The organism is Brevibacillus sp. MCWH, assembly GCF_013096935.1.
Lineage (GTDB): Bacteria > Bacillota > Bacilli > Brevibacillales > Brevibacillaceae > Brevibacillus > Brevibacillus aydinogluensis.
The window spans coordinates 1-56,750 of sequence record NZ_SDLF01000018.1; the positions used below are offsets into that span (position 1 = coordinate 1).

Sequence of the window (56,750 nt, forward strand, 5' to 3'; positions counted from 1 at the left end):
TGTTTTTTTTTTTTAAACCACCGGCGTCTCCACTTTTAGCTTCGTCGGGAGCGGCAGGTGGGGATAGATGTGTATAAGAGACAGGGTTTCGGGTCCCGGGCCCCGGGGCCAAGCGCAACTGCTGCCCGGACGAGGGGAGAAAACGCCAGCGGCTGCGGCCGGCGGCGTCCAGGCGGGAGCGGAAAATCGCGCCTGTAATGTTTTGATTAGTCAGAAAAAAAGTGGTCGCTGCTGTTGTTTTCAGATACAATGGGAATACGAATGTACGCTTCCGAACAGGGACTGGTATCATTTGCGTCTGGAGTTGACGTCCGTTTGTAGGCTACAATGCCTATACAGAGGTACATTCGTGCAAACGTGCAAGCGTTTGGCGAAAAGGAGGGAGAGGAATGAGCTTTTGCTGCGGAGCCGGAATGGTCGGTTCGATCGGAACCGTGCGCCATTACAAGACGGTTGTGCACAACGTGCCCATCCTGTTTTGTCCGGTTTGCGACCGGATCGAAGTCCATCCGGCCATTGAGGGAGAGTACGAGATCCTGGTAGAATATGCGCAAGGTGATAACGCACCGGAAGTCGACTTTGCCGACTTTGTGAGTGTTGACAATACATCCGAGTTGTTTGAGAATTGTAGCATGACGGACGAAGCGGCCAGCTTCGCCGACGTGCTGAAACAGCAGATTGACATTTCCCTTGACCTGCTGGGCGTGGCCAAAGAGCTGAACGACGACGACTGGCGGGAAACGCTGATGCTGCGCCTCAAGCGATTGAGCGAACGACTGAAGCAGTACAACAAGCGAAGGGAAAGCGCAGCGTGTGATTGAGTTGACGTAGGAGGCAGTGTAAATGTTTCATTTGAAAGGTGTACACCACATCGCCTTAAATTGCCGCGATGTCGTGAAGGTAGCTCGTTTTTTCAAAGACATATTGGAAGTTCCCATCCCTGAAGAACACATGACAGAAGGAGCACCTATCTACTTTCAAATTGGCACTTACACGCGGATTGGTCTCCATCCCTGCACCGATAACGAAGGAAAAGGCGGCATCGGACAGGTGGATCATATCGCCTTTTCCGTGACCAGCCGGGCTGAGTTGGATTATCTGGTTGACAAGCTGGAGGCGTGCAATATCTGCTACCGCGGCCCCATTGCCCGGCCGACCAGCTATAACCTCTATTTTGAAACGCCGGACGGCCACCATCTGGAGGTACGCCTGGACAAGGACGAGTTTGACGAGTAGCCAGACAATGGCTTGGAGATATGTGAGAGATATGGAGAACGGCACCTGCAGGCAGCGCTGGGTGCCGTTTTGCTGTTCCGAGGGCCAATTGCCGTCCCTCTGCCCTGCGGATAAGTGTCGAGAAAAAATGGGAGCGGCTGACACCAGCCGACATCGGTTCCGACTGCTCGTCAAAGGATTCGACCCGGACCTCCGCGAACGTAAGGGAAGAAGCAAAGGGGGAGATGGCGTTGGCGAAGTCTCTGGAGCGGCTGTTGGCGGAGAAGGCGGAGCGGGTAGGGCAAAAACCCCACTTGAAACCCTTGACGGCCGGATGGGAGCGCATCGTGGGGATTGTCGCGGAAGATGTGCCGGCGCGCTACTGCCTGATGTTTTCCGGCGGCGCTGTGACGTGTACGGCCTGGCAGGAACCGGTCCATCTGGAAGTGCGGGGGCGCGCGAGTGATCTGGCGATGCTGTTCGGGGGCGATGAGCTGGCCTACCAGTACGCCAGGCAGCAGGTGTCCACCAAGGGACGGATCGGCGATCGGCTGAAACTGGAGGCACTGATCCGCTTATCGAGCTGAACGATCTATCGCGGATGGCTGGCCAGGAAGGGACCTGGTGTCGTCGTGGGTGCCGTGACGGTACGCTGCGGAGCCCGGTGGGTCTTGTGTTATAATGGTGCCGGGAGAACGTTCCGGTCGGAAGACGAGACAGCAGGGAGCAGCTATGGTTGATAATGACGGAACATTCGCAAAAAAATGAAAGAAGGAGAGGGGAACATGACGACAGCGTTGCCGTTGAAAGAGACGCTGGCCGCGCGGGAAGCCCAGGTATACCGCACGTTTGACCATCTGCACACCCATCCGGAAACCAGTTGGAACGAATGGGAGACGACCCGCTATCTGGCCGAGCGGATGCGCGCCCTGGGGCTGCGCGTGACAACGTTTGACGACTGTACCGGACTGGTGGCAGAGTGGGGCGAGGGTAAGCCGGTCGTGGGCCTTCGGACCGACATCGACGCGCTTTGGCAGGAAGTGGACGGCGTATGGCGGGCCAATCATTCGTGTGGTCACGACGCTCACATGACGATTGTGCTGGAGGCGGTGGAGACGCTGATCGCTTCCGGATACCAGCCGCAAGGGACCGTGAAAATCCTGTTTCAGCCCGCCGAGGAAAAGGGAGAGGGCGCGCTCAAGCTGGTGGAAAAAGGGGTGGTGGATGATATCGACTTCCTCTACGGCGTCCACCTGCGGCCCATTCAGGAAATGGCTGCAGGCGAAGCAGGGCCGGCGATCTACAACGGCGCAGCGATGTTCATGACCGGAGAGATTACCGGCGTGTCGGCGCACGGTGCCCGGCCGCACCTGGGCGTAAACGCCATCGAGGTGGCGGGGGCCATTCTCAACGGGTTGGGGCAGGTGCACACCAATCCGATGGTGCCAGCGACCGTGAAAATGACCATGCTGCAGGCAGGAGGGGACAGCTACAACATCATTCCCGACAAGGCCCGCTTCGCGCTGGACTTGCGGGCGCAGACCAATCAGGCTATGGAGGAGCTGACCGCCCGCGTCCGGCAGGTGATTGACGGCGCGGCCGCGATGTTTGGGGCCGACATCAGCGTGACGACCGGTTCGCAGATGGTGGCGGCGGAAGTGGACGAAGAAGCCAGACGGCTGATGGAACAGGCGATCGTGGACGTCCTGGGAGCGGAGCACCTGCGGCCTGCTCCGGTCAGTCCCGGCGCGGAAGACTTTCATTTCTACACCGTGCAGCGGCCGCACATCAAGGCGACGATGCTCGCGCTCGGCTGCGATCTGACGCCTGGGCTGCACCATCCGCACATGCGCTTCGATCGCACCGCTCTGCTTGCCGGTGCGGAAATCCTCGCGCGTGTCGTGGTTCGGACATTTGCCCACCTCCACGGGGAGCAATCAACGTAATCACAGGCAACGGTGCCTCCGTCATCCGGCGGGGGCATTTGTCGTTTGACGCTGTGCAGGCAGCGCAGCCATGATCTGGAACAGACAAAATCGATATAGAGGCGGAGGAAGCGGACGTGCCGGGGAACCCTAAAGATGGGGAAACCCCGGCCGTAGCTGTTGTCAGAGCGTCTTCACAGTTTGTTCACACCCAAAAAAATAAAATCTTGTAGCTTATTTGGCGAAATGTGATATACTAATTACAAATCACGTGACATGAAAAAGGCATGACTCGGATTTTTATGGGAAGGAGATCGTTCACACATGGAAACCAAGACGGTTTACAAACTTGCTGACGTACTGGCGACGGCGACCGTCCACGCAAACCTGCCTGTCGCCCAACTCGTTGAGATGGCGGTAAAACGCGGTGAAGGTATTCTGACCGACAAGGGAGCGCTCAACGCGTTAACGGGTAAGTTTACCGGCCGCTCGCCCAAAGACAAATTTGTGGTGGACGAAGTCTCCGTGCATGATAAAGTCAACTGGGGACCGGTTAATCAGCCGATCTCTCCGGAGAAGTTTCAGGCTCTCTACCAGGACGTGCTGGAGTATCTGCAGACGAAAGAGCTGTTCGTCTTTGACGGCTTTGCCGGCGCGGACAAAACCTACCGTCTGCCGATTCGCGTGGTAAATGAATACGCGTGGCACAATCTGTTTGCCCGCCAGCTTTTCATTCGCCCGACTGCGGAAGAACTGGCCGAGCACAAACCGGAGTTCACCGTCATTTACGCGCCGACGTTCAAGGCCGACCCGGCTGTGCACGGAACCAACTCGGAGACGTTCATCATCATCAGCTTTGAGCAAAAAACCGTGCTGATCGGCGGGACCGAGTACGCCGGCGAAATGAAAAAATCCATTTTCAGCGTGATGAATCTGCTGCTGCCCGAGCGCAACGTGCTGTCCATGCACTGCTCCGCCAACGTGGGCAAAGACGGCGATGTGGCGCTGTTCTTCGGACTCTCCGGCACGGGCAAGACGACGCTGTCCGCTGACCCGAACCGCTTCCTGATCGGCGATGACGAGCACGGCTGGTCGGACGACGGCGTCTTCAACATCGAAGGCGGCTGCTACGCCAAGTGCATTCGCCTGTCCGAAGAAGGCGAGCCGCAAATCTGGAAGGCGATCCAGTTCGGCACCGTGCTGGAAAACGTGGTGGTCGACCCGGTGAGCCGCGTCGCCGATTACGACAGCGATGCCTACACGGAAAACACTCGCGCCGCCTATCCGGTTGAAGCGATTCCGGGCGCTGTCATCCCGGGCGTCGGAGGCCACCCGAACGTGATCATCTTCCTGACCGCTGATTCCTTTGGAGTGCTGCCGCCGATCTCCAAACTGACGAAGGAACAGGCAATGTATCACTTCCTGTCCGGCTACACCAGCAAAATGGCCGGCACTGAGCGCGGCGTGACCACTCCGCAGACGGAGTTTTCCACCTGCTTCGGTTCTCCATTCCTGCCGCTGCATCCGGTCGTCTACGCCGAGATGCTGGGCAAAAAGATTGACGAGCGCGACGTGCGGGTCTACCTGGTCAACACCGGCTGGACCGGCGGACCGGTCGGCGTGGGTTCGCGCATGAAGCTGGCCTACACCCGCGCGATGGTAACTGCCGCGCTGAACGGCGAACTGGAAAACGTGGACTACGTGACCGATCCCGTCTTTGGCGTGCAGGTGCCGACATCTTGCCCGAACGTGCCGGCGGATGTGCTGCAGCCGCGCAACACCTGGGCGGACAAGGAAGCGTACGACAAGCAGGCGCGCGAACTGGCAGCCCGCTTTATCGAGAACTTCGAGAAGAAATTCCCCGACGCGACAGAGATCGCCAAGGCGGGTCCGCGCGTTCAATAACCAGCATACGCAAAGGCGCCCCGGCCGAACATGGCCGCCGGGCGCCTTTTTTCGCGAGCAGGGGAAAGGCCTGCATGGCAGACTGCTGCCCGGATGATTCTTGGCAATTTTTTTCAATCAGATGGAATTGATTTTTCATTACAAAGCAAGTAAAAATGATATGAATGCCCAGTACGCAGAAACGACTTCCCCAATATACTAAACATAATTATTTAAAAATTACAGATATGTTCCATTCCTTGATTTAAAATTATTCTTATTATAAGATAGTCATTGAGAATGAATTGAGAATAACCCATTCATTTCACGATACTGATGGAGGGAAAGCACATGACAGCAGTACCGCATTTGCAAATAAAAAACCTTCGCGCCAAAATCGAGGACAAGGAAATCCTCAAGGGTCTCACTCTGGAAATCAAAGGCGGCGAAGTGCACGCGATCATGGGTCCGAACGGTACTGGGAAATCCACGCTGGCGTCCACGCTGATGGGGCACCCGAAATACGAAGTTACCGAAGGCGAAGTCATCCTTAATGGAGAAAACCTGCTTGAGATGGAAGTGGACGAGCGCGCCCGCGCCGGTCTGTTCCTGGCCATGCAGTATCCGTCTGAAATCAGCGGGGTGACCAACTCCGACTTCCTGCGCTCCGCGATCAACGCGCGCCGCGGTGAAGGCAACGAGATTTCGCTGATGAAGTTCATCCGTGAACTTGACAAGAAAATGAAAACGCTGGAAATGGACGAATCCTTTGCTCACCGCTACCTGAACGAAGGCTTCTCCGGCGGTGAGAAGAAGCGCAACGAAATCCTGCAAATGATGATGCTGGAACCGAAGATCTGTATTCTTGACGAGATCGACTCCGGTCTCGACATCGACGCGCTGAAAGTGGTGGCTAACGGTGTCAACGAAATGCGTTCCCCCGAACGCGGTTTCTTGATCATCACCCACTACCAGCGCCTGCTGAACTACATCAAGCCTGACTTCGTACACGTGATGATGCAGGGCCGCATCGTGAAATCCGGAGGTCCGGAGCTGGCAGAGCGCCTCGAGGCGGAAGGCTACGACTGGATCAAAGAAGAGCTCGGCATCGTGGATGAAACCGTAAACGCGAACGTGTAGGAAGAAGGAGGCAGCAGTCAGATGAGTGTGGATGTACAGCTCCGCTTCGACCGTGAAGCGATCACCGAGTTCTCCAAGGCCAACCAGGAGCCTGCCTGGTTTCTGGAAAAGCGACTGGCCGGTTTGAAGGCGGCGGGCGAACTGCCGCTGCCCGCTTTGGAGAAAACGAAAATCGACAATTGGAACTTCGATCAGTATGAACCGTTTGTGACCAGCGCCCGCGTATCTGCCGCAACCGAACTGGACGACGTAGTGAAGGCGCAGATCGACGCAAACGCGGTAAAAAGCCTGATCGTGCAGAAAAACGCCTCCCCTGTGTTTCACGCAGCAGCAGACGAGCTGAAGAGCAAGGGTGTCATCTTTACCGACCTGGCGACCGCACTGCGCGAGCACGGCGAACTGGTGCAGCAATACCTGCTGAACGTCGTGGCGTACGACGAGCACAAGCTGACGGCGCTGCACACGGCTTTGGTCAACGGCGGGGTTTTCCTCTACGTCCCGAAAAACGTGGAGCTGGACGTGCCGCTGCAGGCCGTATTTGAAGTGGCAGGCGACAACGCGCTGCTCTGCCCGCACGTGCTGATCGTGGCGGAAGCGAACAGCAAAGTGACCTACGTGGATACCTACGTCTCCGGCGAAGGCCGCAACATGGTGGCCAACAGCATCGTGGAAGTGTACGTCGGCCCGGGCGCGTCCGTGCAGGTGGCATCCGTTCGCTCCCTGTCCAAGGACGTCCACGACTACACGTTCCGCCGCGCCACCGTTGACCGCGACGGCAAGATGGAGTGGATCCTGGGTGAGATGAACGATGGCAACACCGTCGCCAACAACACGACCATCCTCAAGGGCACCGCTTCCTCCGCCGCGACCAAGACTGTCTCCGTGGGAACCGGCGATCAGCGTCAGAACCTGACCTCCCAGGTGCAGCACATCGGCACGCATTCCGAGTCCGACATGGTCAGCAAGGCAGTTATGACCGGTGAAGCAACGACCATTTTGAACGGCATCACCAAAATCGAAAAAGGCGCCGAAAAGGCCAACGGCGAGCAGGCGGAAAACATTCTCATGCTCAGCGAAAAAGCGCGCGGCGACGCCAATCCGATTCTGCTGATCGACGAGGATGACGTGAAAGCGGGTCACGCCGCGTCGGTGGGTCGGGTGAGCGAAGAGAGCATCTACTACCTGATGTCCCGCGGGATCGACCGCGAGGAAGCGGAGCGTTTGATCATCTTGGGCTTCCTGGAACCGGTCGTCGCTGAAATTCCGATTGATGAAGTGAAGAACCGGCTGCGCCAGGCGCTCGAAAGGAAGTTGGGCTGATGAACGCCAAGGAGCTTCGTCAATACTTTCCCATCCTGCACCAAGAGGTAAACGGCCACCCGCTCGTCTATCTGGACAACGCGGCTACCTCGCAAAAGCCGATCCAGGTGATCGAAGCGGTCGACAAATACTACAAGGAGTACAACTCCAACGTGCACCGCGGCGTGCATACGCTGGGCAGCCGGGCGACAGACGGATACGAGGGCGCGCGTGAGAAGGTCCGCGCCTTCATCAACGCCCGCGAGGCGGCAGAAGTCGTCTTTACCCGGGGAACGACCACCGCTGCCAACATGGTGGCTTACGGATTCGCCCGTACGTTTCTCAAGCCGGGCGACGAGATTGTGACCACCCTGGTGGAGCACCACAGCAACTTCATTCCCTGGCAGCAGGCGGCCAAGGCGACCGGCGCGACGTTCAAGTTCATTCCCTTGGCAGAGGACGGCACGGTGACGCTGGAAGCGGTGGAGCAGACGATTACCCCCAACACCAAACTGGTCGCCATCCACCACATCTCCAACGTGCTTGGCGACACCACACCGGTGAAGGAGATCGCCGAAATTGCCCACCGTCACGGTGCGCTGCTGTTCGTTGACGGCGCCCAGGGGGCTCCCCATAAAAAGATCGACGTGCAGGATTTGGACTGCGACTTTTACGCGTTTTCCAGCCACAAGATGTGCGGTCCGACCGGCATCGGCGTGCTCTACGGCAAACGCGCGATCCTGGAGCGGATGGAGCCGGTTGAATTCGGCGGCGAGATGATCGACTTTGTGGAGCACTTCGATTCCACCTGGAAAGAGCTTCCCTGGAAGTTCGAGGGCGGAACGCCGATCATTGCCGGTGCCATCGGATTGGGAGCGGCTATCGACTTCTTGCAGGAAATCGGACTGGACAACATTGAACGGCATGAGAAAAAACTGGTGGCATATGCTTTGGAGCAGATGCGGGAAATCGAAGGGCTGACAATTTACGGCCCACTGGAAAACCGCAGCAGCTTGATTACTTTCAACCTGGCCGAGGTCCATCCACACGATCTGGCGACTGTGCTGGACAGCCACGGCATCGCCATTCGCGCGGGCCATCACTGCGCCCAGCCGCTGATGCGCTGGCTGAACGTCACAGCTACTGCCCGGGCCAGCTTCTACCTGTACAACACGGAAGAAGAAGTGGATGCGTTGGTGGCGGGGTTGAAAAAGGCGAAGGAGTTCTTTGGCAATGTCTTCTCTTGATGATCTGTACCGCCGCGTGATCATGGACCACTACCAGAAGCCGCGCAACCGCGGCAAGCTGGATGAATCGGAAGGACTTGTAGTCAATTTGAATAACCCGACCTGTGGCGACAGCATCTCGCTCTCCCTGAAAGTGGAGGAGGGCAAGGTGGTCGATGCCAGGTTTCTTGGTGAAGGATGCTCGATCAGCATGTCATCCGCCTCGATGATGACGGAGGCGATCAAGGGCAGGTCGGTGGAAGAGGCGCTGAAACTGGCGAGCATCTTCTCCGACATGATGCAGGGCAAGGAGATCGACGATTCGATCGACCTGGGCGACATCGAGGCGCTGTCCGGGGTCGCCAAGTTTCCGGCGCGAATCAAGTGCGCCACGCTGGCCTGGAAGGCGCTGGAGCAAGGAATCAGACAGGCCGGAGAGTCGTAAGTCCGTCAGGCTGTCAAGCCACCATGTTCAACAAAAGGAGTGAGTAAGGATGGCGAAGAAAGCCCCTGAATTGCAGGAATACCAGTACGGCTTTCACGACAAGGACGTCTCCGTCTTCCGGACGAAAAAGGGCTTGACCCGCGAGATCGTAGAGGAAATCTCCCGGATCAAGGGCGAACCGGAGTGGATGCTCGAATTCCGTCTGAAAGCACTGGACATCTTTTTGAAATTGCCGATGCCGAAGTGGGGCGGCAACCTGGATGACCTCAACTTCGACGACATCACGTACTACGTCAAGCCGTCCGAAAAGACCGGACGCAGTTGGGACGAAGTGCCGGAAGAAATCAAGGCGACCTTTGACAAGCTGGGCATTCCGGAAGCGGAGCAGAAGTTCCTCGCCGGCGTCTCCGCCCAGTACGAGTCCGAGGTTGTCTACCACAACATGCAGGAAGACCTGGAAAAGCTGGGTGTGCTCTTCTGTGACATGGACTCCGCAGTGAAGCTCTACCCGGACATCGTCAAGGAGTACTTTGCCACCGTCATTCCGCCGGCGGACAACAAGTTCGCGGCGCTCAACTCGGCAGTATGGTCCGGCGGCTCCTTCATCTACGTGCCGAAGGGCGTGAAGGTGGAGACCCCGCTGCAGGCGTACTTCCGCATCAACTCGGAAAACATGGGGCAGTTTGAGCGTACGCTGATCATCGTGGATGAGGACGCCTTTGTGCACTACGTCGAAGGCTGTACCGCTCCGATCTACAGCACCGACTCGCTGCACTCGGCCGTGGTGGAAATCATCGTGAAAGAGCGCGCCCGCTGCCGTTACACGACCATCCAAAACTGGTCCAACAACGTCTACAACCTCGTGACCAAGCGCGCTGTCGCATACGCGGACGCGACGATGGAGTGGATCGACGGCAACATCGGCTCCAAGCTGACGATGAAATACCCGGCGGTAATCATGAAAGGACCGCGCGCCAAAGGGACCGTTCTCTCCATCGCGGTGGCGGGGAAAGGACAGCATCAAGACGCTGGCGCGAAAATGGTTCACCTGGCGCCGGACTGCACGTCTACGATCATTTCCAAGTCCATTTCCCGCGACGGCGGCAAGGTGACCTACCGAGGTCTGGCCCAGTTTGGCCGCAAGTCTGACGGCTCCAAGTCCAACATCAAATGCGACACGCTGATTCTGGATAAACTGTCCACGTCCGACACGATCCCGTACAACGAGATCATGAACGACAACATCACCCTGGAGCACGAAGCGACCGTCTCCAAGGTGTCCGAAGACCAGCTCTTCTACCTGATGAGCCGCGGTCTGACTGAAGCAGAAGCGACCGAGATGATCGTCATGGGCTTCATCGAGCCGTTCACCAAGGAACTGCCGATGGAGTACGCGGTAGAAATGAACAGATTGATTAAGTTTGAGATGGAAGGCAGCATCGGGTAGGAAATTATAAAACGTTGTTGCCCCAGCGTTTTATAAGTGGAATACGAGTTTAAAAAAATAATCGTGCCGATTTCGTGCCGATTCAAATTCTTTCTTTTGGTATAGAAGGCGAACTTTTTTAAGTTCGTCTTCTTCATTTTTTCGGTGATGGACAGATATGTGTCGGCGCTCGGTTTGATCGTCTTATGTCCAAGCCGCTTTGATACATAGACTAGACTGGCACCAGACTCGAGTAACATGGGTACCCTTGTACTCCACTCCTGCTTTTTCACAATGCGATTGTGTGATAAAAATGGGAAAAAGTGGAAATGGTGATTGGGGAATATAGGTGATACTGTTAGAAAAAGTTGGTTATTTTTTTGAGATATAATTGAAAAGCCAAAAAAAGAAGATTAATGATGTTGGAAATACAGTGATAAAAATTATTAGTGTCTCTTTTGGATTCTTAATCGAGTCACGAATAAAACCAGAGAAACCAACTGTAAAGAAAAACGTGATATTTTCAAAAGCTTTGTCTATAAAGCTTTTGTTTTGATTATCATTATTTTTCAAAGTAAACACCTCTTTTGGGGTTTATTGCACAATATTACCATTTATTTTCCGACCAATAAATAGTGAAGGAGTCACGGACATCAGTTTATTCAAGAGAGGATTTTTTACTGTCCTTGAGATTTCTTCTTTCCACAATGATTTTGAGACTGGAGAGGCAAAGAATAAATTCCTAACTAAAACGGTTCATGATGAAAAAGGAATAGAGAAGTTGTCCAGTAAAAAATCTCTATGTTTTACGTACGTGTTCGCAGTGACTTTGACACTTGCATGTCCGAGTCGCTCGGACACGTATTTTATTTGGGCATTTATGATTTTATGGTGGAATCCAGCCATTGACGAACATTCATTTGTTGCAAACTGACGTTTTCTGTCGGTTGGCAACATTTTTTATTGCTTGACTTTCCACTTGGATGGAAGGTTTATAATTCGAGTACGGAAAGGAGTGAACCCCATGTTTAAAATCAGCGAGTTCTCAAAATTAAGCCAGGTGCCTGCTAAAACGCTGCGGTTTTATGATCAAATTGATCTTTTAAAACCTGCCTACACGGATCAGCAAAGCGGTTACCGTTACTACAAGAGCGAACAGCTGCTTGATCTGCACCGAATTCTGGCGTTTAAGGACCTCGGTTTTACACTTGAACAAATCAAACAGCTTCTGAATGATAACGTATCTACTGCGGAAATTCGAGGAATGCTTCGACTCAAGCAGGCGGAACTTCACTCGCTGATTCAGTCGGAAATGGAGCGTTTACGACGTATTGAGGTGAGACTGGAACAAATTGAACGGAAAAGTGACAGTCTTTCTCATTGTGAGGTTGTAGTTAAGAAGGTTGAGCCCTTAATGGTTGCAACGCTGAAAGAAACCACAAGCAGAGCAAATATTCCCGGGTTATTCGAAGAAATCGATGAATATTTAAAATGGAATGGAATTCCGCTTCCTGTCCCCCATATCGTGATGTGGCATGGTTGTCCGGAATGAAAGCAGCATCGATCTGGAAATAGCTTGCCCAATCCCGCGCAAGCTTCAGGACACAGCTCGTTTTCGGACGATGGAGCTGCCGGAATTGACCGTTGCGGCGGTGACCCATATAAGCCGTCCAGACATGGATACGCCAGTGAGCATTGATCTGGGATCTTGGATTGAGGAGAACGGCTACCAGATCAGCCCGGAAATGCCAAGCAGAGAGATTTATTTATCGCCTCAAGAAGGTAACAAATTGTGGTATGTGACCGAGAGTCAGATGCCCATTTTGCGAGCAGGGTTCATGCAATGAAAAAGGAGTGCTCGATATGTCAGAACAATTGGAAAACCAGATGATTGCAGAATTTGATGTTCCCGTTGAGATGCGAGACGGAATCGTGTTGCGCGCTAATATTTATCGGCCCAATCAGGAAGGAAAATGGCCCGTTCTGCTCCATCGCCATCCTTATAATAAAGATACTCCCCCCATTTCTTTTGGATTGTATGATATTTCCCGTGCAGTTCGGCAGGGATATGTGGTCATCGTTCAGGATACAAGGGGGAGATTCGCTTCTGAGGGAGAATGGGAGCTGATTTCGACCAGTAAACAAGAAGCTTCTGATACCTTTGAGACCATTCAATGGGCAAGCACGCTTCCTTACAGCAACGGTAAAGTTGGCATGTTTGGTGAATCTTATTCCGCATTTGTACAGTGGGCAGGCATGCTGAAGAATCCACGTGTACTCAAAGCAGCGACTCCTTCTTTTTCCTGGAGCGATCCCTTTGATGGATTCATGTACCGGGGAGGAGCGCTTGAACTCGGCTTTTTGTCCTATTGGCAATTAGGGATGTATCTGGACACGCTCTCAAGACGTTATGCGGATGAGCAAGAACGAGCTGATGCTTTGGCGCAGTTAGTTTCAGATATTGATCAACTAAAAACGGAGATGAAAACACTGCCATTGAAACAGTTTGCTCCCTTTGCCCGAAATAAAGTGGCTCCCTTCATTCTTGAACATGTTGAGCGCGGCATGGATCAAGATTATGTGGATGCGTTATCGTTGAAGGGGAAATATGACAAATTCACAGTCCCTGCACTCAACGTTGCAGGTTGGTACGATATATTCTTGCAAGGAACCATAGAAAATTTTCTTAAAATGCGTAACAAAGGCGGCAGTCCGGAAGCTCGGCAGAGCAAATTAGTCATCGGGCCATGGATGCATTTGGATCACAGTCATCAAGCTGGCGAAATAAATTTTGGATTGGCTGCAAACTACGCTGTCGCGGATATGGTCGGACTCCAGTTGCGATGGTTTGATCATTTCGTAAAAGGAAAGGACACCGGTATCATCAATGAAGCGCCTGTCAAGATATTTGTGATGGGCGAGAATGTTTGGCGCGATGAATATGAATGGCCGCTTGCCCGGACAAATTATACGTCGTACTACCTGCACAGCCAGGGACATGCGAATACGCTTCACGGCGATGGCGTGCTTAGTACAATCATGCCAGATCAAGAGCCAGCCGATCATTATACGTATGATCCGTTGAATCCGGTCATAACGAAAGGCGGAGCGATCATGATGCCTCCCGATTTCAGCAGCGGTGCATTTGATCAGAGAGAGATTGAATCACGCAATGACGTATTGGTTTATACAACCCCCGTATTAGAAAATGATGTAGAAGTTACAGGACCGGTTAAAGTGAAACTGTGGGCAAGTTCAAGTGCCGTAGATACAGATTTTGTCGCACGATTGGTAGATGTTCATCCCGACGGGTATGCACAAAATCTAACAGACGGCATTATCCGTGCCCGTTATCGGAATGCTGCCAAAGGAGAGGCTCCGAGCTTAATCGAGCCAGGAAAAGCTTATTTATATGAAATCGATTTATGGTCAACAAGCAATGTATTCAAAAAAGGACATCGAATCCGCCTGGATATAACGAGCAGTAATTTTCCGCGTTGGGACCGAAATCCCAATACCGGAAGACAATTCGGTGAGGATCGGGCTGAGGATGTTGTGATCGCGCGGCAAACCGTCTTTCATGATGCCGAACATCCTTCTTGCATTATTCTGCCGATCATACCAAGAAGATGAAACCAAAACATTACATCCATGATGAAATCCGTATATTTTTTATGCGGATTCTTTTTTTATTTCCACGCACATACAGGTGAAGAGGGCCCGCCTATGATTGTAGGCGGGTTTATGGTTATCAAGGATGTACATACAAAATCTTACAAACCAAATCTTGACAATAAGTTAAAAATAGGTAAAATAATTTTCTGTTGTTAAAATTTATATATTTTGGAGGGATAATGTGGTTCGTGTAGGAAATGCAGCTGCTCAAACCAATACGGCATGGGTGCGAAACACCAAAGACGTAAATAACGTGATAGAGTTGTACAAAACCAGATCACAGGTGAACACCATCGCGAAACCAGCAAAAGTGGACAGCGTTGAAATATCTGAACAATCGCGCCAACTGTTACGAGCTGCCCAAGCCAAATCATCCATGTGGGATTTTGATGAAATTATAGATACAGTTAATAAATGGTATAACAAAGGAAAACAATGGCTAAGTACCGCTGCTGATTATGCTTTAGCTGCCGCTAAAGAAGGACTGGACTTTTTAATCCTGGATGATTTAAAAACATTGTTCGATCCGAATGCTGATGCTGCAGATAAGGCGCTCGCCGCGGTGTCTTTATTCCCGGCAGGCAAGGCTACAAAAGCATTCAAACTGCTCAAGAAATTCGATCCTGATGTTGCCAAATTTGCTGATCGGGCCCTTTCAGGAAAGGTCAAGATTGGTAAATATTATGTGAAGTCCCGGATTGGTGAAGATTCATTGCTGGTACGTGAGGCAGAAAAAGCAGCGCGAAATCCGCAAGTTCAAAGAGATTGGGATAATTTAATAAGGAGATATTTGGATGATAATGTGAATCCTGGGAGTGGGAATAAATTTATTCCTGGTATTCCTGGCGTTTTTGAACTAAGAGCAAAAGATTCGGGGGCGAGGGTGTACTTAAGAAAGATGGGGGATACAGTTGAAATCCTCGCAAAATCTGATAAAGATAATCAAAAAGTTGTCATTCAACGTTTAAAGAGACTATATGGAAGATAAAGTTATGGTAATAGTCAGTGTCAGAGAGTTTACAGGTTTGCACTCGCTTGAAAACAACTGGTAAAATGGCTTCATCATGATTGAAGGAGAGTTACCCATGAGCAAGAAAAGGCATATTTGGATCCATTCGGAACCTCGCGATCTACACGATGATAATCTTGATGTTATTGTAACCTTGCCAGATCGAACCAGATGGTGGGGAACATTTTTTACATTTGATAACATAGAAAGTCTGCGTCAAAAAAACAAAAAAACCGGAGAGTGCTTGTCTGGCACGTATTTCTATGCAGTCAACATGATCATTTGCGAGGATGCAAGCCGGGAAACGATTGAAAAAGTGGTGGATGATTTACTGGAAAAAGGTATTCTTGACAAGTTCATGGATAGAATCAGTGATGTAACAAGTGAGATTGAGAAAGACGAAGACTATGAAGAAGGCTTCTTTTACGACTGATGACGTGCTTTACCTGCTGCAGTGACGTCAAATCATTCGCAGAACTGCACTAGATTGCACACAGCGCGTAACACGTTCATCATGGGGAGGATACGCATGACAAAGAAAAAGCATATTTGGCTGAGCAGGCAGCTTTCTGAAGCGGAAATACACGATACGAGCGTTGACGTGATTGTTACCTTGCCGGATCGAACCAGATGGATGGCCACATTTTTTACGTACCAAAACATTAAGACGCTGCGCCAGAAATACAAGGAGACCGGAGTGAACTTGTCTGGCACCTATTTGTGGGCGGTTAACATGATTATTTGCGAAGATCTGAGCCGGGAAACGATTGAAAAAGTGGTCGATGATATAATTGCAGATGAACGTTTAGCTTCAGCCATGATGAGGATCAGCGATGTAACCAATGAGGCAGGTTATGAGGAAGGATTCTTTGAGGTATAGTGACGTTTCTCAATCTATTGTAAATGACTCGAAACGTTTGATGAGCGTTTGAGTGAGAAATCCGCTCATTACCGTGCCAGTATGCGGACAAACTTCCTCACTGCCGGTGCAGTCGGAGGGAGTTTGTTTTCTCTATGTATGTGGTATGCAAAAGGTATTGTGCTTTATAAATATGCAGAACAGATTCATCATGGCTGAAGGAGAGGCAACCGATGAGTAAGAAAAGGCATATTTGGATGAACTCGCAATATTCTGAAATCAGAAGCCAGTTTATATACGATGACAACATTGATGTTATTGTAACCTTACCTGATCGAACCAGATGGTGGGGAACATTTTTTACATTTGATAACATAGAAAGTCTGCGTCAAAAAAATAAAGAAACTGGAGAGTGCTTGTCTGGCACGTATTTATGGTCATCCAACATGATTATTTGTGAAGATGTAAGCCGGGAAACGATTGAAAAAGTGGTGGATGATCTATTGGAAAAAGGTATTCTTGACAAGTTCATGGATAGAATCGGTGATGTAACAAGTGAGATTGAGGACATCCATGACTATGAAGAAGACTTCTTTGATGACTGATGACGTGCTTTAACCTGCTGCAGTTTCGCCAAATCATTCGCAGAACTGCACTAGATTGCACACAGCGCGTAACACGTTCATCATGGGGAGGATACGCATGACAAAGAAAAGACATATATGGCTGAGCAGGCAGCTTTCTGAAGCGGAAATACACGATACGAGCGTTGATGTGATTGTAACCTTGCCAGATCGAACCAGATGGATGGCCACATTCTTTACGTTTCAAAACATAAAAACGCTGCGCCAGAAATACAAGGAAACCGGAGTGAACTTGTCTGGCACCTATTTGTGGGCGGTCAACATGATTATTTGCGAAGATCTGAGCCGGGAAACGATTGAAAAAGTGGTCGATGATATAATTGCAGATGAACGTTTAGCTTCAGCCATGATGAGGATCAGCGATGTAACCAATGAGGCAGGTTATGAGGAAGGATTCTTTGAGGTATAGTGACGTTTCTCAATCTATTGTAAATAACGTTTGATCAGCGTTTGAGTGAGAAATCCGCTTATTACCGTGCCAGCATGCGGACAAACTCCCTCACTGCCATTGCAGCAGGAGGGAGTTTGTTTTCAAAAAAGGGCTGAAGGAGAGACAACCGATGAGCAAGAAAAGGCATATTTCGATCCATCAAGTAATTGAAGACATACACGATGATAATATAGATGTTATAGTTACTTTACCAGATCGAACCAGATGGTGGGGAACATTTTTTACGTATAAAAATATAGAAAGTCTGCGTCAGAAAGATAAAGAAACCGGAGAGTGCTTGTCTGGCACATATTTAAGTGCGGCCAACATGATTATTTGTGAAGATCTGAGCCGGGAAACGATTGAAAAAGTGGTGGATGATTTACTGGACAAAGGTATTTTAGACAAGTTCATGGCGAGAATCGGAGATATCACAAAAGAAAGGGAGAAATACTATGAAGAAGGCTTCTTTGAAAAAGACTTCTTTGACGACTGATGACGTTACACCAGTGGTACTACTGTCATTATCGGCGGTGTAATCGCTGTTGTTTTATAATCAATATCAATTATCCATTGCAATAACTGCAATAACAAGGAGAAACCACGAAGTAATAATTGGCTCTGGCACGGTCGTCCTGACGGTGCTTCTTTTTATAGTGACTATCTTTGGAGAGGCATCGGCGACGCAGGGAGCATCTGCACTGCATGAGCGGAATTACTGCATGGAACGGATGCGAATAATCGAACAGTACAAGCTTTGTGAATACGATAATCGGAGGGGGTGAAAACGTGTGACAACACCCATTTTGATTATCGACCCCGGTCACGGCGGGACTGATCCGGGCGCAATGGGGAATGGTCTAAGGGAGAAGGACCTCACCTTGCAGATCAGCACCTACCAAAGTGCACGGTTCCACGCGTTGGGTATTCCTGTTGTGCTCACCCGAACAACAGATACGTCCCTCACGCCGTCACAACGCACAAAGCTGGTACGAGACAGCGGTGCCACCTACTGTATTTCCAACCATATTAACTCCGGTGGGGGAGAGGGGGTTGAGGCGATCTACTCCATTTTCGCAAAAGATACCCTTCCCAAACTGCTTGCCCAAGCTGTTGCAGATTGTGGTCAGAAAATTCGTAAAATATACACCAAAGTGGGACCTGGGGGGAAAGATTATTTTTTCATGCACCGGGATACTGGAAAAGTGGAAACGATTATCCTGGAATATGGATTTATTGACCATCCCGTCGATGCAAAAAAGCTAAGAGATAACTGGAAAACTTACGCAGAAGCAGTGGTTAAGGCCTTTTGCGGTTACATCGGAGTGCCCTACATTCCACCTGCAAAGCCTGTGGAAAAGGTGTCCATCGAATTAAACGGCAGTCTCCTGCCGGTTCAGGGTTATCTGCGTGACGGCGTATCGTGGCTTCCGATCCGGGCCGTGGCCGAGGCAGTCGGCGCCACAGTGGAGTGGAATGCAACCACCAGGCAGGTTAAGGTGAACGGCCAAGACCTGACGGAGAGCATCGAAAACGGAACAGCGTATGCCCCTGCGCGGGAGTTGGCTGCCATCCTCGCGTTGGACGTTGAGTGGGAACAGGCGACGAAAACCGTGAAGATGAAGAAAAGGAGTGCGTGACAGAAAAAACGGGAAAGCTTGCGGTAATTTACTGGCCTGTCGGGTGCCGTCAAGCTGGCGTTAGAGTCGTTGGGGGCGGGAAACCACCCCTCCACGTCGTCAAGCCTGCCTTATCATTGGAAACATTATTTTATGATTCTATGCATTTTCATTGTTTCTATAATTTGGTATAATAATTTTCGGCATGTTTATCGGCAAATTTGTAAGTTTAATAAAATTATACTATAGCACTTGAGTCGGGAGCGAATGTCATTACAGGTGTAACCTGGCAATGCAGACTTACATTGATCGTCGTGCATTGTTCAATCCGGATCATGTCCGTGAGACAGCGTTGAAAATGCAGCGTAAGGTAAACTTTCTTTCTTCTTTGATTGACAGTGCCAACCATCGCGCGGAGTTTGAATTTCCGTTTGTCGAACAATACATGCGCTAGTGTTTTACACTAGCTTTGGGGAATAAACCATGGCGACGAGGTTTATTCTCCAAAGCTGGTGTAAAGCCAGCTCAAGGTATGTGGTGTCGGAAGCCGCCTGCTGTTGAGCGTGTCAACAGATAGATACCGTACAGTCGAAAATTTTTTAAGAGGGCGACCGGTTGACGACTAGACGGATTAACGTGTTACGTCAGGACACTTTACGGACGAAACTTTTTTGCTAACACAGATTCCCGGCCCCATACCTTGATCTTACAGTAAGATTATTGCTGCCTGCCTTGAACGTTACCCCGCTGATACTCCAGAAGGCGCTCCTTTATCCCGCAAATCGCTGCTCCATTTGGCAGGGCTCACACATCGGTTTGACTGGAAACATTGCTGCAAATAGAGAGGTGGAAAAATGAATTGGGAGACTCTTCCTGATTGGTTTTGGGTAATTTATTACTTAATTTTATCAACAACATTAGTGACTGCAATATTTGGTGTTATACGAAAGAAAATGACAAGGTTGTCCATTTTAGCCATTATGTTTGCTGTAACAGTTCCATTCATTGCTTTGATAAATAGTATTGGAAGGGCAGAAGGTTTGAATGAATTTGAACATTTAATTCGTCAATTACAACAAGGGGCAATTTGGTCTATATATGCAATTATAGGTTATTTGTTTTTAATTGTATGGTGGGTGTTGTTCCTGCTAAATAGCAAGACAAAAAATAAGTGAAAGTTCGGTGATTCTGCGGCCGGAGGATGAAGACCTTTGGCTTGATCGCAAGCGGTTTGATCCTGAACTGTTGCGGTATGATGCAGGCCGGATGCGAGGTTATCCGGTGTGCTGTTGGGAGCCCCCAATATCCCGATTGGTTACGCTATAAATCAGCTTTATTAAAATATGCTAAATATGAATTTGAAAAGATAAATCATTGAAACAATGCCAATTAAATCAAATAAATGGTATTTTAATGGTTTTGGCGGATTCTTTTCAAAAAAGTGCTTAAGGATTAAAAAACCAACAATAGCCATTACGGTATGAATAAATTCGCTCATGATTGAGTGCACATCCTTACATTCGGACATATGGACGAATCCGTGAAATGCCTGGTTTTCCTTATTTTACAATATTACAATCGATTTTGGGCGGGTTGAACATTTCGTTCAAGCAGAAAATTCATGATCTTTCCGGGGGAGTGCAGCAGCGGGTTGCCTGGATGCTTCCTGAGGAGCCTCTCCCATACAGACAAATTGCCCCCAACGAGCAGATGCGCTGCTGGTATGGGGTTTCTTTTTTGTTGGAGGGTTGCCGCCTGATGGATGATGGATAGTGAGGGGCGGATGCGCGATTTTCTCCCCGCTCGGCATGGCAAATGGCGCATTTCTTTCTATATACTAGAATTAGCGAATACACTGGACCGCGGGGATGCTGACATAACTGTGAATGGAGACGTACATATGCAAGTCGTAACCCAACTGCTTCATCATTATAATCACGCGTTTGGCAGCCGGGGAGAACTGTATCAATCCGAAGAGGCGGATGTGCTGATCGCCGTCTATCCGGCTACGCGCAAACGGGGTTGGTGGACCTACGCGACGCTGGAACTGCATCAAACGGGAGGAACGGAGTGCGTGTTCTATTCCTACCGGTTCACCCCTGCGATGGTCACCCACCTCGGACACGTGGCCGGACAGGTGGCCCGGATGTGGCGCGAACAGGGAAGGCGGCTTGGGGACGGGGACGTCTTTTTGCTCCGGGAACCCATTGCCGAGGGCTCCTGCCTGCGTTGGGCGCTGGCCACGCCCCCTTATTTTGAAGCGGACGGCTTTGAGCTGTTTACCAATGGGAGCGATGTGATTCGGATGATGATGCTGCACGCCATCTCCGAAACGGAGGCCGCTTTTGTAACGAACGAAGGACTTGACGCACTGGAGAGACGCTTTGCGGAGACCGGAGTCAATTCTCTGGATGTGACGCGTCCCCCTGTCTTATAAAAAGGGAGCGAGCGGAATGAAAGCAATTCGTATGCGGGTCACCGTCGTGGTGGAACACCAGGGCGCGATTTTGTTGATCAGGGAAAAAAGCGACGGAAAGCCCTGTTACAGCCTGCCAGGCGGCAGCGTGGAGTTTCTGGAGACCATTCCGGAGGCGGTGCGGCGCGAGGTATGGGAAGAGACTGGCCTATTGGTGGAGTTTGAGCGGATGCTCTGGGTGGATGAACGGATTGATACCGCCGGTGAAGGCAAGCACACGATTGGCATCGGCGTACTGGCCCGGTTGGTCGGGGAGGAGACGGCGCCCATCCCCGGCGGGCTGGACGACGAAGAGATTGACTGGGCCGGGTGGGTGCCGGTGGAGGAGTTTTGCACGTGTCCAGAGTACAATCCGCTGCGTCGCGAGCAGGTGATCCAGGCGCTGACGACAACGGGGTACATCCCCGGCTACATCGGCAGCCATTCCCAACAGGAATGAAGCGGTGCCAGGTTTACCAATCCGGGGGTGAGGGGTTCTGCATGTTTTCTCAGATACTTGATCGGATCCTTGATTCTGTTTTAGTCTGGGTTCCTCTGCTGATTATGTTTTCTCCGTTTCTATTTAGATTTTGGTTTGAACGAAAAGAGAAATATGAAAAATGAGTAATGGATACGAGCCCTTTCCGAAACCGGGAAGGGTTTTTTTGTCGGAATCAGCAGTTGGACCGGAATGAACCTCCGCACGACAGGGTGACAATAGGAGGGAACCACGTGTCGGTAAACATGGCGGCTGACCAAATGGGGAAGTCAACGACTATGAGGTGCCAAAAGGAGGTATGGGTTTTGGAGAAGGATTTGCTGCTGATGAAGGAACTGACGGAGACGGCCGGGCCGCCCGGATTTGAGGTGCGCATCCACGAGGTGATGCGAAAACACCTGGCCGATCTGCAAGCGGAGTTGATTACCGACAACTTGGGCAGCATCGTCGGGAAAAAAGGGGATTCGGGACCGAAAATCCTGTTGGCGGCGCATCTTGACGAAGTGGCGTTTCTGATTACGCACATCACCGATGACGGGTTTTTGCGGTTTCTGCCGCTCGGCGGCTGGTGGGGACACGTGATGCTGGCCCAACGGGTGAAAGTGCTGACCGGCTCAGGTGATTTGACCGGGGTGATTGGTTCCAAAGCGCCTCACGTCCTTTCCCTGGAAGAGCGCAGGAACGTGCTGGAGATCGACAACATGTTCATCGACATCGGAGCGTCCAGCCGCGAGGAGGCGGAGAAATTCGGCGTCCAGGTGGGCGACCCGGCGGTTCCCGTGTGTCCGTTTGAAGTCCTCCCCAACCCCAAACTGCTGCTGGCAAAAGCGTGGGACAACCGGGCAGGCTGTTATCTCGCGCTGAAAGTAATGGAGCAGATTCAACAGGAAAACCTGTCCAATACCGTATACGCCGGCGCCACCGTTCAGGAGGAAGTGGGACTTCGCGGCGCCGAGACGCTGGCGCACAAGATATCGCCGGACATCGCGTTTGCACTGGATGTCGGCGTGGCCGGGGATACGCCGGGCATGGCCCAAAAGGACGGGCGGACCCGATTGGGCAAAGGGCCGCTGTTGGGATTTTTGGATCGTACAATGATTCCCCATCTGAAGCTCAGAAACTTCGTCATCGAGACGGCGCGGGAACACAATATCCCGTTTCAGATCGACGTGATGCCGGGCGGCGGCACCGACGCCGGAAAGATTCACACCGCTTACAACGGCATCCCCTCCATGGTGATCGGCGTGCCGGCCCGCTACATTCACAGCCACGTCTCCGTCGTCCATCGGGATGATTTGGACCATGCGGTAAAACTCCTCGTCGCCCTTCTGAAGAAACTGGATGCAGCGGCTGTCCAGTCGATCAAGGGCTTGGGACCAAATGACCCGGCCAGACAATGACGGACGCGAGCAAACCGTTTTCGTTTTTACTGCGATCTCATTCACGACCGCTCGATGCGCATGACAGCGGCACGGCGTCCCTGGGCTACGGCGGCTACGACGATGACGGCAGCGGCGATAGCCCCCAGCGTGATGGATTCGCCTAACAGCAGGGCAGAAGCGGCAATCGTGAAAAACGGCTGGAGGTACTGCGTCTGGCCGACACGAGCCACGCCCCCAACAGCCAGGCCGTGATACCAGGCGAAGAAACCGAGATACTGGCTGACCACGCTGACATAGCCAAAACCCAGCCACGCACTCCATGAGGCGTTACGGAGTTCGGAGATGAGCGGGCCGGTCATGGTGACGACGAGGAGTGGCAAGGAAAAGACCAGTGCCCAACTGATCACCTGCCAGCTGCCCATCGTGCGCGCCAGCTGTCCGCCCACGGCGTAGCCAACGGCAGCGGCCAGCACGGCACCGAGCAGCGCCAGATCGGCCAGCTGCAGTCCGCCCAGTCCGGTGCCGGCTGCGTACGCCAGGATCGTCAGACAGGCCGCCGCGCTGGAGAGCCAATACCGCCGAGAAGGACGCTCCCCGGCGAAAAACGCAGCCATTCCCGCAGTCGCCAGCGGAAGCAGCGCCAGTACGATTGCGCCGTGGGTGGCCGGTACACGTTCCATCGCCCAGGCGGATAAAAATGGAAAGCCGCCGACCACTCCCGCGGCGACGATCAAAAGCTGCCTGGTTTCCTGCCAGGTTGGTACCCGCTCCCGCTTTAGCAGCAGCACCACTCCGGCCAGCACAGCGGCAACCAGCGCCCGCCCCAGCCCGACGGTGAGCGGAGAGAGGGAGGCCAAGGCTGCCTTGGTGGCCGGAAGCGTCAGGCTGAAGCTGAAGACGCCGAGCAGTCCCCAGGCCAGGCCCACACGTTCCTGCCGTTGAACTGAGGTTTCCCGTGACGAAGGTTGACGAATCCGGCTTCGGACTTGAATTTTCATGATGATCCCATCCTTTTCTCAGCATGCTCTGGCACTTTCCATGGTAGGGGAGGCTGCGTGAAAAGTCTTGAGCCAATTGGTCGCAGGGTTGATAGGCCAATTTGTCGAACGAGAGAACAAGAAACGAAACGAGGGCCACGGGAGGGAATGTGACATGGATTGGAAGCCGGACAAGCATGCGGAAATGCCGGTCTACAAGCAGATTGCAGCGCATCTGGAACATGAGATCGTCAGCGGGGCGCTGCCGCCGGGGGCTCCGCTGCCGCCAGAGCGGACGCTGGCCCGCCAGTACGGCGTCAATCGGGGGACGGTTTCGGCAGCTTACGAGGAGCTGCGCGCCGCCGGGTTGATCCAGTCCCTGCAGGGAAGCGGGACGTGGGTCAGCCGGCACCTGTGGGGCGTGCAAAAAGTGCCCAACTGGCACCAGTACACCACCGGCGGGGCGTTTTTGCCGGCGCTGCCGCTCGTCAGGCGAATCCGCGAAGCCGGGTGGAATCCGGCGATCATCAATCTGGCCAAGGCAGAACTGGCGACGGAAATGATCCCGACACTGGAGTTTGAGCGTTTGACCGGGGGGAAGATGGAGGCTATCGATTTGGGGTACGTCCATCCCAAAGGGGAGCCGCAGCTGCGCGAAGCCGTGTCTGCTCACCTGCGGACCCATTACGGGATTGCTGTCTCTTCCGAAGAGATCCTGATTACCTCGGGCGCTCAACAGGCGCTCCATCTCATTTCGCTCTGCCTGCTGGCCCCGGGCGATGCCATCGCCATGGAGGGACCCTCATACACTTATTCGCTGCCCTTGTTCGCGTCGGCGGGCCTTCGCCTCTACCAGCTTTCGATGGACGCGGATGGGGTGATTCCTGACGAGATGTGGACGCTGTACAAAAAACACCGGATTCGCATGGTGTTTCTCAACCCCACTTTTCACAATCCCACCGGCACCGTGCTGAGTGAAGCGCGTCGCCGGCAGCTGTTGACCGTCTGCCGCGAACTGCGGATTCCGGTGGTGGAGGACGACGCATACGGAGCGCTCGCTCTGGACGAGGACAAGCGTCCGCCGCTGCCGCTGAAGGCGCTGGACAGCGGCGATTCCGTCCTGTACGTCGGCAGTTTGTCCAAGACGATCGCGTCCGGACTCCGGATCGGCTGGCTGGTCGGGCCGCGTGCAGTCATCGAACGGCTGGCTGACGCCAAACAGCAGATGGACTACGGCACCAGCTCGGCATCGCAGCAGTTGGCCCGGCTGGCTCTGGAAGGCGGGCTGTGGGAGCGGCAGATGGAGCGGCTGCGTCCGTTTCTCACCGCCCAGCGGGACCGGATGCTGGCCGCACTGGATACGCACCTGAGGCAGGAGGCATCGTGGAACGTGCCGGCGGGCAGCTGCCACATCTGGTGCCGACTGAACACGCCCATTGACGGACTGGACCTGCTGGAGGCGGCGATCCAGGCCGGCGTGTTGATGACGCCTGGCGAGGTGTTTGGAGCGGAGCCCGGCTGGATGCGTTTGACGTATTCGTGGGAGAGCAGTGAGGCGTTGGAGGAGGGGATACGCAGGTTGGCGGAGGCGATCAAAAAGGCGGCACCGGTACGTTTGTCCCCCTGTCGGTGAAGAATCATGCCGAAAAATCGAAACATTTGGCCTATCCATTCGTATGAAAGAGGTGACAGGAATGGAAAGGGGTGACAAACATGGGCGTGATGGATACCGTCTACCTCATCTGCATCGTATTTGGCCTTGTCTATACGTTGACGACATTGTTTTTTGGCGATGCTGTCTCCGATTGGCTGGAACAGCTCCAGCTGCCGGTGCTGCAGCCCGTCCTGCTGGTCAGCGGGATTACCGCTTTTGGCGCTGCGGGCTTGCTCCTGACCCGTCTGACTTCCTTTTCCGCGTGGACGGTGCTCGGCTTGGCTGCTTTGGCGGGAGTGGCGTTGGCAGTTCTGGCGTATTTCGTCTGGGTGGAGCCGATGGCGAAGGCGGAGAACACGACAGGTTACTCGATGCAGCAGCTCGTCGGCCAAATTGGCGAAGTATGGACATCGATCCCCTCGGGCGGTCTGGGAGAAGTGCTGATTGTCATGGTGGCCGGCACTACCCACCACATGGCTGCCAGCGTAGATGGTGAACCGATCCGGGAAGGGACGCGAGTCGTGGTGGTAGAGGTGCGTGACCACGTTTTGTATGTCACACCATTTCCCCAATTTGACGAAAAGGAGGCCATGCTTTGATGGAATCGACCATTCTTGTCACCGTCGCTGTCGTTGTCGGCGTCTTCGTGGTGCTGGGCATCGCTTTTTGGGCCCGGTACAAGACCGTGGGCGCAGATGAGGCGATGATCGTGACCGGCAGCTTTTTGGGCACCAAAAACGTGCTCAGCGATGAATCCGGCCGCAAGATGAAAATCGTCCGGGGCGGAGGCGCCTTCATCCTGCCGATTTTCCAGCAGGCCAACTTCCTCAGCCTGCTGTCCCACAAGCTGGACGTCTCCACACCGGAAGTGTACACCGAGCAGGGTGTTCCGGTGATGGCAGACGGTGTCGCCATTATCAAGGTAGGCGGGTCGATTGAGGACATTGCCACAGCCGCCGAGCAGTTCATGGGCAAGTCGGACGACGCGCTGAAAGCGGAGGCACAGGAAGTCCTGGAAGGCTACCTGCGCGCCATCCTGGGAAGCATGACGGTGGAGGAGATTTACAAAAACCGGGAGCGCTTTGCCCAGGAGGTGCAGGCGGTCGCCGCCAAGGATCTGAAAAAGATGGGGCTTGCCGTGGTCAGCTTCACGATCAAGGATGTGCGCGACAAAAACGGCTACCTGGCGGCGCTGGGGATTCCGCAGATTGCGGCCGTCAAGCGGGATGCCATGATTTCTCAGGCAGAAGCGGACAAGGAAGCGCGCATTCGCCAGGCCCAGGCGGAAGAAGAGGCGCGCAAGGCGGAACTGCTGAAAGAGACGAACATCGCCGAGGCCGAGAAGGACAAGGAACTGAAGATCGCCGCTTTCAAGCAGGAGCAGGACAAGGCGAGAGCCGTCGCCGACCAGGCCTACAAGCTGCAGGAAGCCGTCGCGAAGCAAAAGGTGACGGAAGAGGAGATGAAAATCGACCTCGTCCGCAAGCAAAAGCAAATCGAGCTGGAGGAAAAGGAAATCCTGCGCCGCGAGCGGCAGTACGACGCCGAAGTGAAGAAAAAGGCAGACGCCGAACGATATGCCGTGGAACAGGCGGCGGAAGCGGAGAAGGCAAAGAAAATCCGCGAAGCCGACGCGCTGAAGTATCGGATCGAGGCAGAAGCAAAAGCGCTGGCTGAACAGAAGCGGCTGGAAGGTCTGGCCATCGCCGAGGCGGAAAAGGCACGAGGCAGCGCCGAGGCGGAGGTTACCCGCCTGAAACTGGAAGCGGAGGCGGAAGGGAAGGAGAAATTGGCCGAAGCGTTCGAAAAGTTCGGACAGGCAGCCGTGCTGGACATCATCGCCAAGATGCTGCCTGAATTGGCTGCGAAGGTGGCCGAGCCGATGAAAGCGATTGACAAGGTGACGATCATCGACACCGGCGGCGGGCAGGGCGACGGTGTGAATCGGCTGAGCGGCAACGTGACCAAGCTGATGGCCCAACTTCCGGAAATGTTGAAGGACGTCTCCGGACTGGACATGAACAAAATGATCGCCAGCTTTATGCAGCCGTCCCAACCGGAGGCCCCGCCCGTGACGCAGCCGGCGGCTCAGCAGGCTGCGGCCGCGGCTGAGCCGCTCCCGACTGCGGACCAAGCCCAACGTCCGTCAAGTTCCGCAGCGGAACAATAGACCAGACTCTCCCTTGACAGGGTTGGGACATTTTCAATACGTTCATCGGATTACGTACATCACAAGCAGGTTTCCCTCGCAGGAGGAAGGCTGTTCAGCATGTAGACAACGTCCGTGGCGCATGGGTGATCGGGCCCGCTCGCTCTCTTGACGCCCAGCATATAAGTGGATGTTGTCCGCTCCAAAACGGGACGCGGGCAGGGGGCAAACATCCGGGTGTTTTCGACGAGGTGAGACTTGTGCCCCCTGTTTTTCCCCGCGTCTTTCGTTTTTCCGCTGAGCAGGTCGTCAAAGGAGCTCGCTTGGCCCATCCCTCCATGCGATGTACGTAGTCTTCAGCTTCGGTTGATGAATGTACAGGCCTTTCGGCCTGACAACGATGGATAGATCGTTTCCTTGCGGAACCTCGACGAAACAGTACAGTTTGTCTTCGGTCTGAAGCAGGTTTCCCTCGCAGGTGGGAAGCCTGCTTTTGTTTGTTCTGAGCAGGTCGGCAAAGGTGCTATCCCTCCAAGCATCATGCTTTACTCCAACTTTGTTTATCAACGTGCAGGCCCCGTAATGGGAATCGAAGCAGCATGCATAAATCCCGGAGATTTTATTCATAATTGGACCGCATTTCGCCAACACTATAGAGGCTTGAAGGGAATGAATGGAAGGAAAGGTTTGAACCCCCTATGAAGTTCAACCTGTTTTGGCGCAAATCGGTGGATAGATCGAAACGGTTCCTGTTACGCGAGACACAAGCGGTGAACACAATCGAGAAGACGCCCCTTCACGCGTCGCTGGTTAAAAACGCGGAGGTGCTGACGGAGCGGCTCGGCCGCAACAGCGATTTTGCCGCCTGCCACTTCACGTGTATGAACAGGAATGTCAGCCTGTTCTTTCTGTACAGCCTGGCTGATTCCGACCGCCTGAACCGGCAGGTGATCGTTCCCCTCCAGCAGAGAGCGGGCATGTTCCCGACTGCTGTGGAGACGTCTTTGGCCGAGGACGAGGAAAAAAGCCTGATCGTGTTTATCCAGGAGAACATCATATCCGCAAGTGACATACTGCGGGTAGAGGACTGGCAGGCCGCGATTGAGCAGATCCTGCACGGCAAAGCGCTGCTCCTGGTGGAGGGCGAGTCGGTCGGTCTGGCGGTGGGAGTCAAAAAGGAATACAGCCGGAACATCGAGCAGCCGGAAACGGAACAAAGCGTCATCGGACCGAAAGACAGCTTTGTGGAAACGCTCAACACCAATATCGGCCTGGTTCGCCAGCGCCTGCGCGACCCGTATCTGCGGGTGGAATCCGTCGTGGTGGGAAAACGGACGAAGCAGGAGACGGCCATCATGTACCTGGCGGACGTGGCCAATCCGCAGATCGTGGAAGAAGTAAGGCGGCGTCTTTCCTGCATCGAAACAGACAGCCTGATCGGCCAGATGCAGCTTCAGGAATATCTGGAGGACAATTCGTTCTCCCTGTTTCCCCTCATGCGCCCCACGGAACGGCCTGACGTCACCTGTTCCTATCTGATTGAGGGAAACGTGGCGGTCATGGTCGAGGGGACGTCGCATGCGCTGATCCTGCCGATCACGTTTTTTCAAATGCTGGAAACGGTCGACGACTACTACACCAGCTGGCAGTACGCCACGCTGATCCGCATTGTGCGGATGGTCGCCCTGTTTCTCAGCATCACGACGCCCGGGCTGTACCTGTCACTCGTCGCGTACAACCCGGAGCTGATTCCCACCCGGCTGCTCATCTCCATGGACGCCGCGCGTGTCAAGGTGGCGTTTCCCTTCCTGCTGGAAATTTTCGTCATGGAACTGATGATCGAGATTTTGCGCGAAGCTGGTGTCAAGCTGCCCAAACCGGTTGGGCAGGCGGTCAGCATCATCGGCGGTCTTGTCATTGGGGAAGCGGCTGTGAACGCCAACCTGGTCAGTCCCGTGACGGTTGTCATCGTCGCACTGACCGCGATCTCCTCCTTCACGTCGCCTGTGTATTATCTCGGCATCACGCACCGGATTCTGCGTTTCTTTCTGCTGATCTGCAGCAGTCTGCTGGGGACGTACGGATTCATCCTGGGCCTGCTCTTCATCCATGCCCATGTGGCAAGGCTGGTTTCGTTCGGGGTTCCCTATCTGGCGCCGCTGTCGCCGCTGCGTTTGCGCGACTGGACGGATATGCTGATTCGCATTCCGATGAAAAAGCTGCATACGCGTCCAGCATTTCTGAAAACGCGCAAGCCAAAAAAGGGAGAGAACACCCCGATGATGCGCCCCGACAAGCGGAACACGTGAAGGCAACATCTCCTCATGAAAGGAATGATCACGCGTGCAAGGACTGGAACAGCGTCCCGCGATTAGTCCGACTCAACTTTTCATGTTAGCATTCGGCCTTATTGTGGGGGTGGGGTTCCTCATCATGCCCAGAGGCGCGATGGAGAAAGCCCGGGAAGATGCATGGCTGACTGTCATCCTGGCGGGATTGTGCGCCATCCTGTCGCTGTGGTTGATCACCCGGGTGGCCCGCATGTTTCCGCATGATACTGTGTTTGATTACAATACCAAGCTGTTCGGAAGCATTATCGGCAGCTTGTTCAACATCCTGTGGGGCTTGTACTTCCTGTTCTTTACCGTGACCGGCATTCGTGTCATGGCGGAAGTGGTGAGGGACGAAATGCTGCCGTTTACGCCGGTGGAAGCGATTATTGGTGCGATGCTGCTGGTAATCATATACCCGGCGTGGAACGGGCTGATGCCCATTATCCGCATGTTCGAATCGGGATTGCCTTTCACGCTGTTGTTGATTGTCATGTTTTTTCTGTTGGCCTATCTGCACGCCGACTGGGCCGAACTGCGCATTCCGTTCCAGGAGGGCGTCACTCCCATCATTTCGGCTCTCCCCCAGACGATTTATTCGTACCTCGGCTTTGAAGTGTTGTTTTTGTACTATCCGTTCGTCACCCACAAGGATAAGGCTTTCGCCAGCACATCGTTTGCGATCGCCGCGGTGGGATTGTTTTACGCCTTTCTCGTATTGGGAACGCTGGTGACCCTTGGTCCGGATGTTACCATGTCCCAGACCTTTCCCGTCGTGACCATGGCAAAGACAATCGAGGTGGTGCGCCAGTTTGTGGAGCGGGCCGAATTGTTGCTGATTATCCTGTGGCTTCCGCTCGCGTACACCACCCATCTCGGCTTCTTTTTCAGCAGTGCGTTTTCGTTCCATCGCACGTATCCGCGACTGAAGCTGCGGTGGTGGATGGTGATCTTGCTGCCGCTGGTCTTCATCTTGTCGCTGATTCCCGACAATTTTATCGACATGCAGACGTGGTCGGACAAGGTGGGCCTTGTGGGATTGTTTTTGACGATTCCGTACCCGTTGATCATGCTGGTGTGCATAGCCGTGCGGCGCAGGCTGGGGCATTTCCCTCCTCCCCGCAAGGACGGTGATGTGACATGACAAAACGGCGGCGAAATTGGTTTGCAGCCGTCACGGTTATCCTTTTGATCGGTCTTTTGCTTGCCGGATGCTGGGATTACCGGGAGCTGGAGAAGCGTGCAGTCATTGTCGGCATCGGCGTTGACGAACTGCCCCCGCTCACTGAAAAGGGCAAACAGATGCGGATGTACCAGATTCTCGTACAGCTAGTCGAGCCGGCAGGAGCAGGGGGAAATCTGGGCTCGAGCGGCGGTACGGAGGCAACCAGCCGGAAAGCCTACACCAACATTGTCGTCACCTCGCCGTCGTTTGCAAACGCAATCGAACGGACCGTGGCCCTCAGTGATCGCATCCCCAATTTGGCTCACCTGCAGCTCGTCGGGGTGGGGGAAACGATGGCGAAAAACGGCATCAACGAGCTGTACGACTTCTTGACCCGCCTGCCCCAGATGCGCCGCCACACGGAAATCGTCGTGCTGGATGGTCCAATTAGCCGGTTCTTTACCACGCAGAGCATTTCTCAACCCACTCCGGCGCTGCACATCTCGGAGATGGCGGCAAATGTCCAGCAGACGCTGGTTATGCCCGATTCCAACCTGGGGGAAGTTTCAAAAAGCGTTCGGGGAAAAATGCCGTTCATCCTGATAAAAGCGAGTTTGGACGATTCCAATAAAATCAGCATGAGACATGCAGCCGTATTTACGGATCAAAAAATGGTAGGCACCCTGACAACGGACGAAATGCAGTTGCTGTCCCTGCTGCGGAATGAAATTGAACGGGGGCTATTGTCCTTCCCGTGCTCTGCAGGCAAAAGAACATCGTTTCAGATCCTGGGGGGGAGAAGCAAATTGGAACCTGTCATGAAAAATGGCCGGCCGCATCTCACGTTTGAGCTCTTTCTCGAAACGGAGATGATCGAATACCAATGTCTGGGCGCTTCCTTTGACAAACAGGAACAGATCCGAAAGGCTGAACGATTGTACGGCGCCGAGTTGAAAAAACGATTGATCACGACGGCCAACAAGCTGAAAGACAAGTACAAAGTGGACGTGTTCCGGCTGACCACCCGGTTGAAAAACTACCCGGACATTCACAAGGCGTTGAGGAACGATCCCAAAACCTTTATGGAACAGATGGTCGTCGATGTAAACGTCAAGCTGAGGATCCGGACGATCGGCAGTTCGCTCGAAACCCCGAGTCTTCAAGAGAAGCCGTGATCACCTGCTCGCATCAGGCGTGGCTCGCTATTCAATCACTGCGCGGCGGCATGTCGCCTGTGGACCCGACGCTTTCGGCAATGTCCGCAAGCGTGTAAGGGCGCTCGACAAAACGACCGTCTGACCACTGGTACAGCCGCAGGTCGGGCATTCCCCCCGCAAAGCTGAGAATCCAATAGGCCAGCTGGGGATAGTGCCAGCCGATTTGATCCGCTTTAGAGGGAACGGGCGGGCTCGTCGGATGGCTGTGCAGGATGCCGACCCACTGCACGCCTGCCTTCCGCACGCTGGCAAGCGCCTGAAAAAAGGAAGGGGCGTCCCACGAAAACGAGTTTCTGCCGTGGCTGGATGAGCGCATCGGCAAATAACCGGTTACCATGGAGCCGTGTCCTGTCAGCAGCGCGGAATACTCATACGGCAGCGCCTCCTGTGCTTCGGCCAGGAGGCGTTTGGCTGTGTGCCGGTCAAAAGACAAACCTTGGTTTTGACTCGCAAAAGGACGGCCGATCAGATCGTCGTACATGCGGCTTTCCTCCGTCTAGGAATGTGGCGAAATTTGCAGGAGCAAACATGACTCGATACGATGATTGTACCATGGGCCGTCTGGCGGGCAACCGGGGAGGCATTCGCCACTTTTCGCTCCAGGCATAGTTTGGTATGCTTAATCGCAAAGGGGTCCCGCCATGAATGTAGATGAATGTACAGGCAGGGGCCGGTTACGCAGACAGTTGGTCATTTCTTCCCTCCATTGGGGTTGGAGGTTTGTGTTGAATGAATTCGATCCAAGTGGGAGTGTGCGGCTGGGGAGACCACTACGACTTGTATCCCCCGGGGACGCGCAGCCGGGACAAGCTGTCCGTCTATGCAGGCCATTTCCCCATCGTGGAACTGGACAGTTCTTTTTATGCCATATTGCCGCAGCGCAATTACGAGACATGGGTGCGTGAAACACCGGACTGCTTTGGCTTCATCGTCAAGCCGCACCAGGCAATGACCGGCCACCAACGAAGTGAAGCGCCCCTGGATCGGCGGGAACTGTTTCGCCAGTTTGAGGAGAGCATCCAGCCGCTGGTGGCGGCGGGCAAGCTGAAAGCGCTGCTGTTTCAATATCCCCCCTGGTTTGACTGTACACGGGAGCACGTGCAGTATGTCCAGGCCTGCCGACAGGCGCTGGATACGTATCCGTTTGCCGTGGAATTCCGCCACCGCAGTTGGTTTGAGCCGCGCTACCGTGAAAAGACTCTGGATTTTCTCAGAACCATCGGGGCGGTCCACGTCATCTGCGACGAGCCGCAGGCGGGCAGCAGTTGCGTTCCTGTCGTCGTCGCCGTGACCGATCCCAAGCTGGTGCTGATCCGCTTTCACGGGCGTAACGTCTCCGGCTGGAACAATCCGGGCGAGGGGCAAAACTGGCGGGATGTCCGCTATCTCTATCAGTACAGCGAAGCGGAACTGGCGGAATGGGTGCCGCGCGTTCAGGAAGTGGCCCGGGAGGCAGCCGAGGTGTGCATCCTGTTTAACAACAACTCGGGAGGGCACGCGGCCGGCAACGCCAAGCAGTTCATGGAGATGCTGGATGTCCGGCCGACGGGTCTGAATCCGCGTCAACTGGAGCTGTTCTAACAGTACGAAAGAAGGTTTGCAGATGGTTTTCGCTATGGCAGCTTTGTTTCTCGTCGTGGGACTGGGGGCCGGAATGATAGGCAGCATCGCCGGATTGGGCGGCGGGATGTTTTTTGTGCCGGCGCTGCTTTACTTTGCCAACGCCTACGAACCGGGCTCCGTCAGCCCGCAGGTGGCGGCGGGCACGTCTCTGTTGGTCATCGGAGTGACTGCGCTCTCGTCGTCGATTTCTTACATCAGGCAGAAAAAGGCGGACGTGCAGACTGCCCTGCTCTTTTTTTTGGGCAGCGCCCCTGGTGCTGTCGCAGGCGTGTACCTGAATACACTACTTCCAGTAAAGACGTTTTCACTGTTGTTCGGACTGTTTCAATTTGGCATGTTTGCCCTGATGATGGTCAAGGACAAAATCAAGCCGCGGAACCTGTCATGGGATGTAAAGCGCCGCTTCGTCGATCCCGACGGCGTCGAGTACGAGTACGGGTACAAGCGGTGGGCAGCCGTGACAGTCGCCTTTATGGTCGGCGTTGTCTCGTCGCTGTTTGGCGTGGGCGGGGGCCTGCTGATGGTGCCGGCGATGATCGTGTTGTTCCGCTTTCCGCCGCACATTGCGACCGCCACGTCGATGCTGGTTATTCTGTTCTCCGCCGCTGTTGGTTCCGCGACCAACATCCTGCATGATCACGTGCACTGGCTGTACGCCGCCATGTTGGCGCCGGGGGCCTGGATTGGCGGCAATCTGGGGGCGGCCGTGGCCGCTCGCTTGAAAGGCAAAACGATTGTGCTGCTGCTAAGGGTTCTGATCCTGGCAGTGGGAATCCAGATGATTGGCGATGCGATCTGGAAGTAGTAGCGAGAGGGAGGGGAGAGCTGTGGCGGACACTTGTACCTTGCACATTCTGCACACCAACGACGTGCACAGCAACTTTTCCAACATGCCGCAGATCGCCTCCTGCCTGCGCCAGAACCGGCAGAGGTGGGAAGCGCAGGGTGAGCGGGTGCTGACCGTCGACATCGGCGACCACGTGGACCGCATGAGCCTCAAAACGGAAGCGACGTGGGGGCGGGCCAACGTCGGGGTGTTGAACCGGAGCGGGTACCAGTACGTGACGATCGGCAACAACGAGGGGATTACCTTCCCCAAAGAAAAACTGGACGCCTTATACGAACATGCCGACTTTACAGTGGTGGCCGGCAATCTGATCGAGCCGGCGAGCGGGCAGACGCCGCAGTGGGCGGTGCCGTACGCGGTACATCATTGGCCCGATTTTCGGGTGGGGATTCTGGGGGTGACGATCCCGTTTGTCCCGTTTTACCGGATGATGGGGTGGGACCTGCGCGAGCCGCTGCCGCTGATCCGCGAGCAGGTCGCCATGCTTCGTCCTCAGGTGGACGTAATCGTGCTCCTGTCCCATTTGGGCTATCAGGCGGACTGCCAGTTGGCCCGGGAGGTGGATGGACTGGACGTGATCCTCGGCGGCCACACCCATCATATACTGGAGCATGGCGAGCGCATCGGCCGCACGTTGATCGCCCAGGCGGGCAGATATGGCGAGCTGGTCGGACACGTGCGTCTGACCTGGGATGCGGCGGCCAAACAGGTGAGCAGTCTGAGCGCCGAGCTGTTTCGCACGAACGACTATCAGCCCGAACCGGAGCTGGACGACTACTTGCGGCGGGAAACACTGGCGGCGGAAACCCTGCTGGATCGTCCGGCGGTTTCTCTCTCGACCGATCTGGACATCGGATGGACAAACGAAACGCCGTTTGGCTCGGTGTTGGCCGCCAGCCTGCGCAAGTGGACCGGAGCGGAGGTGGGTCTGGCCAACGGCGGGCTGCTGCTTACGACGCTGAAGCACGGCCCGGTGTCGTACAAAGACCTGTTGACCTGCGTGCCGCATCCGATCAATCCCTGTGCCGTCACGCTGACGGGGGAGCAGCTGCTGAGCGTGCTGAAGCGGGCTGTCCAGCCGGAAATGGTGCAGCGGGAACTGCGCGGTTATGGCTTCCGGGGCAACCAGATCGGCTGGATGGGCGTGGACGGCCTGCGGGTGTTGTATCGCCCGGGTAAGCAGCCGGACATCGAGCGGGTCGAAGTGAACGGTGAGCCGCTTGATCTCGGGCGGTCGTACCGGGTAGGCACTGTGGATATGTTTATGTTCAGCCGCCTGTTCCCGGAACTGGCCGACGGCGGCGAGATTCGGTTTTACCTCCCGGAGCTTTTACGAGACATCCTCGCGGTGACGCTGGGGGATGACGTACTGGTTCGCGCCGGCTTTGAACCGCGCTGGCTGCCCGTGACCATCTGACGGAATTCCTGAACACCTGCCCGGCGAATGGGGCATGCTACAGGGGAAAGGAGGAGCGAATCATGCGGTTTATCGACGAAGTGTACAATTTGTACAAAGGCCACTTCAACGGCAGCGAGGAGGACATCGTCGCCATCGTCGTCGGCATCTTGGCGGAACAGTCCCGGGAGGATTTGCTCCGTCTGGTGTCGGACATGGAGGAGGAAGAGCTGTTTCAGATGCTGGCCACCTACATGATCGAAGTGATGAAGCGAAAGGTGGCGATGGAAGACGAGCTGTCTCCCTCCCCGCAGGTGCATTGAGCTTTCGCGATAACACCCTTTCTGGCTGGATGTCATAGGATGGAAGCGCACCGACAGTTGGAGACAAAGGAGGAATCTGCGATGATCGAGGTCGCACCCGTCCGTTTTGAAGAGGGAACGGCCATCGCCGTGACCGTGCGCTTGCCCAAAACCACACTGCTTGCCGTCACCACGGACAAAGGGTACATCATGTGTGGCGCGCTGGATGTCGGCTTGTTGAACGAACGACTGGCCAGCCGGGAGATCGTTGCCGGCCGCGCTGTGGGGGTCAAAACGATTGAGGAACTGCTGGACGCTCCCTTGGAATCGGTGACAGTGACGGCGGAGCGCCTGGGAATCACCCCCGGCATGATCGGTCGCGATGCCGTCCGCAAAATGTTTTAGCCTGTCCGGATGTGAAGCCTTGCGAAATGCGGAAAAAAGTCGCCTTTGTCGGCAGAGACGGAGGCGATTTTTTTGCATTTGCAAACAGGTGCCTCTTTTCGACAGGAGCGGCCTTGTTGAGAAAAACATGTAGAAGCCGATCGAATCACGTTATAATAGGGGTACTACGACGAAAGGCGAAGAATGGACATGAGATTGACCTCGATCCACAAGATTCGGCCGGGCGACACGCTGGCCCGTCCCATTTACGCGGAAAACGGAACCGTTCTGGTGGGCGCCGGTGTCGAATTGACGCAGCGCATGCTGGACAGGCTGAAACAGATGAACATCGCCACGCTGTATATACAGGACAAGCGCACGGACGACATCGTGTTGGAAACGCCTGTGTCGGAGCAGACACGGCGGGAAGCGATGAGCGTCATCCAGACCGCGTTTCGCTCGGTGCATGAGTTTCCGCACAAATGGCAGCAGGTGTTTTCGGACAAGCAGTTGGGCCGTCAACTGCGGCAGGTGTTGTCCCGGGTGTCGGACGAGTTGAGAGCCTGCCGTTCGGCGATGAACCTGCTGGCGGATGTCTGCGCCTCTGATCACTACATTTTCTCCCACTCCTTCAACGTCACGCTGTACGCCACTGCGCTGGCAATCAAATCCGGTTTTTCAGAACGAGAGGTGCTGGAGATCGGCATCGGTGCCATGATGCACGACATCGGCAAGATGGCCATTCCCGACGAAATCTTGAAAAAGCCGAACCGCCTCACCCCGGAAGAGTATGAAGTGATGAAAAAGCACGCCGAGTACGGGTTTGAACTGCTGCGCCGGCAGGAAGACATTCCGCTGCTGTCTGCCCACTGCGCGTACCAGCACCACGAACGGCTGAACGGGACAGGCTATCCGCGCCGCTTGAAGGGCGGGGAGATTCATCCGTACGCCCAGTTGGTGGCCGTTTGCGACGTGTTTGACGCGCTGACTACACACCGCATCTACCGACCGTCGCTTCTGCCCCACGAAGCGATGGAGAAGCTGTTTGCCGGGACGGAAACGTTGTTTGCGAAGCCGTTTGTGGAATGCATGCGGGACACCATTTCCCTCTACCCGCTGGGCTTGTCGGTGACGCTCAATACGGGCGAGTCGGGCGTGGTCGTCGATTCCAACAAGGGCATGCCCAGCAGGCCCATCGTCCGCATCCTCTACGACGAAAAAGGCGAGCCGGTGGCGTCGCCGTACGAATACGACCTGTCCAAGCGGCTGCAACTGATGATCGTTGCCTGCGACGGCCTGGTATGAAGCTGCGCGGGGAGTCCCTTCAAAGCCACTTTTTTCGCTTGAAAATCCAGAACATCGTCAAGCCGAGCGCGGCCATGAACGCGAGGACGAGGTAGTAGCCAAATGGGGATTTTAACTCCGGCATGTATTCGAAGTTCATCCCGTAGATGCCGGTCACGATGGTCAGCGGCATGAAAATCGTGGTCAGGGCGGTAAAAATGCGCATGATGTCGTTCGTCCGCCCGGCCACGGCGGAGTGGTACGCTTCCCGCAGGTTGCTGATCAGGTCGCGAAACGTATCGAAGCTTTCCACGATCTTGACCGCGTTTTCCAATATATCGCCGAAGTACTTCCGCAGACGGGGTTCGATCAGCGGAAGTTCTTTTGTATGCAGCGCATCGATCAGATCGCGCTGCGGCAGGAGCATCTTGCGCGCGTACAGCACTTCACTCCGCAGGCCGACGATCTGGTTCAACTGTGTCTTGTGCACGTTGAGCAGGATGTCTTCCTCCAGTTTTTCGATCAGTTCCTCGATATGTTCGACCACCTCAAAATACCGGTCCACGATCTGGTCCACCAGATGGTAGAGAAACGCGTCCGGCCGGTTCAGCTCTTCCTCCCTGACGATTTGCAGCAGACGTGAGTAGATTTCGTGGGGATGCTTGCTGACAGTGATGATGTAGTGGCTGCCCAAAAAAATGTTGACCTCTCGCAAAAAGATATCCTGGTCGCGGAATTCCGCATTGTTAATGACGATGAAATAGTGATCGTGGTAAATCTCCAGCTTGGGTCGCTGCTCCTCCTCATCCAGACAGTCGTCGATCGCCAGGTCGTGCAGCCCGAACAGCGGCTGCAGCACATCAAGGTCAAACAGGGTGGCGTCGATCCAGTAAAAGCCGACGGCGGGCGGTGTGCGTGTCTCGTCGAGGTCGTCAATCTGGGTGATCAGTCCGTTCTGTATCAGTCGAATCTTCATGAACCATGCTCCTGCCGATGGATGATGAGGGAGGGGGTGCGTTTGAGGACGCGCCGTCGCTCGGAGACTGACGGGCAGCCATGCGCGGCCAGATGCGCGTCAGGATCAGCTCGTACGCCGTCCGCAGCGCCTCTCTGCTTGGAGCGCTGCGGACGACCTGGTCCGGGTCGGACGTCTTCATGGGATACCGCCTCCTTTTTCCGATCGGTGTCACCATCAAGGGTATGACGTCACGCCCGTCCGCTTGCCGTTTTCGTGTTGACGGACAGCCCGGTTTCCTTCCTGTAGTGTGCCTCACTTTCCGCTATTTGTTTCCTTGGGGAATGCCTATTCGTCGCGTATTGACTGGACTTGATCCGATGCGAATACGCCAAACAAAATGGTTTTCAAACGATTATTTCAAACGATTATGAAACAACGGACTGACATTTTTTTGCTGCAGCGAAGACGCACGGGTTTGGAAGGCAGCATGATCGGGGTATAAGTATGTAGATGATGGTGCCAAATGGGGGTTATGGTGAAAATTACTGGAAAAAAAGGAGAGCAAAGAATGAGCAAAAGCCCATTTTCGAATTGGTTCGGCCGAAAGAGCGGCCGCAAAGACGAATCTTTTTTTCGGGACATGCGGGATAAAGGAGAAATCCTCATCGATCCGCAGTCCGAGCTGGCCAGACAATTGTCGATGATTTATTTGACCGAAGAGGATCTGGCCGTGGTCAAAGCGCTTCAGCCCTTGATTGCCCAACACATCGACAACATCGTTGACAGCTTTTATGACAAGCTGGAGCAAGAGCCGAAATTGATGTCCATCATCGAGAATAAAAGCTCGATCGAACGGCTCAAACAGACGCTGAGACGGCACATTCAGGAGATGTTCAACGGCCGGATCGACGCCGCCTATATCGAGCAGCGCAGACGGATCGCCATCGTTCACGTGAACATCGGGCTGGAACCGAAATGGTACATTGGCTCGTTTCAGAATCTGCTGGCATCGCTGATCGAGATTATGGACGATGCAATTGCGGACAAGCAGGATTTTGTCCGGGCCGTGACCGTGGTGACGAAACTCCTCAATATCGAACAACAGCTCGTGCTGGAAGAGTACGAAAATGAGCACGAGCGGATGCGGCAGGAAACGCAGCGGAAAAACGAGCAGCTTCGTCAGGTCCTGGCCCAGTCCGCCCACGAGCTGGCAGCCATTTCGGAGCAGACCAACACGTCGGTGCAGCAGCTGACGGAACAATCACGGGACGTGCTCCGCTTTGCAGAGAGCGGCACGAGCCATTCCCTGCGCGCCCAGCAGTTGTCCCAGGAAGGCAGGGAAAAGCTGGAGACCCAGCAGAAGCAGATGGAGTTGATCCAGCAAAGCGCCCAGCAGATCGCTGCGGAAATGGGCACACTGGAGGAGATTGCCGAAAAAATTCGCGGCATCGTCGACGTGGTGACCGCCATTGCCGAACAGACCAACCTGCTGGCGCTCAACGCCGCGATCGAAGCGGCTCGTGCCGGAGAACAAGGGCGCGGGTTTGCCGTCGTGGCCGACGAAGTGCGCAAATTGGCGGAACAGACGAAACAGTCCGTCTCCGGCGTGACGGAACTGATCGAAAAGACCAGCGCCCAGACGGTCAGCATGTCCGCAGTGGTCAAGGAAGTGGAGCAGATGGTGGCGTCCAGCACCGCGATGACTGCCGAGACTACCGCCTTTTTCGCGGAAATCCTGCAGGCGGTGACCGAGAGCAAAGAGCAGAGTACGCACATCCAGCAGGAACTGGAACGCTTCTTCAAGGTGATGGAAGACATCAATAAATCGGTATCGCAGGTGGCCGTCTCCGCCGACCAGCTGTCCTCGATCACGGAAGACCTGTAACGATAGCCTGTAACGACAAACAGGCACACTATGGTGCTGTTCCATGGTGTGCCTACGTGTTTTTACGCAGCAGCCGGTTCACCGTCTCCCGCCGCAGCCCGACCAACTGGCCGATCTCTTCCTGGGTGAGCAGCTCGGTCAAGGCGTAATCGCCCACGTACGTGCGAAACCAATCGGTCAACAGAGCCAGCTTGTCCGCCGGAGAGGAAGCGGTTAATTGGTCCATGCGCTGCTGGGTGAGCCGCAGCTTCATCTGGAGCTGCAATGCGATGTCCCGGTACATCAGCGGGTTTTCCTCCAGCGAGCGGTACCACTCGTCCGGAGGGATGACGTCCACGTCGCTGGTCATCAGGGCGATTGCGGTTCCGTGGTATTCCTTGTCCGACAGGAGCGAATGATGGGGAACGATTTCTCCGGGCAGCAGAATGTTGAACAGAAACGGTGAGCCGTCCTGCTGCACCCTTACTACCTTCAACAGGCCCGACTGGATGCGAAAAAGCGGTCCCCGCTCGCCCTGGCGAAACAGGACGTCCCCTTTGTGCAGCCTCATCGGCATCCCTCCGTCTCGCGTGACGGGCCTATGCCGTCAGCGGGTAGATTCAAAGAGTTCCAGCCGTTCCCCGTCCGGCCCCTCGAAAAAGATGTAGCGCGAACCGTTGGGCAGCGTCGTCGGCGCATCGTCCACAAAGGTGACGCCCAACCGTTTCAGCCGCTCGATTTCCTCGTCCAGGTTGTCCACCGTAAACGCGAGGTGGTGCACCTTGCCTTCCACCGGCAGCTCGCTGTTATAGCCGTGGATCAGTTCCAGTTCCGTCTCCGTGGTGCCGGGGAACCCCAGAAACGCCAGCGTGATCCCGGGGTTGGTGTGGACCAGCGTACCGCGGCATTCCAAGCCCACGACATCCCGGTAAAAGGCGATCGACCGCTCCAGATCCTTGACCATCAGGCCGACGTGTTCGATCTTTTTCACTGCCATGTTCATCTCTCCCCTTTTTTCCAGTCGTTTCCCTCATTGTAGACGATTTTTCCCAAAAAGTCTGTACGCGGTTTTGGGCGGCGCACGCAGGCGCTATTTTCTAGTCGGACATATTTCAACCAGAAATAATTGACATTCTTTTCGGAATTAAATTACTATTTGGAAAACGATTTGTATACAGCATACAGTATTCATGACAGGGGAAGGGTTTGAGGATCATGCCCAGGATTATTAAGCGCAGCGAGACGCTTCAGGAACAAGTGTACGAATATTTGCGGGAACAGATACTGTTTGGCGGGCTTGCACCGGGGCAGCGGTTGATCGAGGAGCGCTTGTGTGAAGAGACGGGCGTGAGCCGCAGCCCGATACGCGAAGCGATCCGCCGGCTGGAAAAGGACGGTCTGGTGGTGGTGCAGGCACAGGGAGGGGTCACGGTCTACGAGCCGACGTTCGAAGATTTTACCTCGCTGTTCGAGTGCCGTCTCCATCTGGAACCGGCGGCCGCCCGTTTTGCCGCCGAGCGCCGGACAGAAGAGGAATTGGCCGACCTGCAGGAACTGTTGGCACAAATGGCGGACATTGCCCGTGACAGCGACGCCCGCAGAACGCACGAGCTCCATTTCGCTTTTCACCAACGCATCGCGGAAGCGAGCAAAAACCCATACATGGCCAAGATCATGAACGATCTGAAGGTGCTGATTTCGTTCTACCGCAACGCCATCTTGCAGGTGCACCCGCATCGGCCGGAGACCGTCATTGCCGAGCACGGGGCGATCCTCGACGCCATTCGCAGGCGCGACGCAGACGCGGCTGCAGCGCGAATGGCTGAGCACATTACCCGCGATTTTCGCCTGTGCATGGAAACCAAACGCAGAACAATACGACAAGGAGGGGACCGATGAACGCACGAAAACCGCTGCAGGGTGTGCGCGTGCTGGAACTGGGCACACTGGTGGCCGCGCCGTTCGCCGGCAAGATTTTTGCCGAGTTCGGAGCAGAGGTGATCAAGGTGGAGCCCCCAGAGAAGGGTGACCCGCTGCGCAACTGGCGGACAATGCACCACGACACGTCCGTCTGGTGGTATGTCCAGGCACGCAACAAAAAATCGATAACCGTTGACATGCGCAAGGAAGAAGGGCAGGAGATCATCCGCTCGCTGGCCCGTGAGGTGGACATCGTCATCGAAAATTTTCGGCCCGGGACGCTGGAGAAATGGGGGCTTGGTTACGAGGTGCTGAGCGGAATCAACCCCGGGCTGATCATGGTCCGCATCTCCGGTTACGGGCAGACCGGTCCCTACAGCAGCAAGCCGGGATTCGGCAGCGTGGCGGAAGCAATCGGCGGCCTGCGTTACTTGACCGGGTTTCCCGATCGACCGCCGGTGCGGGTGGGCATCGCGATCGGCGACCTTACGGCGGGCCTGTACGCGGTGATTGGGGCGCTGATGGCGCTTCACGCCCGCAGCCGCTCGCCGGAAGGAAGAGGACAACTGGTGGACGTAGCCTTGTACGAAGCCGTGTTCAGCCTGCTGGAAGGCGTGCTGCCTGAATACGACCTGAAAGGGGTGGTGCGGGAGCGGACAGGCAGTTCGCTGCCAGGCATCGCGCCATCCAACACCTACCTGTGCGCTGACGGCAAGTACGTCGTGATCGGCGCCAATGGGGACAGCATCTTTAAGCGGCTAATGCACGCCATCGGCCGCAGCGACCTGGCGGAAGACCCCCGATACGCCACTAATCAGGGACGGGCGGAAAACGTAGCATTCATCGATCAGGTGATTGAGGAGTGGACAAAGCAGCATCCACTCCAGGAGGTGCAGCGCCGTCTGGACGAGGCGGCTGTTCCCGTTGGGCCAATCTACAGCATCGTGGAGATTGTCGAGGACGAACACTACCGGGCACGTAACATGCTGGAGGAAATCCGTCTGCCTGACGGAGAGACGGTGCTGTTTCCCGGAGTTGTCCCCAAGCTGTCGGAGACGCCCGGCGGACACGAGTGGGTGGGGCCGCGGCTGGGGGAGCACAACGAGGAAATCCTCAAGGGTCTGCTCAGACTGGATGATGCTGAGCTAGCCCGGCTGAAGGAGAAGAAAGCCATATGACGACAGACGTGACGATCATCGAAGTGGGGCCGCGTGACGGCTTGCAAAACGAACCGTGCTTCATCCCGACTGAGAAAAAGCTGCGTCTGATCGGCATGCTTGTCAATGCGGGCCTGCGCCGGATCGAGGCGGTGTCGTTTGTCCATCCGCAGCGCGTGCCCCAGATGGCCGATGCTGAAGCGGTGATGGACGGGCTCCCCCGGGTGTCCGGGGTCTCGTTTGCCGCGCTCATTCCCAATCGGAGGGGATTTGAACGGGCGGCAGCGTGCCGGCTGGACGAAATCAACTGGGTCACCTCCGCCAGTCCGGCGTTCAACCGGCACAACATCAACCAGACGATTGAGGAAAATCTGGATGCCTTCCGCGAGCTTGTTCCGCTGGTCCGGCAGGCGGGGCAGCGGATCCGTTTTTCCATCGCCACCAGTTTCGGGTGTCCGTTCTCTGGAAGGGTAGATCCGGACGTCGTGCTCCAGTTGGCCGAGCAGGCGATTGCCGCTGGTGCGGATGAGATCGGCGTCGCCGACACGATCGGCATCGCGGTTCCGGACGAAGTGTACGCGCTGTCCAGACGGCTGATCGACGCCGTAGGGACGGAGCGAATCGCGCTGCATCTGCACGACACCCGCGGCTTGGCGCTGGCAAACACGTACGCCGCTTACACGGCGGGAATCCGCAGCTTCGAGACAGCGGTCGGCGGACTGGGCGGCTGTCCGTTTGCGCCGGGCGCTGCCGGCAACGCGGCGACGGAGGATGTCGTGTACATGTTTGAACGGATGAAGGTACGTACCGGAGTAGATTTTTCCAAGCTGCTGGACGCTGCCGATTATGCCGTCAGCCTTTCCAAGCGCAAGCCGCTTGGCCGCATCCGGCTGGTTGAATCGAAAAACCGCCAATGATTAACGATTCACTGATGACCAAGGGAGGAAAACCACAATGAAAAAAAGTTGGATCAGCATATGGACGACGATCGGACTACTGGGCAGTCTGCTGGCCGGCTGCGGCGGAGCGGCGGCACCAGGGGGCACTGCGGCTGACGGCACGTCAGGCGGGCAGGTGGCATCCGCTGACGGCTACCAGGAGGCGACCATCCGTCTCGCCTACAACCTGCCGCAGGACCATCACATCGCGCGCGGGGTGGAAGAGTTCGCAAAAAAAGTGACGGAGCGCTCCGGCGGCAAGGTGAAAATCCAGGTGTATCCGGCCGGGCAACTGCTGAGCGACAAGGAAATGAACCAGGCGATCCTGACGGGCGGCGTCGAGATGGGGGTCAACTCGTCCACGCTGTGGTCGTCGGTGGTGCCGGCGATGGGTATTTTTGACGTGCCGTTCGCGTTTCCCACCTACGAGCTGGCGGGCAAGGCCCTGGCCGGACCTGTCGGACAAAAGCTGAATGCGGAGATGGAGAAGAAGGGGGCCAAAGTGCTGATGTACGCCGACTATGGCTATGCCCAATTCGCCAACAGCGTCCGCCCGCTGACCAAGCCGGAAGACTTTCACGGACTGAAAATTCGCAGCATCGGTCACATCCCGTCGGTGATGATCCAGGCGTACGGCGCGGCCCCTGTCTTTATGGGCGCAGGTGAAGTGTACATGGCGCTGCAGCGCAAGACGATCGACGGCGCCACCTCCGGCACGACAGCGATGGTGCAACGCAAGTACGACGAGGTGTCACGCTATTTGACCGTCGTCAACTACGCCTACCTGGAATTCCTGCTCGCAGTGAACAAGCAGTACTGGGACGCGCTGCCGCCCAAAACGCAGGAACTGTTGACCGAGACGGCCAGGGAGACGGAAGAGTGGATCCGCAAACAGGCAGAAGAAGAGGACAAACAGACGACCGAGCAGTTGAAACAAAGAGGCATGGACGTGTACGTGGTGCCGGAGAGCGACCTGCCGCAGTGGAAGGAAGCGGCCAAGCCCGCCTGGGACGAGTACCTGAAAACCGCCGGGGACTTGGGCAAAGAGCTGCTGGACGACGTGCAGAACATCAAGTAACCGTGCGGCAGAATGCGAGAAAGGGAGGACGCTGAATGAAATGGTTTTCTTACCTGTACCGCTGGCTGGACCGCTTGATCCTGTGGGGGGGAATTGCGGCGGGGATCCTGATCGTGGTGACGACGGGCATGATTTTTTACGAGATTGTCTCCCGTTCGCTCTTTGACGCCCCAACTGCCTGGGCCACCGAGCTGTCCGTTTACGCGATCATCGGCAGTTGTTTCATCGGGGCGGCGTACGCGGTCCGGGTAGACGCCCACATCAAGGTGGATTTGCTCCTGCACAACGTGCCGGCCGCCGCGCGGCGCTGGCTGCTGATCGTTTCCGCCCTGCTGGGGCTCGCGTTCAGCCTGCTGTTTGCCATCTTCAGCTGGGAACACGTCAAGCGGTCGATGGAGCTCGGTTTTACCTCCACCTCGCTCTTGCAGATACCCATGTACATTCCTGAAATGTTGCTGCCGATTGGCGGCACGCTGCTGAGTCTCGCCTTTCTGCTGCAGGCGGTGGACTGCATACGCGGCGGGAAAGGGGGCGAGGCGTAATGGGCCTGTTTTTTACAGGCGGCATGGCCGCACTGCTCTTGATCGGTGTGCCGGTGGCCTTTGCCCTCTCGCTGTTGGCAGCAGTCGGCCTGTACTGGTTCAATGGCGGCGTGCTGGGGCTGCACCAGATTCCCATCATCGCATACAAATCGCTGGATGACTTTACCATCAGTGCACTGCCGATGTACGTGCTGATGAGTCAGATTCTGCTCTACAGCGGCGTAGGCAGGGAGCTGTACGAAATGGCCAGCCGCTGGTTGCGTCATCTGCCGGGCGGCCTCGGGCTGGCCACACTGTTGTGCTGCGGTATCTTTTCCGCCATCTCCGGTTCCAGCGTGGCGACGGCAGTGACGATCGGCACGGTGGCAATACCCGAAATGACCACACGGGGTTATGACAAAAAAACGGTGTTGGGTCTGTTGGCGGCGGGCGGTACCTTGGGCATCCTGATCCCGCCCAGCGTCCCAATGATCATCTACGGCTCGGTCACCGGCGAATCGGTCGGCAAGCTGTTTATCGCCGGAGTCGTGCCGGGTATTGTGCTGCTGGTGATTTTTATGGTGTACGCGTCGTGGAGCATGCGCCATATCAAAGACGCGCCGGCCAGCTGGCAGGAGCGTTGGCAGGGGACGCGCAAAGCAGTCTGGGGTCTCTTGATGCCTGTTTTGATCATCGGCGGCATCTACACCGGGGTGTTCACCCCCACCGAGGCGGCTGCCGTCGGCGTAGTATTCAGCCTGCTGGTGGCGGGGATCGTCTACCGCAGCCTCACCTGGGCCAACATCAAAAACATCCTGCTGTCAACCGTCGCAACCAACGCGATGATCCTGTTCATCATCGTCGGGGCGATGCTGTTCGGCTTCATTCTCACCTCCCTGCAGATTCCGCAGGCGATGACGGAGATGGCCACCAGCCTGCCGGTCTCGAAGTGGGTCGTGTTCATCCTGATCAACCTGCTCCTGCTCGTGCTCGGATGCTTCCTGGAGACGGTCTCCATCCTGGTCATCACTCTGCCCATTTTGTATCCGATCATCACGTCTCTGGGCTTTGACCCCATCTGGTTTGCCATCATCATGGTGGTCAACATGGAGCTGGCCCTGATTACGCCGCCCGTGGGACTGAACCTGTTTGTGCTCAAGGGCATCGACCCGTCCACGCCGATCGCCCTGATTGTGCGCGGCGCGGCCCCGTACGCCGTGATCATGCTGGCGTTCATCGCGTTGTTGGCGTTTTTCCCGGAGCTAGCGACAGGACTGATTGGCCACGTGAAATAACGCTTGTACCTCCTCTGCCCCTTTCTTGAGGCCGAGGGAGTCGGTTGTCACGTGCAGACGGCAGCAGCGAAAAGCAGCATCGAGCAGCCGAGCCGAACCGCCTAAGGCAGGTTCGGCTTCTCATTTGCCCCCCTCCCGCATAGGATGTACCAACTGGGAGGTGACGGGCGTGGCGCTGTTTCGACCCCGTCGGCGATGGAGAAATCCGCTTTCGCGCACGAAAGCTTTTTTTATCGCGCTGGTCATATTTTTCGTGTTGATGATCCAGTTTCTGGTGTTTGTCGAGAAACGTCTGAAGCCGACGCTGCTGATCCTGGCGTCACAAAAGGCGGAGCAGTTGGCCAAACAGGCCATCACCGACGCGGTGACGAAGCGGATCACGCAGCAGGGTGTAGACTTCAACCAGATCGTCAAGATTGAAAAGGACAACGAGGGAAAAATTCAGGCGTACCAGTTCAATTTCAAGGAATATTCGCGGATTGTGGGGGAAACCACGTCCCGCGTACAGCAGCGATTGAGGGAATTGGAAGACGAAAAAGTGGATCGGTACATCCCCCTCGGATTGGCGACGGGCAACAGCTTCCTGGCGCAGATGGGGCCGGAACTTCCCGTCACTTTTGTGCCGATCGGAGCGGTAAAGACGCGCCTTAATACGGAGATGAAAGAAGCGGGGATCAACATGGTCCTGGTCACGGTGTACATCTACGTCGAAGTCGATTTACGGATCGTCATCCCGTTTGCCACCGACCAGAAGACGGTGACCACCAAAATTCCGATTACTCACTCGCTCGTCATCGGCGACGTGCCGCAGTACCTGTACAACAATCCTGACGGAAAACCGGACGTGCCAAGACCGGATGATCAGCCGGACGACATGCCGTAAGGAGAAGCACGACGAGTCAATTACCGAAAAAAGTGTTGGACCCGTCTGAATATGTGGTATAATGCCCATAACTGAATACCAACCTTCAGGGCAGGGTGAAATTCCCGACCGGCGGTGATGACGAACGCACGTCTCAGCCCGCGACTCGCTTTTGGCTTTAGGCCGACAGCGACTGACTTGGTGAAATTCCAAGGCCGACGGTACAGTCCGGATGGGAGAAGGTATTTGGTGAGCCTGTGCATCCGTTTGTTGAAAAAACGGACAGCAACAGGCTTATTCCCCTATGCCCTGATCCGACATCAGGGCATTTTTTGTTGGGGCGAAAACGAAGCGGGAAAGGAGCGCACGATGGAACACGACACACGATTCATGGCACTGGCGCTGCAGCTGGCGCGTTCCGCCGCGGGACAGACCAGCCCCAATCCGCTGGTGGGGGCCGTGGTGGTAAAAGACGGCGAGGTCGTCGGCATGGGCGCCCACCTGAAAGCGGGCGAGCCGCATGCGGAGGTGCACGCGCTGCGGATGGCCGGCGAACGGGCAAGAGGAGCCACCTTGTACGTCACGCTGGAGCCGTGCAGCCATTACGGACGTACGCCTCCCTGCGCCGATGCAGTCATCCAGGCGGGGATCAGCCGTGTGGTGGTGGCCGTGCTGGACCCCAATCCACAGGTGGCGGGGCAGGGGGTGTCCCGCCTGATCGATGCTGGCGTAGAGGTCACCGTCGGCATTGGGGAGACGGAGGCGCGGCGGCTCAACGAAGTCTTTTTCCACTACATCACCACCCGGCGACCGTTCGTCACCGTGAAGACGGCCAGCACTTTGGACGGCAAAATCGCCACCGTGACGGGGCACAGCCGCTGGATCACGGGAGAGGAAGCGCGCGGGCAGGTGCACGAACTGCGCCGGCAAAACGACGCGATTCTCGTCGGGGTTGGGACGGTAATCGCCGACGACCCCGAGCTGACCGCCCGGACGTCGGGCAGGGTGACAGGACGTCAGCCGGTGCGGGTCATTTTGGACAGGCAGCTGCGCACACCGCTGGATGCCCGCGTGGTGAATGACGGCAAGGCGCCGACGTGGATTGTCACCTCGGCGGATGCGCCGGCAGTGAAGCGGGCGGCGCTGGAGGAGCGCGGCGTGACGGTAATCGTGCCGGACGGATTGGTCACGGTGGAGAGGGTGCTGGACGAATTGGGAGCGCGCGGCATCACCTCGCTGTTGGTAGAAGGCGGTGCGGAGGTAAACGGTTCGTTTCTGGGCGCGCGGGCGGTCCAAAAGATCGTCGCCTACCTCTCCATGAAGCTGGTCGGCGGCGCCGGCGCCCCCACTCCGTTTGGCGGCCAGGGGCTGGAACGGATGGACGAGGCGGTGCAGCTGGCCGATGTCGAGTGGGAGCAGGTGGGACCGCACGACCTGCGGATCACCGGTTACCCCGTCTGGGATGCGCAATCGTGAGAAACGAGGAGGAGTGCGACGCCATGTTTACCGGACTGGTAGAAGAAGTGGGCGTAGTGGAGAGCGTGACGGGTGACGGCAAGGCATGCCGCATGGTGATCCGTGCCGAACGGGTGCTGGAAGGTGTCCGCATCGGCGACAGCATTGCCGTCAACGGTGTCTGCCTGACCGTAACATCTCATAGCGATCGTCACTTCAGTGTGGACGTAATGCCGGAGACCCTGAACAAAACCAGTTTGCGGCAGGCAAAACGGGGGCAGATCGTCAACCTGGAGCGGGCGATGAGGCTGGGGGACCGCTTTGGCGGCCACATCGTCTCCGGCCACGTGGACGGGACGGGAACCATTCTCTCGCGCCACCCGCATGCCAACGCGGTGCTGTTTCGGATCGGAGCGGAGCCGGATCTGCTCAAATACGTGGTGCCGCGCGGCTCAATCTGCCTGGACGGCATCAGCCTGACGGTCGTCGATGTGGACGCGGAAAGCTTTTCCGTCTCCATCATCCCGCACACCTTGGTCCACACCAATCTGCGGGACAAGCAGATCAGGGATCCGGTCAACCTCGAAGCGGACGTCATCGGCAAGTACGTGGAGCGACTGCTGGCGTGGCGCTCTGAACAGCCGCAGCAGGAGCGGCGGACGGGGCTTACGCCGGAGTTTTTGCGAGAGCACGGGTTCCTCTGATGGAATCGACGGGTGCTGTCAAAACAGAAGGGAGGGAACCGATCATGTTCCATGCCATAGAAGAAGCGCTGGAAGACTTGAAACGGGGAAAAGCGGTGATCGTCGTGGATGACGAGGACCGGGAAAACGAAGGGGATTTCGTCTGCCTGGCGGAAGCGGCCACGCCGGAGATGATCAATTTCATGGTGACGCACGGACGCGGCCTCGTCTGCGTGCCGATCACGGACGAACACGCCGCCCGGCTAAAGCTCAAGCCGATGGTGGAGGCCAATACCGACCGGCAGGGGACGGCGTTTACCGTCTCCATCGACGAAGCCGGCACCCATACGGGCATCTCCGCTCACGAGCGCTCGCGCACGGTGCTGGCGATGCTGGACGATCGAAAAACGGCGGACGATTTTCGGCGCCCGGGCCATATCTTTCCGCTGATCGCCAAACCGGGCGGCGTTCTGCGCCGGGCCGGCCACACCGAGGCAGCCGTCGATCTGGCCCGGCTGGCGGGTGCATTTCCCGCCGGGGTGATCTGCGAAATCATGAACGAGGACGGGACAATGGCCCGCCTGCCCCAACTGGCCGAGATCGCCGAACGTTTTGATCTCAAACTGATCACCATCGCCGACCTGATCCGCTACCGGATGCGGACGGAGCGGCTGGTCAAACGGGAAATCGAGGTGAAGCTGCCCACCGAATACGGCGACTTCCGCATCGCCGCCTACACCAACGAACTGGACGGCAAAGAACACGTGGCGGTGATCAAGGGCGAGATCACGCCGGACGAACCGGTGCTGGTGCGGGTCCACTCCGAGTGCCTGACCGGCGATATATTCGGCTCGCACCGCTGCGATTGCGGCCCGCAACTGCACGCCGCCCTGCGGCAGATCGAAGCGGAAGGGCGGGGCGTTCTCCTGTACATGCGGCAGGAGGGGCGCGGCATCGGCCTGATCAACAAGCTGCGCGCCTACAAGCTGCAGGAGGACGGCTACGACACCGTGGAAGCAAACGAAAAGCTGGGATTCCCCGCCGACCTTCGCGACTACGGGATCGGGGCGCAAATTCTGCGCGATCTGGGCGTGAAACGCATGCGGCTGTTGACCAACAACCCGCGAAAAATCCGCGGCCTCAGCGGCTACGGACTGGAAGTGGCGGAGCGCGTGCCGATACAGATACCCGCCCATCCGCACAACAAGCGGTACCTGGCCGTCAAACACGAGAAGCTGGGTCACCTGCTCCAACTTTGAATAAGGAGTGAACAACCATGAAAGTGTTCGAGGGAAATCTGGTAGGAACGGGTCTGCGCGTAGGCATTGTGGCAGCCCGGTTTAACGAATTGATTGTCAGCAAACTGCTCGGCGGCGCGCTGGACGCGCTGAAGCGGCACGGCGTGGAGGATGCAAACGTCGACGTGGCCTGGGTGCCGGGGGCTTTTGAGATTCCGCTGATCGCCAAGAAAATGGCGGAGTCCGGCCGCTACGACGCCGTCGTCACGCTTGGCGCGGTGATTCGCGGGGCGACGCCTCACTTTGATTACGTGTGCAGCGAATGCGCCAAAGGGGTGGCGTCCATTTCCCTGGCTACCGGCGTTCCCGTGATTTTTGGCGTGCTGACAACAGACTCGATCGAGCAGGCGATCGAGCGGGCCGGCACCAAAGCAGGCAACAAAGGATGGGAAGCGGCTGCGGCTGCCATCGAAATGGCCAACCTGAACCGTCAGTTCGCCTAATAAGGCAAAAAAGGGCGTCCGCTATTCCCGCAGACGCTTCCACTCCCGCCAGGCTGCCAAAAGGGCCTGGCGGTTCCATTTTCGTTCCCTGCCGAACAGGGCTTTGATCAGCCCGACAAACATCGTCTCCTGCTCCTCGGTGTAGGGATACCAGTTGACCTCCCGTTTTTGCCTGCCGGGATCGTGTATGACGGAGACGGCGTGGGTGAACGCGCGCAAGCCTTCCGGACCGCGGTAGCGGCCAATGCCGCTCTGCTTCACGCCGCCAAAGGGCAGATGCGGGTTGGCGAAGCTGACCAGGCAGTCGTTGATGCAGACGTTGCCGGTTTCCAGCTGGAGGGCGACCCGCTTGGCCTTTGTTTCGTCCTGCGACCAGACGGACGCGTTCAGCCCGTACGGCGAGTCGTTCGCCAGACGGATCGCTTCAGCCTCGGAGGAAAAGGACATGATCGGCAGGACGGGGCCAAACGTCTCCTCACGCATGATTTTCATCGCGTGCGTCACGCCCGTCAGGACGGTCGGGGACAGAAACATCCCGTCTTCGTCAAAGCGGCCTCCGATCTCCACCACGGCTCCCTTGGCGATGGCGTCGGCCACGTGGTCCCGGACAATCTCGGCCTGCCGGGGAAAGGTCATCGAGCCGATGTCGGCCTGTCGGGGAAAACCTTGGCGCAGCGCTGCTGTCTTCGCCTTGACCAGCTCCACGAACTGCGGGTATACGCTTTGCTCGACGTAGAGACGCTCGACGGACATGCAGACCTGTCCCGCGTTGGTAAACGCGCCCCAGACGGCGGCATTGGCGGCCCGCTCCAAATGGGCGTCGGCAAAGACGATCATCGGGTCCTTGCCGCCCAGTTCCAGCTCTACCGGGATCAGATATTCCGCGGCCTGCTTCATGATGGCGCGGCCCGTCGCCGCCGAGCCGGTGAAGAAAATTTTGTCCGGCTTGGCAGCAACCAGCGCCTGCCCCACCTCCCTGCCGCCGTGAAGCACCTGGATGACGCCCTCGGGGAAGCCGATGGTCCGGAACAGTTCTTCCATGACCAGGCCGGTGTACGGCGTGACTTCCGACGGCTTCAAGAGGACCGTGTTGCCGGCCGCCAGCGCGGAAAGGGCAGGAATGACAGAAAGCTGGAACGGGTAATTCCACGGCGAAATGACGGCGACCACGCCCAGCGGTTTGTAGTGGATGGACGACCGTTTCGGCCACAGCACCAGCGGCGTGGGCACCCGTCTGGGGGACAGCATGCTCTTCGCGTGCTTTTCGTAGAAACGGATCGTGTCGGCCGTGATAAATATTTCCGTCATGAGCGCTTCCAGCGTAGGTTTTCCGGTGTCAGCGCTGATTTTTCCCGCCAGCGTTTCTGCCTGCTCCGCCAGGCAGTGGCGCAGTCGAGTCAGGTAGTGGAGCCGCTCCGGAAGCGGCAGCGCTGACCAACCGGGAAACGCTTGCCTGGCTCGCTCCATCGCCAGGCGCACCTCGTCTGGCGTCGCTTCCGCCAGTTCGCCGAGGATTTCGCCGGTGGCCGGATTTTGCATCGTGAGAACGCCCATGGCGTATCACCTCTTACGGTTGTCCAGTTTTTTCTGTTTCCATTGTATGTAGGACAGGAAAGGGCTGTCAAAAAAAGAAGCGGCTGCTCACCGCTTCTTCTCAGCGTGTAGACAAAGTCTGCGGCGCATGGGAGATCGGGCCCGCTTGCTCGCTTGACGCCCAGCACAGAAGCGAATGATGTCCGCTCCAAAACGAGACACGGGCAGGGGACAAACATCTGGGTATTTCGAGGAAGTGAGACTTGTGTCCCCTGTTGGTCCCCGCGTCTTCGTTTTTCCGCTGAGTCGGTCGTCAAAGGAGCTCGCTTGGCCCATCCCGCCATGCGATGCCCATTGTCTTTTCGCTTCGGTTGATGAATAGGCAGGCCTTTCGGCCTGGGAATCATTTTTGTGGCCGCTAACTCAATGAACCGTTTGTCTTCAGTCTGAGAAGAAGCGGCTGCTCACCGCTTCTTCTTTTTGCTGTACATTTGCCGCTCCCAGCGTTTCAGATAGGGATACGGGTCAAACGCCCATTCGCTGTAGCCTCTGTCCCGGTACATGCCGTAGTGCAGGTGGGGGGGAAACTTGCCGGATGTACCCGGTTTGCCGTAGCCGGAACTGCCGACGTAGCCCAGCACTTCTCCCGGTTCGACGATGTCTCCCGGCTTCAGCCCCTTTCGGAACGAGGAAAGGTGGGCAAAGTAGTGATAGATGTTGTTCATGTCGCGCATGCCGATGCGCCACCCGCCGTACCGGTTCCAGCCGACCACTTCGATTACGCCGTACCCTGTGCTAAGCACGGGTGTCCCGTATCCGGCAAAGATGTCCGTCCCTTCATGGATGCGTCGCCCGCCCCAGCCGCGCGGATCGCCCCATGTGCTGTGGTAGCTGTAGTTGTACCGTTTGGGGATGGGGAAGTGGTGGTCGTGCAGATCCAGCCGCTGGTACTTGTTGTACACGGCGGCAAACTGGGTGATGGTCTTGACCGCCCAATCCCACTTGTAATAGGCCCACAAGCCGATGCGCCAGTCGTCATGCTGGAAGCCGTACGAGGCGAGGAAGCGGATCATCGCCGCAAGCACGTCCATGTCGTTGTTGCGGTCCGCTTTTCCGTCCCCGTCCCCGTCTGCTCCGATTCCGCCAAAAAAGCGGATGGATACCGGGTCCGTATCGTCATCCTCAGGATTCAGCTCTCCACACCACCGGGCAGGGGGAATGTTAATTGCGGTCAAGCGCCGCTGCTGCTCCTTTTCAGGGGAATCCTGTTTGGTCCGTCTCTGCATGCTTCGTTCGTATTGATCAATGGCCGCCAAATACGGCCAGGGGATACCGTAGACCAGTTCCATCTGCTGGAACAACTCCAGCCGCTCCTTGAAGATGGAATCATCCTGTGTGCCGGACGAGACAGAGGAAGCAGCGGTTGCAGCGGAAGACAGCAGACAGGTGGAAACTGTCAAACACAAGCTGATCTGAACGATTAGGCGGAAAACAAACATTTTGTCTCCCTCCAGCCAGGTAGTTTCTCGTTGTAGTTTCTGCCAGCCTGGCCGCATTATCCGCATTACTTTTTGCCAAATGGCAGACGCAAACGGCAGGCGCTGCAAGCTGGATTGGTGTATGATGCAAGAAAAGGAATCGTGCCAAAAGGAGGGGTGATGATGAAACTGGTCATACGCAGCGAACGGCCGCTGTTTTTGCGCGAACTGGCCGAACCGCTGATGCGCCTTATGCCCGCCGGGGGAACGGACCGTTTCTCCGCAGACGAACACGCGGCGGCCATCCTGCAACGCGCAGCGTTGTACCGCTCGTTTTGCCGGGAGGACGACTGGGCGGCGGAAGAGAAAGCGCTGCGGACACTGACGACACTCCTGCCGGCAAACGATCATCGTCTCCAACTGGGGATACAGTGCCTGCCCGTCCCTGCCGGTCTGCCTGTTCCGCTGTTGACACTGCTTGAGGGCTGGATGATCCGCGAAGAGAACTGGCCGCCAGAAAAGTTCTCCCCGCTTGCCATGCTGTGGCTCAAGGCAGTGGGCGCCCGGCCGCTCGCCCGGCTTGACGGCCGGATTACGCAGGTGGAGTACGGGGAAGGAGTGGCGGTGATCCGGCTGGAGAGCGATACGCGGGGGAACGGGAGCGACGTGCCTGTCGTCAAGGAACGGCGGCAGCACGAAGAGGAACACATTGACGAAGGAATGTACCTGCTCCAGGCCAACCTGGACGACAGCAGTCCCGAGTGGCTGGCCCATGTGTTGGACAGGCTGTTGGCAGCGGGAGCCAAC

At 56.0% G+C, this 56,750-nt stretch carries 58 protein-coding genes and 1 riboswitch (1 of these 59 running past the window's edge); of the genes, 50 read left to right on the forward strand and 8 right to left on the reverse strand.

What is annotated here, in order from left to right; translation table 11 throughout:
- Positions 1-389 precede the first annotated feature (389 nt).
- The 25 genes from ETC00_RS14810 (at position 390) to ETC00_RS14930 (ending at position 23,150) form a co-directional block, all read left to right on the forward strand.
- On the forward strand, positions 390-821 hold the full coding sequence (locus tag ETC00_RS14810; RefSeq protein WP_171566853.1) for a hypothetical protein: 432 nt from the start codon (positions 390-392) through the stop codon (positions 819-821).
- Between the two features lie 22 nt (positions 822-843).
- Positions 844-1,236, forward strand: a complete 393-nt coding sequence (locus ETC00_RS14815; protein ID WP_171566854.1) for a VOC family protein — start codon at positions 844-846, stop codon at positions 1,234-1,236.
- Between the two features lie 230 nt (positions 1,237-1,466).
- Positions 1,467-1,802: an SCP-2 sterol transfer family protein gene (locus tag ETC00_RS14820; RefSeq protein ID WP_171566855.1), complete on the forward strand. Its 336-nt coding sequence runs from the start codon at positions 1,467-1,469 to the stop codon at positions 1,800-1,802.
- A gap of 198 nt (positions 1,803-2,000) precedes the next feature.
- Positions 2,001-3,161, forward strand: coding sequence for a M20 peptidase aminoacylase family protein (locus tag ETC00_RS14825; protein ID WP_171566856.1), 1,161 nt, complete (start codon positions 2,001-2,003; stop codon positions 3,159-3,161).
- A gap of 303 nt (positions 3,162-3,464) precedes the next feature.
- Positions 3,465-5,045 (forward strand): phosphoenolpyruvate carboxykinase (ATP), encoded by a 1,581-nt coding sequence (pckA, locus tag ETC00_RS14830; protein ID WP_171566857.1) that lies wholly within the window; start codon positions 3,465-3,467, stop codon positions 5,043-5,045.
- A gap of 330 nt (positions 5,046-5,375) precedes the next feature.
- Complete coding sequence (gene sufC, locus ETC00_RS14835) at positions 5,376-6,164, forward strand: Fe-S cluster assembly ATPase SufC (protein ID WP_029098330.1); 789 nt, start codon at positions 5,376-5,378, stop codon at positions 6,162-6,164.
- 21 nt (positions 6,165-6,185) lie between these two features.
- Entirely contained in the window at positions 6,186-7,484 is a 1,299-nt protein-coding gene (gene sufD / locus ETC00_RS14840) for a Fe-S cluster assembly protein SufD (RefSeq protein ID WP_171566858.1), read from the forward strand.
- Positions 7,484-8,710, forward strand: a complete 1,227-nt coding sequence (locus tag ETC00_RS14845) for a cysteine desulfurase (RefSeq protein ID WP_171566859.1) — start codon at positions 7,484-7,486, stop codon at positions 8,708-8,710. Before sufD ends, ETC00_RS14845 begins: the two co-directional genes overlap by 1 nt.
- Positions 8,697-9,134 carry a Fe-S cluster assembly sulfur transfer protein SufU gene (gene sufU / locus ETC00_RS14850; protein WP_171566860.1) on the forward strand — a complete coding sequence of 146 codons (438 nt, stop codon included), beginning with the start codon at positions 8,697-8,699 and terminating at the stop codon, positions 9,132-9,134. The genes ETC00_RS14845 and sufU overlap by 14 nt, the downstream gene beginning before the upstream one ends.
- Positions 9,135-9,183: 49 nt before the next feature.
- Entirely contained in the window at positions 9,184-10,581 is a 1,398-nt protein-coding gene (gene sufB / locus ETC00_RS14855) for a Fe-S cluster assembly protein SufB (RefSeq protein ID WP_171566861.1), read from the forward strand.
- Positions 10,582-11,584: 1,003 nt separating this feature from the next.
- Positions 11,585-12,112 (forward strand): MerR family transcriptional regulator, encoded by a 528-nt coding sequence (locus ETC00_RS14860; RefSeq protein ID WP_171566862.1) that lies wholly within the window; start codon positions 11,585-11,587, stop codon positions 12,110-12,112.
- Entirely contained in the window at positions 12,096-12,407 is a 312-nt protein-coding gene (locus ETC00_RS20960) for a GyrI-like domain-containing protein (protein ID WP_171566863.1), read from the forward strand. Before ETC00_RS14860 ends, ETC00_RS20960 begins: the two co-directional genes overlap by 17 nt.
- Positions 12,408-12,423: 16 nt before the next feature.
- Positions 12,424-14,193: a CocE/NonD family hydrolase gene (locus tag ETC00_RS14870; RefSeq protein ID WP_171566864.1), complete on the forward strand. Its 1,770-nt coding sequence runs from the start codon at positions 12,424-12,426 to the stop codon at positions 14,191-14,193.
- A 223-nt stretch (positions 14,194-14,416) separates the two neighbouring features.
- Positions 14,417-15,223 carry a hypothetical protein gene (locus ETC00_RS20730; protein ID WP_253264313.1) on the forward strand — a complete coding sequence of 269 codons (807 nt, stop codon included), beginning with the start codon at positions 14,417-14,419 and terminating at the stop codon, positions 15,221-15,223.
- A 97-nt stretch (positions 15,224-15,320) separates the two neighbouring features.
- On the forward strand, positions 15,321-15,677 hold the full coding sequence (locus ETC00_RS14880; protein WP_171566865.1) for a hypothetical protein: 357 nt from the start codon (positions 15,321-15,323) through the stop codon (positions 15,675-15,677).
- A 96-nt stretch (positions 15,678-15,773) separates the two neighbouring features.
- Positions 15,774-16,124 carry a hypothetical protein gene (locus tag ETC00_RS14885; protein ID WP_171566866.1) on the forward strand — a complete coding sequence of 117 codons (351 nt, stop codon included), beginning with the start codon at positions 15,774-15,776 and terminating at the stop codon, positions 16,122-16,124.
- 212 nt (positions 16,125-16,336) lie between these two features.
- Complete coding sequence (locus ETC00_RS14890) at positions 16,337-16,708, forward strand: hypothetical protein (protein ID WP_171566867.1); 372 nt, start codon at positions 16,337-16,339, stop codon at positions 16,706-16,708.
- A gap of 97 nt (positions 16,709-16,805) precedes the next feature.
- A complete protein-coding gene (locus tag ETC00_RS14895) occupies positions 16,806-17,156 on the forward strand; it encodes a hypothetical protein (RefSeq protein ID WP_171566868.1) in 351 nt (116 codons plus the stop codon).
- 151 nt (positions 17,157-17,307) lie between these two features.
- Positions 17,308-17,673 (forward strand): hypothetical protein, encoded by a 366-nt coding sequence (locus ETC00_RS14900; RefSeq protein ID WP_171566869.1) that lies wholly within the window; start codon positions 17,308-17,310, stop codon positions 17,671-17,673.
- Positions 17,674-17,968: 295 nt separating this feature from the next.
- Positions 17,969-18,817, forward strand: a complete 849-nt coding sequence (locus ETC00_RS20735) for an N-acetylmuramoyl-L-alanine amidase (protein WP_304415113.1) — start codon at positions 17,969-17,971, stop codon at positions 18,815-18,817.
- Positions 18,818-19,088: 271 nt separating this feature from the next.
- Positions 19,089-19,250, forward strand: a complete 162-nt coding sequence (locus tag ETC00_RS14910; RefSeq protein ID WP_171566870.1) for a hypothetical protein — start codon at positions 19,089-19,091, stop codon at positions 19,248-19,250.
- 400 nt (positions 19,251-19,650) lie between these two features.
- Complete coding sequence (locus tag ETC00_RS14915; protein ID WP_171566871.1) at positions 19,651-19,971, forward strand: hypothetical protein; 321 nt, start codon at positions 19,651-19,653, stop codon at positions 19,969-19,971.
- A 725-nt stretch (positions 19,972-20,696) separates the two neighbouring features.
- Positions 20,697-21,233 (forward strand): suppressor of fused domain protein, encoded by a 537-nt coding sequence (locus ETC00_RS14920; protein WP_171566872.1) that lies wholly within the window; start codon positions 20,697-20,699, stop codon positions 21,231-21,233.
- Positions 21,234-21,249: 16 nt separating this feature from the next.
- Positions 21,250-21,711, forward strand: a complete 462-nt coding sequence (locus ETC00_RS14925) for an NUDIX domain-containing protein (protein ID WP_171566873.1) — start codon at positions 21,250-21,252, stop codon at positions 21,709-21,711.
- Positions 21,712-22,076: 365 nt separating this feature from the next.
- Positions 22,077-23,150 (forward strand): M42 family metallopeptidase, encoded by a 1,074-nt coding sequence (locus tag ETC00_RS14930; protein WP_371808912.1) that lies wholly within the window; start codon positions 22,077-22,079, stop codon positions 23,148-23,150.
- A gap of 41 nt (positions 23,151-23,191) precedes the next feature.
- On the opposite strand, the gene ETC00_RS14935 is transcribed toward ETC00_RS14930, so the two are convergent.
- Entirely contained in the window at positions 23,192-24,130 is a 939-nt protein-coding gene (locus ETC00_RS14935) for a DMT family transporter (RefSeq protein ID WP_171566875.1), read from the reverse strand.
- 154 nt (positions 24,131-24,284) lie between these two features.
- Between ETC00_RS14935 and ETC00_RS14940 the strand changes: the two genes are divergently transcribed.
- From ETC00_RS14940 to ETC00_RS14965, 6 genes are all read left to right on the forward strand, one after another.
- A complete protein-coding gene (locus tag ETC00_RS14940; RefSeq protein WP_171566876.1) occupies positions 24,285-25,742 on the forward strand; it encodes an aminotransferase-like domain-containing protein in 1,458 nt (485 codons plus the stop codon).
- 80 nt (positions 25,743-25,822) lie between these two features.
- Complete coding sequence (locus ETC00_RS14945) at positions 25,823-26,362, forward strand: NfeD family membrane protein (RefSeq protein ID WP_171566877.1); 540 nt, start codon at positions 25,823-25,825, stop codon at positions 26,360-26,362.
- Positions 26,362-27,933: a flotillin lipid rafts scaffold protein FloT gene (locus tag ETC00_RS14950; RefSeq protein WP_253264314.1), complete on the forward strand. Its 1,572-nt coding sequence runs from the start codon at positions 26,362-26,364 to the stop codon at positions 27,931-27,933. The genes ETC00_RS14945 and ETC00_RS14950 overlap by 1 nt, the downstream gene beginning before the upstream one ends.
- 749 nt (positions 27,934-28,682) lie before the next feature.
- Positions 28,683-30,221 carry a spore germination protein gene (locus ETC00_RS14955; RefSeq protein ID WP_171566879.1) on the forward strand — a complete coding sequence of 513 codons (1,539 nt, stop codon included), beginning with the start codon at positions 28,683-28,685 and terminating at the stop codon, positions 30,219-30,221.
- 34 nt (positions 30,222-30,255) lie between these two features.
- The gene (locus ETC00_RS14960; protein WP_171566880.1) at positions 30,256-31,386 is read left to right on the forward strand and encodes a GerAB/ArcD/ProY family transporter; all 1,131 of its coding nucleotides are present in this window, start codon (positions 30,256-30,258) and stop codon (positions 31,384-31,386) included.
- The gene (locus ETC00_RS14965; protein WP_171566881.1) at positions 31,383-32,582 is read left to right on the forward strand and encodes a Ger(x)C family spore germination protein; all 1,200 of its coding nucleotides are present in this window, start codon (positions 31,383-31,385) and stop codon (positions 32,580-32,582) included. The genes ETC00_RS14960 and ETC00_RS14965 overlap by 4 nt, the downstream gene beginning before the upstream one ends.
- 31 nt (positions 32,583-32,613) lie before the next feature.
- Here ETC00_RS14965 and ETC00_RS14970 read toward each other — a convergent pair whose 3' ends face one another.
- Entirely contained in the window at positions 32,614-33,105 is a 492-nt protein-coding gene (locus ETC00_RS14970) for a M67 family metallopeptidase (RefSeq protein WP_171566882.1), read from the reverse strand.
- 248 nt (positions 33,106-33,353) lie between these two features.
- Between ETC00_RS14970 and ETC00_RS14975 the strand changes: the two genes are divergently transcribed.
- The 6 genes from ETC00_RS14975 to ETC00_RS15000 all read left to right on the forward strand — a co-directional run bounded on the left by ETC00_RS14975 (position 33,354) and on the right by ETC00_RS15000 (position 38,481).
- Positions 33,354-34,205, forward strand: coding sequence for a DUF72 domain-containing protein (locus ETC00_RS14975; protein WP_171566883.1), 852 nt, complete (start codon positions 33,354-33,356; stop codon positions 34,203-34,205).
- Positions 34,206-34,227: 22 nt separating this feature from the next.
- Positions 34,228-35,052 (forward strand): sulfite exporter TauE/SafE family protein, encoded by an 825-nt coding sequence (locus ETC00_RS14980; protein WP_171566884.1) that lies wholly within the window; start codon positions 34,228-34,230, stop codon positions 35,050-35,052.
- Between the two features lie 22 nt (positions 35,053-35,074).
- Positions 35,075-36,511, forward strand: coding sequence for a bifunctional metallophosphatase/5'-nucleotidase (locus ETC00_RS14985; RefSeq protein WP_171566885.1), 1,437 nt, complete (start codon positions 35,075-35,077; stop codon positions 36,509-36,511).
- A 62-nt stretch (positions 36,512-36,573) separates the two neighbouring features.
- On the forward strand, positions 36,574-36,813 hold the full coding sequence (locus ETC00_RS14990; protein ID WP_171566886.1) for a DUF6154 family protein: 240 nt from the start codon (positions 36,574-36,576) through the stop codon (positions 36,811-36,813).
- 81 nt (positions 36,814-36,894) lie between these two features.
- Positions 36,895-37,197 carry a YunC family protein gene (locus tag ETC00_RS14995; RefSeq protein ID WP_171566887.1) on the forward strand — a complete coding sequence of 101 codons (303 nt, stop codon included), beginning with the start codon at positions 36,895-36,897 and terminating at the stop codon, positions 37,195-37,197.
- Between the two features lie 189 nt (positions 37,198-37,386).
- On the forward strand, positions 37,387-38,481 hold the full coding sequence (locus ETC00_RS15000; protein ID WP_171566888.1) for an HD-GYP domain-containing protein: 1,095 nt from the start codon (positions 37,387-37,389) through the stop codon (positions 38,479-38,481).
- Positions 38,482-38,500: 19 nt separating this feature from the next.
- On the opposite strand, the gene corA is transcribed toward ETC00_RS15000, so the two are convergent.
- Complete coding sequence (corA, locus tag ETC00_RS15005; RefSeq protein ID WP_171566889.1) at positions 38,501-39,436, reverse strand: magnesium/cobalt transporter CorA; 936 nt, start codon at positions 39,434-39,436, stop codon at positions 38,501-38,503.
- The gene (locus ETC00_RS15010) at positions 39,393-39,617 is read right to left on the reverse strand and encodes a hypothetical protein (protein ID WP_171566890.1); all 225 of its coding nucleotides are present in this window, start codon (positions 39,615-39,617) and stop codon (positions 39,393-39,395) included. The genes corA and ETC00_RS15010 overlap by 44 nt, the downstream gene beginning before the upstream one ends.
- A gap of 369 nt (positions 39,618-39,986) precedes the next feature.
- On the opposite strand from ETC00_RS15010, the gene ETC00_RS15015 reads away from it, so the two are divergent.
- Positions 39,987-41,303: a globin-coupled sensor protein gene (locus ETC00_RS15015; RefSeq protein ID WP_171566891.1), complete on the forward strand. Its 1,317-nt coding sequence runs from the start codon at positions 39,987-39,989 to the stop codon at positions 41,301-41,303.
- Between the two features lie 52 nt (positions 41,304-41,355).
- Here the strand turns inward: ETC00_RS15015 and ETC00_RS15020 are convergent, their stop codons facing one another.
- Both ETC00_RS15020 and ETC00_RS15025 read right to left on the reverse strand, forming a co-directional pair.
- Entirely contained in the window at positions 41,356-41,853 is a 498-nt protein-coding gene (locus ETC00_RS15020; RefSeq protein WP_171566892.1) for a Crp/Fnr family transcriptional regulator, read from the reverse strand.
- A gap of 36 nt (positions 41,854-41,889) precedes the next feature.
- Positions 41,890-42,279 carry a VOC family protein gene (locus ETC00_RS15025; RefSeq protein ID WP_171566893.1) on the reverse strand — a complete coding sequence of 130 codons (390 nt, stop codon included), beginning with the start codon at positions 42,277-42,279 and terminating at the stop codon, positions 41,890-41,892.
- A 218-nt stretch (positions 42,280-42,497) separates the two neighbouring features.
- On the opposite strand from ETC00_RS15025, the gene ETC00_RS15030 reads away from it, so the two are divergent.
- The 11 genes from ETC00_RS15030 to ribH all read left to right on the forward strand — a co-directional run bounded on the left by ETC00_RS15030 (position 42,498) and on the right by ribH (position 52,932).
- Entirely contained in the window at positions 42,498-43,181 is a 684-nt protein-coding gene (locus tag ETC00_RS15030; RefSeq protein WP_171566894.1) for a GntR family transcriptional regulator, read from the forward strand.
- A complete protein-coding gene (locus ETC00_RS15035; RefSeq protein WP_171566895.1) occupies positions 43,178-44,380 on the forward strand; it encodes a CaiB/BaiF CoA transferase family protein in 1,203 nt (400 codons plus the stop codon). Before ETC00_RS15030 ends, ETC00_RS15035 begins: the two co-directional genes overlap by 4 nt.
- Positions 44,377-45,276: a hydroxymethylglutaryl-CoA lyase gene (locus ETC00_RS15040; protein WP_171566896.1), complete on the forward strand. Its 900-nt coding sequence runs from the start codon at positions 44,377-44,379 to the stop codon at positions 45,274-45,276. The genes ETC00_RS15035 and ETC00_RS15040 overlap by 4 nt, the downstream gene beginning before the upstream one ends.
- Before the next feature lie 37 nt (positions 45,277-45,313).
- A complete protein-coding gene (locus tag ETC00_RS15045; RefSeq protein WP_171566897.1) occupies positions 45,314-46,375 on the forward strand; it encodes a TRAP transporter substrate-binding protein in 1,062 nt (353 codons plus the stop codon).
- Positions 46,376-46,410: 35 nt separating this feature from the next.
- Entirely contained in the window at positions 46,411-46,917 is a 507-nt protein-coding gene (locus ETC00_RS15050) for a TRAP transporter small permease (RefSeq protein WP_171566898.1), read from the forward strand.
- Positions 46,917-48,191 (forward strand): TRAP transporter large permease, encoded by a 1,275-nt coding sequence (locus ETC00_RS15055; protein WP_171566899.1) that lies wholly within the window; start codon positions 46,917-46,919, stop codon positions 48,189-48,191. Before ETC00_RS15050 ends, ETC00_RS15055 begins: the two co-directional genes overlap by 1 nt.
- Before the next feature lie 160 nt (positions 48,192-48,351).
- Positions 48,352-49,074, forward strand: a complete 723-nt coding sequence (yunB, locus tag ETC00_RS15060) for a sporulation protein YunB (RefSeq protein WP_171566900.1) — start codon at positions 48,352-48,354, stop codon at positions 49,072-49,074.
- A 77-nt stretch (positions 49,075-49,151) separates the two neighbouring features.
- Positions 49,152-49,301, forward strand: a riboswitch (FMN riboswitch).
- 121 nt (positions 49,302-49,422) lie between these two features.
- The gene (ribD, locus tag ETC00_RS15065) at positions 49,423-50,529 is read left to right on the forward strand and encodes a bifunctional diaminohydroxyphosphoribosylaminopyrimidine deaminase/5-amino-6-(5-phosphoribosylamino)uracil reductase RibD (protein WP_171566901.1); all 1,107 of its coding nucleotides are present in this window, start codon (positions 49,423-49,425) and stop codon (positions 50,527-50,529) included.
- A gap of 23 nt (positions 50,530-50,552) precedes the next feature.
- On the forward strand, positions 50,553-51,212 hold the full coding sequence (locus ETC00_RS15070) for a riboflavin synthase (RefSeq protein ID WP_171566929.1): 660 nt from the start codon (positions 50,553-50,555) through the stop codon (positions 51,210-51,212).
- Positions 51,213-51,256: 44 nt separating this feature from the next.
- Positions 51,257-52,450 carry a bifunctional 3,4-dihydroxy-2-butanone-4-phosphate synthase/GTP cyclohydrolase II gene (locus tag ETC00_RS15075; protein ID WP_171566902.1) on the forward strand — a complete coding sequence of 398 codons (1,194 nt, stop codon included), beginning with the start codon at positions 51,257-51,259 and terminating at the stop codon, positions 52,448-52,450.
- 17 nt (positions 52,451-52,467) lie between these two features.
- Positions 52,468-52,932, forward strand: a complete 465-nt coding sequence (ribH, locus tag ETC00_RS15080; protein WP_171566903.1) for a 6,7-dimethyl-8-ribityllumazine synthase — start codon at positions 52,468-52,470, stop codon at positions 52,930-52,932.
- Positions 52,933-52,953: 21 nt separating this feature from the next.
- Here the strand turns inward: ribH and ETC00_RS15085 are convergent, their stop codons facing one another.
- Both ETC00_RS15085 and ETC00_RS15090 read right to left on the reverse strand, forming a co-directional pair.
- Entirely contained in the window at positions 52,954-54,486 is a 1,533-nt protein-coding gene (locus ETC00_RS15085; RefSeq protein ID WP_171566904.1) for an aldehyde dehydrogenase family protein, read from the reverse strand.
- A gap of 443 nt (positions 54,487-54,929) precedes the next feature.
- The gene (locus ETC00_RS15090) at positions 54,930-55,964 is read right to left on the reverse strand and encodes a M23 family metallopeptidase (RefSeq protein WP_171566905.1); all 1,035 of its coding nucleotides are present in this window, start codon (positions 55,962-55,964) and stop codon (positions 54,930-54,932) included.
- 162 nt (positions 55,965-56,126) lie between these two features.
- Here ETC00_RS15090 and larC2 point away from each other — a divergent pair, with 162 nt between their 5' ends.
- Positions 56,127-56,750, forward strand: partial view of a nickel pincer cofactor biosynthesis protein LarC2 gene (larC2, locus tag ETC00_RS15095; protein WP_171566906.1) — the 5' portion only. 438 nt of this gene lie beyond the right edge of the window; only the first 624 of its 1,062 coding nucleotides appear in the window; it begins with the start codon at positions 56,127-56,129; the stop codon falls past the right edge of the window.

What these genes read in the sequence shown, in the direction of transcription:
- ETC00_RS14885 (WP_171566866.1), top strand. Translation starts at nt 15,774, where the DNA reads ATGACAAAGAAAAAGCATATTTGGCTGAGCAGGCAGCTTTCTGAAGCG.
- ETC00_RS14975 (WP_171566883.1), top strand. Translation starts at nt 33,354, where the DNA reads ATGAATTCGATCCAAGTGGGAGTGTGCGGCTGGGGAGACCACTACGAC.
- ETC00_RS15020 (WP_171566892.1), bottom strand. Translation starts at nt 41,853, where the DNA reads ATGAGGCTGCACAAAGGGGACGTCCTGTTTCGCCAGGGCGAGCGGGGA.
- ETC00_RS14930 (WP_371808912.1), top strand. Translation starts at nt 22,077, where the DNA reads ATGAAGGAACTGACGGAGACGGCCGGGCCGCCCGGATTTGAGGTGCGC.
- ETC00_RS20960 (WP_171566863.1), top strand. Translation starts at nt 12,096, where the DNA reads ATGGTTGTCCGGAATGAAAGCAGCATCGATCTGGAAATAGCTTGCCCA.
- ETC00_RS14920 (WP_171566872.1), top strand. Translation starts at nt 20,697, where the DNA reads ATGCAAGTCGTAACCCAACTGCTTCATCATTATAATCACGCGTTTGGC.
- ETC00_RS14895 (WP_171566868.1), top strand. Translation starts at nt 16,806, where the DNA reads ATGACAAAGAAAAGACATATATGGCTGAGCAGGCAGCTTTCTGAAGCG.
- corA (WP_171566889.1), bottom strand. Translation starts at nt 39,436, where the DNA reads ATGAAGATTCGACTGATACAGAACGGACTGATCACCCAGATTGACGAC.
- sufC (WP_029098330.1), top strand. Translation starts at nt 5,376, where the DNA reads ATGACAGCAGTACCGCATTTGCAAATAAAAAACCTTCGCGCCAAAATC.
- ETC00_RS14940 (WP_171566876.1), top strand. Translation starts at nt 24,285, where the DNA reads ATGGATTGGAAGCCGGACAAGCATGCGGAAATGCCGGTCTACAAGCAG.
- ETC00_RS14870 (WP_171566864.1), top strand. Translation starts at nt 12,424, where the DNA reads ATGTCAGAACAATTGGAAAACCAGATGATTGCAGAATTTGATGTTCCC.
- ETC00_RS14980 (WP_171566884.1), top strand. Translation starts at nt 34,228, where the DNA reads ATGGTTTTCGCTATGGCAGCTTTGTTTCTCGTCGTGGGACTGGGGGCC.
- ETC00_RS15015 (WP_171566891.1), top strand. Translation starts at nt 39,987, where the DNA reads ATGAGCAAAAGCCCATTTTCGAATTGGTTCGGCCGAAAGAGCGGCCGC.
- ETC00_RS15040 (WP_171566896.1), top strand. Translation starts at nt 44,377, where the DNA reads ATGACGACAGACGTGACGATCATCGAAGTGGGGCCGCGTGACGGCTTG.
- ETC00_RS14990 (WP_171566886.1), top strand. Translation starts at nt 36,574, where the DNA reads ATGCGGTTTATCGACGAAGTGTACAATTTGTACAAAGGCCACTTCAAC.
- ETC00_RS15075 (WP_171566902.1), top strand. Translation starts at nt 51,257, where the DNA reads ATGTTCCATGCCATAGAAGAAGCGCTGGAAGACTTGAAACGGGGAAAA.
- ETC00_RS14970 (WP_171566882.1), bottom strand. Translation starts at nt 33,105, where the DNA reads ATGTACGACGATCTGATCGGCCGTCCTTTTGCGAGTCAAAACCAAGGT.
- ETC00_RS14950 (WP_253264314.1), top strand. Translation starts at nt 26,362, where the DNA reads ATGGAATCGACCATTCTTGTCACCGTCGCTGTCGTTGTCGGCGTCTTC.
- ETC00_RS14945 (WP_171566877.1), top strand. Translation starts at nt 25,823, where the DNA reads ATGGGCGTGATGGATACCGTCTACCTCATCTGCATCGTATTTGGCCTT.
- ribD (WP_171566901.1), top strand. Translation starts at nt 49,423, where the DNA reads ATGGAACACGACACACGATTCATGGCACTGGCGCTGCAGCTGGCGCGT.
- ETC00_RS14880 (WP_171566865.1), top strand. Translation starts at nt 15,321, where the DNA reads ATGAGCAAGAAAAGGCATATTTGGATCCATTCGGAACCTCGCGATCTA.
- ETC00_RS15045 (WP_171566897.1), top strand. Translation starts at nt 45,314, where the DNA reads ATGAAAAAAAGTTGGATCAGCATATGGACGACGATCGGACTACTGGGC.
- ETC00_RS15035 (WP_171566895.1), top strand. Translation starts at nt 43,178, where the DNA reads ATGAACGCACGAAAACCGCTGCAGGGTGTGCGCGTGCTGGAACTGGGC.
- ETC00_RS14860 (WP_171566862.1), top strand. Translation starts at nt 11,585, where the DNA reads ATGTTTAAAATCAGCGAGTTCTCAAAATTAAGCCAGGTGCCTGCTAAA.
- ETC00_RS14815 (WP_171566854.1), top strand. Translation starts at nt 844, where the DNA reads ATGTTTCATTTGAAAGGTGTACACCACATCGCCTTAAATTGCCGCGAT.
- ETC00_RS14965 (WP_171566881.1), top strand. Translation starts at nt 31,383, where the DNA reads ATGACAAAACGGCGGCGAAATTGGTTTGCAGCCGTCACGGTTATCCTT.
- ETC00_RS14890 (WP_171566867.1), top strand. Translation starts at nt 16,337, where the DNA reads ATGAGTAAGAAAAGGCATATTTGGATGAACTCGCAATATTCTGAAATC.
- ETC00_RS14995 (WP_171566887.1), top strand. Translation starts at nt 36,895, where the DNA reads ATGATCGAGGTCGCACCCGTCCGTTTTGAAGAGGGAACGGCCATCGCC.
- sufU (WP_171566860.1), top strand. Translation starts at nt 8,697, where the DNA reads ATGTCTTCTCTTGATGATCTGTACCGCCGCGTGATCATGGACCACTAC.
- ETC00_RS14825 (WP_171566856.1), top strand. Translation starts at nt 2,001, where the DNA reads ATGACGACAGCGTTGCCGTTGAAAGAGACGCTGGCCGCGCGGGAAGCC.
- ETC00_RS14910 (WP_171566870.1), top strand. Translation starts at nt 19,089, where the DNA reads ATGCAGACTTACATTGATCGTCGTGCATTGTTCAATCCGGATCATGTC.
- ETC00_RS15050 (WP_171566898.1), top strand. Translation starts at nt 46,411, where the DNA reads ATGAAATGGTTTTCTTACCTGTACCGCTGGCTGGACCGCTTGATCCTG.
- ETC00_RS15025 (WP_171566893.1), bottom strand. Translation starts at nt 42,279, where the DNA reads ATGGCAGTGAAAAAGATCGAACACGTCGGCCTGATGGTCAAGGATCTG.
- sufD (WP_171566858.1), top strand. Translation starts at nt 6,186, where the DNA reads ATGAGTGTGGATGTACAGCTCCGCTTCGACCGTGAAGCGATCACCGAG.
- ETC00_RS15030 (WP_171566894.1), top strand. Translation starts at nt 42,498, where the DNA reads ATGCCCAGGATTATTAAGCGCAGCGAGACGCTTCAGGAACAAGTGTAC.
- ribH (WP_171566903.1), top strand. Translation starts at nt 52,468, where the DNA reads ATGAAAGTGTTCGAGGGAAATCTGGTAGGAACGGGTCTGCGCGTAGGC.
- ETC00_RS14935 (WP_171566875.1), bottom strand. Translation starts at nt 24,130, where the DNA reads ATGAAAATTCAAGTCCGAAGCCGGATTCGTCAACCTTCGTCACGGGAA.
- ETC00_RS15085 (WP_171566904.1), bottom strand. Translation starts at nt 54,486, where the DNA reads ATGGGCGTTCTCACGATGCAAAATCCGGCCACCGGCGAAATCCTCGGC.
- ETC00_RS14925 (WP_171566873.1), top strand. Translation starts at nt 21,250, where the DNA reads ATGAAAGCAATTCGTATGCGGGTCACCGTCGTGGTGGAACACCAGGGC.
- ETC00_RS14900 (WP_171566869.1), top strand. Translation starts at nt 17,308, where the DNA reads ATGAGCAAGAAAAGGCATATTTCGATCCATCAAGTAATTGAAGACATA.
- ETC00_RS15090 (WP_171566905.1), bottom strand. Translation starts at nt 55,964, where the DNA reads ATGTTTGTTTTCCGCCTAATCGTTCAGATCAGCTTGTGTTTGACAGTT.
- ETC00_RS15055 (WP_171566899.1), top strand. Translation starts at nt 46,917, where the DNA reads ATGGGCCTGTTTTTTACAGGCGGCATGGCCGCACTGCTCTTGATCGGT.
- ETC00_RS14810 (WP_171566853.1), top strand. Translation starts at nt 390, where the DNA reads ATGAGCTTTTGCTGCGGAGCCGGAATGGTCGGTTCGATCGGAACCGTG.
- sufB (WP_171566861.1), top strand. Translation starts at nt 9,184, where the DNA reads ATGGCGAAGAAAGCCCCTGAATTGCAGGAATACCAGTACGGCTTTCAC.
- pckA (WP_171566857.1), top strand. Translation starts at nt 3,465, where the DNA reads ATGGAAACCAAGACGGTTTACAAACTTGCTGACGTACTGGCGACGGCG.
- ETC00_RS14915 (WP_171566871.1), top strand. Translation starts at nt 19,651, where the DNA reads ATGAATTGGGAGACTCTTCCTGATTGGTTTTGGGTAATTTATTACTTA.
- ETC00_RS15000 (WP_171566888.1), top strand. Translation starts at nt 37,387, where the DNA reads ATGAGATTGACCTCGATCCACAAGATTCGGCCGGGCGACACGCTGGCC.
- ETC00_RS15010 (WP_171566890.1), bottom strand. Translation starts at nt 39,617, where the DNA reads ATGAAGACGTCCGACCCGGACCAGGTCGTCCGCAGCGCTCCAAGCAGA.
- ETC00_RS14845 (WP_171566859.1), top strand. Translation starts at nt 7,484, where the DNA reads ATGAACGCCAAGGAGCTTCGTCAATACTTTCCCATCCTGCACCAAGAG.
- ETC00_RS15070 (WP_171566929.1), top strand. Translation starts at nt 50,553, where the DNA reads ATGTTTACCGGACTGGTAGAAGAAGTGGGCGTAGTGGAGAGCGTGACG.